The sequence below is a fragment of the Arthrobacter sp. fls2-241-R2A-172 genome (genome assembly GCF_030208885.1).
In the GTDB taxonomy this organism is placed as follows: domain Bacteria; phylum Actinomycetota; class Actinomycetes; order Actinomycetales; family Micrococcaceae; genus Arthrobacter.
The window spans coordinates 570,325-616,050 of record NZ_JARVTB010000003.1 but is presented as its reverse complement, the minus strand read 5'-3'; the positions used below and the strand labels follow the sequence as shown (position 1 = coordinate 616,050).

Genomic DNA, 45,726 nt, shown 5'->3' with positions numbered 1-45,726 from the left:
ACCCTTCGATTAACAGTCGAATGCTCTGCCAATTGAGCTACGGAGGAATGAAGCGCCTATGACTTTAGCAAAGGTTTTACCCAATGCGAAATCGGCGCAAGATACCCACCCGGGGTATAAAAAATACCCCCGTACCGGCTGACCGGAACGGGGGTATTGCGCGCTCCTCCGACTGGACTTGAACCAGTAACCCTTCGATTAACAGTCGAATGCTCTGCCAATTGAGCTACGGAGGAATGAAGCGGTTACTAGCTTAACAGGGCCTCGCTGGAAAACGAAATCGAGCCCTCAGCCGTCCGCCCGGAGCGCCCTGCGCTCCATCTCCAGCTGCATCAGCTCCCGGTTCAGGCGCTGGAACTCCTCGGGGTTGGACGCGGCATCGAGCCGCTGGAGCTGGCCCATCTTGTCCGCTTTGATCCGGGTGATCTGGAGTTCAAAGAGCCGCGCCAGGATGTCCCGGCAATACCGCTGCATGGCCTCCGGAGTGCTGGCCGGCAACGGTGTGACTGCAAGTTCCGAGACCAACGACCGCAGCGGCTCGGGAACTTCCTGGCGGATCTGCTCCACCCACGCCACAGGATCCCCTGCGTGCGCCAGGCCCGTGGCCCTGATGGCCGCATGGACCGCACCATACGCAGGGGTGGAGAAGTGCGAGGCCTCGAAACGTTCCCACGCTCCGCCGCCCAATACCGCGGGATCCTGGAGGACGACCTCCAAAGCCTGGCGCTCCATGCCCGCAACGGGGTCCCGCGGGTCGGGACGCTGGAAAACAGGACCGGACGACGGCGGGGCTGCCGCCGTCGTCGGCTGTTCGTTGCCGCCTGGCGCGCCACTGACAGGTCCACCGCGCTTGATGGCGGCACCAACGTACCGGCTGACCTCCTCGATGGGCATCCCGAGCCAGCCCGCAAGTTCGCGGGTGTAGCCGGGCCTCGTGGCCGAGTCGCGGATCTGCGCGACCACCGGAGCAGCCTCCCGCAGTGCTGCCACGCGGCCCTCCACGGTGTCGAGGTTGTGCCGGCGCAGGGATGCCTTGATGGCGAATTCGAACAGTGGCTTGCGGCTGAGGATCAAATCCCTGACAGCGGCGTCGCCTTTGAGCTGGCGGAGGTCGCAGGGGTCGGCGCCGCTGGGTTCAACGGCAACGTAAGTTTGTGCCTGGAACCGCTGGTCCTCTTCGAAGGCCCGCAGGGCCGCTTTTTGGCCGGCCGCGTCGCCGTCGAAGGTGAACACCACTTCCCCACCGGTCCCGTCGTCGGAAATCAGGCGACGTGCGATCTTGATGTGCTCGGTACCGAAAGCAGTACCGCAGGTGGCCACCGCCGTCGCTACTCCCGACAGGTGGCAGGCCATGACGTCCGTGTAGCCTTCCACCACCACCAGTTGCCGTTCCTTGGCTACATTCTTCTTGGCGATGTCGATGCCGTACAGGACCTGGGACTTCTTGTAGAGCGCGGTTTCGGGGGTGTTCAGGTACTTGGGACCCTGGTCGTCTTCGTAGAGCTTGCGCGCACCAAAGCCGATGGTGTCCCCCGCGATATCGCGGATTGGCCAGATCAGCCGCCCGCGGAAGCGGTCATAGATACCGCGGTTGCCCTCGGAAAACATGCCGGTGAGTTTCAGCTCCGCGTCGGTGAAGCCCCGTCCACGCAAATGTTTCAGCAGCGCGTCCCAACCCTGAGGGGCGTACCCGACGCCAAAGTGCTCAGCAGCGGCGCGGTCAAAGCCGCGACCGTCCAGGAAGTTGCGGCCCTCGGCCGCCCCGGGCGTCAACAGTTGGGCACGGAAGAACTCGTCAGCGATCTTGTGGGCGTCCAGCAACCGTTGCCGCTTGCCGACTTCCTCGCGGCTGGGCCCTGTTCCGCCGTCTTCGTAGCGCAGCTCGTACCCGATCCTGGCAGCCAGTTTCTCAACGGCTTCATGGAACGAGCTGTGGTCCATCTTCTGGATGAAGGAGATGGCGTCACCGTCCTCGCCGCAGCCAAAGCAGTGGTACCGGCCCACTTGCGGTCGGACGGTAAAGGAGGGCGAACGTTCGTCGTGGAAGGGGCACAGTCCCTTGAAACTGCCCAGCCCGGCGCCCTTCAAGGTGACGTAACCGTCAACGACTTCCTTGATATCCGTGCGCTGGCGTACTTCGTCGATATCTTCACGTTTGATCAGGCCAGCCACGTCACCATCCTAGTCGCTCGGCCGTGGGCTCCCGGCTTCACCAGAGTGACGGCAGGCTGCCCACCAGGCGCTCGTACATGGCCAAGGCAGAGGCATCGGTCAGTGAGGCCACCTGGTCGATCACCACGCGAAGCCGGGCGCCGTCGTCGACGGCGTCACGCCAGTCGGACGCGAACATCGGCTCCAGGTGACGGTCGCCCGTCGCGTTCAGGACGCCCACCAGCGCGTGGAGGACCTCGCGTTGACGCTCGTACACCGGCTGGCGGTGGTCCGTGGAAATCACGAAAGTGGTGGCCAGGCCCTTGAGGACAGCGATCTCCGCCACCGTTTCATCCGGGACCATGAGTTCGGCGTCGTACCGGGTCAGGTTGGCGGGCCCGAAATGTCCGCGGGTTGTCTCCATGGCGCTCTGGCAGAACCGGCCAATCAGCTGGCTGGTCATGTCCTTCAGCGCCGCCATCGACTTCCGGCTGCCGTCGGCTTCACGGACCCACACCTTGGTGGCTTCGAGCCGGGCCAGGGCAGCGTCGATCTCCGCGGGATCGTGGTGCGGCAGGTACCACTGCTTGGTGTAGCCCACCACCCGTGCACGGTGGTCGGGGTTCTCCATCCACTTCAACTGGAAGTGGCCGGCAACGATCGCGTCCTCCACGTCGTGGACCGAGTAGGAGATGTCATCCGCGAGGTCCATGACCTGCGCTTCGATGCAGGAACGGTTTCCGGGCGCGCCCTCACGGAGCCATTCGAACACAGGAAGGTCGTCCTCGTAGGCACCAAACTTACTGGTGCGGTGGCCGTGGATGACCGGGGCGTCCACGGCTGACCACGGGTATTTGGATGCCGCGTCCAGGCTTGCGCGGGTGAGGTTCAGGCCCGCTGGGCGGCCGTCCTCGGCCAGCACCTTGGGTTCTAACCGGGTCAGTAACCGCAGCGTCTGCGCATTGCCTTCGAACCCGCCGATGGTGTGCGCCACTTCGTTGAGCGCAGACTCGCCGTTGTGGCCAAAGGGCGGGTGGCCGAGGTCGTGGCTGAGGCAGGCGGTGTCCACGACGTCGGGGTCGCACCCCAGGGAGCGCCCCAGCTCGCGGCCCACCTGTGCCACTTCGAGGCTGTGGGTCAGTCTGGTGCGCACAAAGTCGTCGGTGTCAGGAGCCACGACCTGGGTCTTGGCGCCGAGCCTGCGCAGGGCCGAGGAATGCAGGACCCTGGCCCGGTCCCGTTCGAAGTCCGAGCGGTAATTGCTCTTGCGGGGTTCTTCGACCCAACGCGCGGAATCGGCGTCGACGTAGCCGGGAATTGCCTGCACGTAATCGTGTGCGGTTCCGTTATGGCCAATCATCGCTTCGGTTCCCATGGGTATCTGCCTCCTTCAAGCGCCTGTTGTGGTGCTTCTTGAGCCAGTCTTACACGTGTGAGGCTAGCCGCCCGACACGTCCAGCTCCGCGGCCGAGATATCGGCGCTCTGTTCCGCGTTCAGCTGACGGCTTTCCAGCCAATCCTTGGGGAGGGCAGGCTTCTTGGGCGAGCCCGCCCGGCCTCGGGGGCCCTCGGAATCGACGCCAGGATAAGGCGAGTCCATGTCCAGTTCGTCGAGGTATCCGCGAAGGACTTCAAGGGTGGGGACGGTGGCGAGTTTGGTGCGCAGTTCGCTGCCCACCACATATCCCTTGAAGTACCAGGCCATGTGCTTGCGGATCTCGCGCAGGGCTTTGTATTCGTCGTTGCCGAACGTCTCAACCATCAGTTCCGCGTGCCGGTAGACACCCTCGGCAACTTCACGCAGTCCAGGGCGGTGCCGCTCTTCGCTGCCTTCAAAGGCTGCCTGCAGATCGCCGAAGAGCCAGGGCCGGCCCTGGCAACCACGGCCCACCACCACGCCGTCCACACCGGTTTCACGGACCATGCGGACGGCGTCTTCCGCTGACCAGATGTCGCCGTTGCCCAGGACCGGGATGTCGGGAAGTGCTTCGCGGAGCCGGGCGATGGCTGACCAGTCGGCCTGTCCGGAGTAGAACTGGGCGGCGGTGCGCCCGTGCAGGGCAACGGCAGCCACGCCGGAATCGCGGGCGATGCGGCCGGCGTCTAGGTACGTCAGGTGGTCATCATCGATGCCCTTGCGCATCTTGATGGTGAGCGGAATATCTCCCTTTGACGCTTCCCGGACCGCCGTCTGGACGATGGACGTGAAGAGATCAATTTTCCAGGGCAGGGCGGAACCGCCGCCTCGCCGGGTGACCTTGGGAACCGGGCAGCCAAAATTGAGGTCGATGTGGTCGGCGCGGTCTTCCTCTACCAGCATCCGGACTGCCGCGCCCACTGTCACAGGATCCACCCCGTACAGCTGCACGGAGCGGACCTTCTCGTCATCATCGTGGGAAATGATGCGCAACGATTCCGGTGTCCGTTCCACCAGGGCACGGGAGGTCACCATCTCTGCCACATACAGGCCGCCGCCGTATTCACGGCAGAGCCTGCGGAAGGCTGAGTTGGTGATCCCGGCCATCGGGGCAAGGATCACCGGGGTGTCCACGGTGATCCCGCCGAGCTTCAAAGGCGGGAGCTCGAGCTTCGGTGCGGGGGGCGTTGCTACTACAGTCACCCATCCATTGTTGCAAACGCGGGCAAATCGGGGAGGCGGGCCCTTAGAGAAGCCACCCGTTCTCATGGGCCAACCGCACGGCTTCGGCCCGCGTCCGCCCACCGGTCTTGGCCATGGCCGCCGAGAGATAGTTCCGGACCGTGCCTTCGGAAAGCATCGCGGCCTTGGAGATATCGGCCACCGTACCGCCGTCGGACGCCGCCTTCAGCACCTCCGCCTCGCGTTCGGTCAACGGACTGTCTCCCGACATCAACGACTCGGCTGCAAGCGAAGGGTCCACCACCCGCAGCCCTTGGTGCACCCGCCGAACCGCCTCGGCCAGCTGACGCGCCGGGGTGTCCTTGACCACGAACCCGGATGCTCCGGCCTGCATGGCCCTCCTGAGATATCCCGGCCTGCCGAACGTCGTGACCATCAGGACGTGGCACGACGGTGCCGCACGGCGAACGGCGGCCGCTGCGGAAATACCGTCCAGGCCCGGCATTTCGACATCCAGCATGGCCACGTCAGCCGCATGCTCCACCACGGCCGCAACCACACCGGTCCCATCCCCCAGCTCAGCCACTACTTCGATGTCCGCTTCAAGGCCCAACAAGGCAGCGAGGGCACCCCGGACCAAGGCTTGGTCGTCCGCGATCACCAATCGAATGCTCATACGTCAACGGCCAATCTGAACCCTCCCAGGTCGCTCGCACCAATACTTACCGTTCCGCCGGCCGTGGCGGCACGCTCCCGGATCCCTGCCAACCCGCTGCCGGGGACGCCCGGCCCCGGCCCCACGCCGTCGTCCTCCACCAGGACGGTCGACGCCGTCAACCGGACCCGGCACTGGACGGCGCCTGAATGCCGCACAACGTTCGTGACGCCTTCCCGCAGCACCCAGCCGAACAGTTCCCGATACTTGGCCGGCACCTGCTCCACTGTCCGGGGAAGGTCGGCTTGGATGCCGGCCGATTCCAAGGCGGTCCTCGCCGCCGCAAGTTCGGCAAGGACGTTGACCCCGCGGTATCCGGCCACCGTGGCCCGGACGTCGGCGAGCGCACCACGGGCAAGCTCCTGGACTTCGCCGATTTCCCCTGCTGCCCTGTCCTTTGCCGGGCCGCCGGGGATGGCTTCCATCAGGCGGCCCGCCAACTCCGCCTTGACGGCTATGACGGTCAGGGAATGCCCAAGGATGTCGTGCATGTCCCGGGCAACCCGGCTGCGTTCGGCGGCCACCGCGGCGTCTGCGAGTTCTGTCTGGGCGGCCCGCAGCGCAGCTGTCTGGCGGATCAGGCGCGCGAACGAGGACATCATGAAGCCGAGGGACAGGATCAGCGCCGGCTGGAAGAATGCCTGCTCCGGGCTGCCCTCTGCCAGTTCGGAGGCCAGGGAAATACCGGACAGTGCCATGATCAAGGCGAAGTCGACGCGGGGCGGCAGCGTGGTCATTCCAATGGCGCACGCAAGGAAGGGCCAGGTCCACAGTGCTTCCTTGCCCACCAGCAGGATGACGAGTCCATTCAGGGCCAGGAGGATCGTGACGCAGGCCAAACCCGTGCGGGCGTTCCGTCCCCGGCTCATCATGGGCAAGAGTGCGTAAGCCGCAAAGAAGGCCACCAACGACGCCGAGGCGAGAACCTTCCAGCTCACGGGCTCGTCGACGGACCATACGAGGTTCCAGGTGGGCCAGGCCCACAACACGATGGAGAACGCTGCGCCGATGAACCATTTTCGGGGACCTGGACCCCGGAGTGTTTCCCACAAGGACGGGCTGCTCATGGATCCCACCTTAGTCACGGCCCAGCGGCTCAGACACGGTTGGTGTCGCGACGGAAGGCCATGGCTGCCCCGCCCACGAATATCGCCAGCCAGACCAGGACGTTCACGATCCACAGGGCATCGAACTCCCCGGTGATAGGGCTTCGTGCCAGCTGTCCGATCCCGTAGGCGGGGGTGAATTTGGCGATGGCACCAAAGGTATCGCCCATGATCTCAATCGGCATGAAGAGCCCTCCGAGCATGGCCAGGATGGCCAGGGCCGGGCCCAGGATCTGCATGACGTTCTGGCTTGGCATGAGGTAACCCACGAAGAGACCGAGTGCGGCGAATACCAAGGAACCCACCCAGGCCACCAGGCCGGCGGTCAGCCATGTCTGGGCGTCCATGGTCACCCCGGCGAGGGCACCGATCACGAACTGGGCAATCACTGCAACCAAGGAGAGGGTCAGCGCGGCCGCGGCCTTGACGGCTATGTATGCACCGGGCAACAGGGGTGTGAGGCGCAACTGCCTGCTCCAGCCCTGGGCACGTTCCACGGCCACCTGGCTGCCCGCACCCGTGGCTGCGGTCATGGCCGCATAGACGGTGAGGCTGATCAGGATGTACTGCCCGTAGCTGTGTCCATTGGGCAGTTGCTGGTTCTTGTTGGACAAGCCGAAGATGAAAAAGAAGATCGCCGGCATGAGCACCGTGAACATGATGGTCCGCCGGTTGCGGAGCATGCGTTTAATCTCAATCCAGAGGAATGTGGCGTTGACGCCGCCCGCGGAGGGCTTGCGGTCCTGAATTGCTGTTCCCTGGCTCATATCCGGTCCCCTTCCATGGCCGTGGGGGCCGTGGCCGGCCCGGCCTCGTCTGCGGTGAGGGCAACGAAGGCTTCCTCAAGGTTGTTCGCGACGACCTCAAGGTCATGGGCGCCGGTATTGGTGAGCAGGAAACGGACCACGGAATCCGAGTCGGCAGAGCGGACGGTGACCCGACCGCCGTCGAACTCAACCTGATCGGCCGCAGGCAGGCCTGCCAGCAGGACTCGGTCATCGGCGGGAAGTGACGCCCGGACGGTTCTTCCGGAAGCCAGGTTCTTGATCTGGGCGGCGGTGCCGTCGGCAACCACTTTTCCTTGGCGCACCAGCACGATCCGGTCAGCGTAGGCGTCTGCTTCTTCGAGGTAGTGGGTAGCAAAAATGACTGTTCGCCCCCTCGAAGCGTCGGCGCGGATGGCTGACCAGAAGTCGCGGCGTCCGGCGACGTCCATTCCGGTGGTTGGCTCATCCAGGATCAGAAGCCCGGGGTCCGAGACCAGCGCCATGGCGAAACGTAGCCGTTGCTGTTGGCCGCCGGAGCACTTTTCAACCCGGCGATCGGCGATGTCCAGAATTCCTGCGCGGGTCAGGACCTCGTCCACGGGCCGGGCAGAATCGAACATGGCCGCCGTTAGCTGCACTGTTTCCCTGACGCTGATGTCCCGCAGCAGGCCTCCGGTCTGCATGACGGCCGCTACTTGCCCACGGGCTATGGCTCCCCGGGGCGCGTGCCCGAAGATGGACACCTCACCGGCGTCCGGAGCGCTGAGGCCCAGGATCATGTCGATGGTGGTGGTCTTGCCGGCACCGTTCGGGCCCAGGAAAGCCACCACTTCGCCTTGCTCCACGGTCAGGTCCAGGCCGCGCACCGCCTGGACCTTGCCAAAACTCTTATGCAGTCCGGCGGCGCGAACGGCCGGCACTCCCGGTGTTGTCATTGCTCTCCCTGGAATAGGTCTTGTACACCCATTCAAGCCGGGGAACCTTCCGCGCACCCGTAGCGGGTGTCATCGGTTCGGCATGACAAATGTCATCCGGTCAATCGCTGCTTCGGCGCTCCGCTTCGCGCTGCGCCCGACGACTCCCTGGCCGGGCGGTCCTGGCCACGGCAGCCGGTTCGGGGGTGGCGCCTTGCCGGACACCGGCGTCGTTCGTTTCGTCCTGCCCGGAACCGACGACGACGGCGGCCGCGGCCAGCGCGCCGGTATCCTCAAGGCCGTCGGCACTTACGGCCGGTCCCCCGGCAGCGGCAAGGCGCTTCATGCCGGTGGCTTTGACCACCAGGACACCGATGAGGGTAGTGACCGGAATCGCGAGGACCAGCCCGATGGAGCCCACCAGGGTGCGGATGACTTCCTCGGACAATTCCGCGCTGGTGAGAGCCTCTGCCAGTGGGCGGTCGTACAGCATCACAATGATCAGAATGGGAAGTGCCGCACCGGCGTAGGCAAACGCGATGGTGTAGACCGTCGAGGCGATGTGGTCCCGCCCAATCCTCATGGCAGAAGTAAACAACTTCCGGGCGCTGGTGTTGGGTGCAAGCTCGTACAGCTCCCACACCGCCGACGATTGGGTGATGGTGACGTCGTTGAGGACGCCCAGGCCGGAAATGATGAGGCCGCAGAGGATGACTCCGGAAATGGAAATCTGGGGTGACATGTTGACCAGCGTGGAAGCATCGTGGCTGCCCACACCGGCCAGGTTGGCCGCGTCAGTGGCCCACGCCGCCAGGAGCGCCGTGATCGCCAGTCCGAAAATGGTTCCCAGCAAGGCCGTGGACGTCCTCGCCGAGAACCCATGGGCAAAGTACAAGACCCCGATCATGATCACCGTGGACCCCACCAACGCCAACAAGAGCGGCGGCTTGCCCTCCACCAGACCGGGCAGGATGAAGCTGACCAGGACAAAGTAGGCTCCCACCAGGCCCAGGAGCGCACGGAAACCGCGCCAGCGGGCCACCGCAATCACCACCACGGCATACAGCACAGCCAGGGCCGCTATGGGGATGTTGCGCACGAAGTCGACGAAAACGTACGACGGCGCGCCACTGCCCGCCGTGTTGCCTTGCACGCCCGAAAGATTCAGGTACCGGATGGAGTCACCAACGTCCACGCCATGGGACATCGCAACATCAGGGTTGATGACGACTTTGACCGCCTCACCGCCCTTGTCCGGCACAGTGAAAGCGAAGGTGCACTGGGAGCCGCCGGCCTGGTTCTGGCCTGTGCTGGGCTGACCCGTGGTGGGCTGGCCCGTGTCTGGCTGCCCCGTCTGGGTACAGCTTTCCACCACAACGCTTTGTATCTTGCCGGTGTCGAACGTGACCCCCGGGGCAGCCTGGTAGGGACTTGAAAAGTTGATCCCCTCCCGGCTGCCCGAGGGCCACATGAGCACCATCGCTACCAGGGTCAATACGCCCAAGGGAACCAGGACTGCCGCCAGCAGCAGGTTGGCCCTTTTACGGGAAGCGACCGCCTGCGGGGTTGGTTCCGAACCCTCGGGATGACCGTGGGAGTGACTGTGGCCCATCAGCTGTAAAACCTCATGGGCTTAAGCCTACGTGGATCCGGTGGACTCCCGGCTCAGCTTGGCGGGATGTTCTGGTTGACGCGGAAGAGGTTGTCGGGGTCGTATTTGGCTTTGACCGATACCAACTTCTCCCAGTTGGGTCCGTAGTTGTCCGCGACCCGGTTCTGGTCCTCCGAGTCCATGAAGTTGATGTATCCACCAGCCTCCGAGTGCGGTGCCAATGCGGCCGCGTACGCGCGGGCCCAGGCGATGTTGGCTTCGTTATCTGCAGGATCGGGCCACTGGGTCGCAATGACCGGAGAGAACTTCATGTCCCGGTGGGCAAAGGCAGTGTCCTCTACGGCTACCCGGGACACAGCGCCGTCGATGGGATAGATGTGAACGGCGGTGTTCATGCTGGTCACGGTGGCCCCGAATTGGGTGTGGGCGGCGATCGCGCCGTCGTTGAGTTCGCGCAGGAAGTTGGCCTTCCAATACCCCTGCATGCCCTTTGGGTTGAGCCCGTCGAAGGCGACGTTCAGGGCCGGCTACGGCATGGGTCCCACCATGAATCCCGCCACCGGGGCGGCCTCCAGGAACGGCTGCCAGCGTGCGTCCCCTTCAGCGGGGTCTCCGGTCCACATTCCCACCACCACGCACACTGCCTTTCCGTGCCACTCTTCGGGCACACTGCCTTTCCGTGCCACTCTTCGGGGAGGAAAGGCACAGGAGGCCCTTGATGGAAGCCCAGGAATGCCCCGAGCTCTTCGGGTGCGGAAGCTATGTAGTCACGGTAGAACCTGGCCACTGCGGGAATGTTCTCCGCGCCGTAAATGATGATGCCCGCATGGACCATATCCACCGGATGGAGTGCGAACTCAAGGGATGTCACCACCCCGAAGTTGCCTCCGCCACCCCGGATCGCCCAGAACAGGTCTTCATTCTGTTCCTCGCTGGCGATCAGGAACTTGCCGTCTGCCGTCACGACATCTGCCGAGACAAGGTTGTCGCAGGAGAGCCCGTACTTCCTGGCGAGGTACCCGATCCCGCCGCCCAAGGTCAGGCCCGCCACACCCGTGGATCCAACGATTCCACCGGTGGTCGCAAGCCCGAAAGCGTGCGTGGCGTGGTTGAAGTCGGCCCAGGTCGTACCGCCTTCGGCCCGGGCCCGGGAATTTTGGGGATCCACCCGAACCCCGGTGCGATTAACGAAGTCCAACACCAGGGCGTCGTCCCACGTCCCGAAACCAGGAGCGCTGTGCCCGCCGCCCCTGATGGCCAGCGGCATGGAGTTCTCGCAGGCAAAGTTCACACCGGCGATGACGTCGGAGACCTGCGCTACACGGATGACCCCGGCAGGACGTTTGTCCACCATCGCGTTGAAAACGGCGCGTGCCGCGTCGTAGTCAGGATCTTCAGGAGTGACGAGTTGCCCACGTAACTGTTCCCGCAGCCCGTCGAGGGCGATCTTGTTCATAGTGCATACCATCGATTCAGACCTGAGACCGGACTTTCCACACGCCTCTCCCCCCGGATGTGACGGCGTGGGGGCATACGTCGATAGACCTACTCCTGAGCCTCGGCCGCGTCAAGAACCTCTGATAAGGACCAGAAAACAACGAATCCTGCCTGACCCTGGAAACAGGGCCAGACAGGATTCGCAGTGCTCCAAAGTCGTACGTGGATTCCGGTCAGTCGCTCACGATCCACGTATCTGCACCACGAACGTGGGCTTTCCCGGACTCGAACAGTGGTCCCAGGACCGAGCGCAACGCCGTCATCGATTCGTCGACTTCCAGCAGCACAGGGTGCTGGTAGGCGATCAGAGCCAAGAGGTCACGCACTGCCGCTGCCGCGTCCCCATCGGAAAGACTGGGATCGTGTCCCAGGAAGACATCCGATGGTTCATCCGAGTTGCCCTGGGCGTAGCTGATGGCAAACGCCTGGATTTTGCCCTTGCGGCTCGCCGGAACGCCCTGGCCAAAAGCACTGGCTTTCGGCGCCCGCAGGACGATCGCACCATGGGCGCCCGTGAGGTCATGCAAGAACAAGCGCTGGACCGTCGCGATGCTAAGCTCCCCCGGGCTGTCCCAGTGGTGGACGTGAGAGTAGTACTTACCCACCACGTCGCTGAGCTCCACCGAACCTGTTGCCAGGTCCTCCACGCGCTCCGACGCCGCTTCCTCGGAACCATCCCCGAAACGGGGCAGCTTCAGCGGCTCGGGTTCCACCACAACCAGTTGCGAACGCTGGATGGGGGCAAGTCCCGCTGCAGCGGCAAATGCCGCGCCGGCAGTATCCGGTTCCACTTTGCTGCGTAGCTTGGAAACGCCCGACGGCGAGTCCCCGGCTTCTCGGCGCAGCATCGCCAGGAGGGTGGAACCAACGCCGCTGCGCCGATGGTCCTTGGCAACCTCGATGTACGCCCAAAGGCGTTCCGGGTGCAGCGAAGCTTCATGGACGACGCCGGCGGCAACGGGAATGCGCCCACCGTCCACGACGTCTTCGGCCACGATGCAACGCCGCCATGGCTGATTGCTGGACGGGGCCAAGGCCGCACGGAACTGCTCAGCGGGCAGGGTTTCCGGACCACCCCAGATCTCCAGGAGGGCGAGGTCGTCGCCCTCCTTCCATTCGCGGTACTCCAAAGCCACGATCAGGCGCCGATCAGGCGTGCGGCCAGGTAGCCCTCAACCTTGTCCAGGGACACACGTTCCTGGCTCATGGTGTCGCGCTCGCGGATGGTGACGGCCTGGTCTTCGAGGGTGTCGAAGTCCACGGTGATGCAGAACGGGGTACCGATTTCGTCCTGGCGACGGTAACGGCGGCCGATGGCGCCGGCGTCGTCGAAGTCGATGTTCCAGTTCTGGCGCAGCTGCGTGCCCAGGGCCTTGGCCTTCGGGGAAAGGTCCTCGTTGCGGCTCAGCGGCAGGACGGCGGCCTTGACCGGAGCGAGGCGGGGGTCGAGCTTCAGCACGGTGCGCACGTCCACGCCGCCCTTGGCGTTGGGGGCCTCGTCCTCGGTGTAGGCATCGATCAGGAAGGCCATGAAGGAACGGGTCAAACCAGCGGCCGGCTCAATGACGTACGGGGTGTACCGCTCATTGGTGGCCTGGTTGAAGTAGCTCAGGTCCGTGCCGGAAGCCTTGGCGTGGGTGGAGAGGTCAAAGTCGGTGCGGTTGGCGATGCCCTCAAGCTCGCCCCATTCCGAGCCTTGGAAACCGAAGCGGTATTCGATGTCCGTGGTGCCCTTGGAGTAGTGGCTGAGCTTCTCCAGCGGGTGCTCGAAGAAACGCAGGTTCTCCTCACGGATGCCCAGGTTGGTGTACCAGGACATGCGCTCCTTCATCCAGTACTGGTGCCATTCTTCATCCGTGCCTGGCTCGACGAAGAATTCCATTTCCATCTGCTCGAACTCGCGGGTACGGAAAATGAAGTTGCCCGGGGTGATCTCGTTGCGGAAGGACTTGCCGATCTGGCCGATGCCGAACGGCGGCTTCTTCCGGGAAGTGGTCAGCACGTTGTTGAAGTTCACGAAAATACCCTGCGCGGTCTCCGGACGCAGGTAGTGCATGCCTTCCTCGCTGGCCACCGGACCCAGGAAGGTCTTCAGCAGGCCGGAGAATTCCTGGGGTTCGGTCCACTGGCCGCGGGTTCCGCAGTTGGCGCAGACGATGTCCGCAAGGCCGTTCTCGGCGGGGCGGCCCTTCTTTTCCTCGAACTCTTCAAGGAGGTGGTCGGCGCGGTAGCGCTTGTGGCAGGACAGGCATTCCACCAGCGGGTCGGAGAACACCTCGACATGGCCGGAGGCTTCCCATACCTGGCGGGGCAGGATGACCGAGGAGTCCAGGCCCACTACGTCTTCACGGCCGCGGACCATGCTCTGCCACCACTGGCGCTTGATGTTTTCCTTCAGCTCCGCACCCAAGGGGCCGTAATCCCACGCGGAACGGGAGCCACCATAGATTTCACCGGCCTGGAAGACAAAGCCCCTCCGCTTGGAGAGGGAAATGACCTGGTCAAGGACGGATTTTGCTGCCATGGGTAACTCCATTTGTTCTACAGGGCCGCTGGGTGCGGTCCGCGGTGGTTAGCCCCGGATTCCGGACGTGGTTGTCCGGCGGGGAGGTTGGGGAAATTGCTGTCTCCTACCCTACCGGCCTTTGGCCGCACCCCTTCGTGCGAAAGCTCCCCTGGGCCAGGGCAGGGTGGCCACGATGATCGCGGCAAGCGTCAGCACGGTTCCCAACACCGTGGGCAAGGCGACCACCGCGCCGGGACTGGGGATCACGACGTCGAGCACCAGAGAGCCCACCAGCTGGCCCGCAATCATGCCCAGCCCGGTGATCAGTACCCCGAGGCTGCGGACCAGCAGCGCTGCCAGGCCAATGAAAAGGCAGCCCATGGGACCACCGAGGTAGTACCACCACTCCGACGGAAGCGGATTTCCAGGACCGGCGACTGCCAGTTTGATGAGCCAGGCGATCCAAAGAATCGCGGAGCCCGCGATGAAGTTGACCAACGTGGCGGCGACGGGCGTCCCGTAGTGGACGGTTGCGGTTCCGTTCATGGCCTGCTGGAAGCTCATCAGGAAACCGGCGGCCAGCGGAAGCAGCACGGGCAACAGCAGCGAGGCAACATCCGCGTCAGCCCCGAACCGCGGCGAAACAGCCCACGCGACGGCGGCAACGGTCAGGACACTGCCCAGGACACGGACGCCGGTAATGGCGCGTTTCCCGCCGGGCCCGATGCCCATGCGGTCCACGAGCAGTCCGCTGAGGGTCTGCCCCGTCACTGCGGCGACAGTAAACAGTGCCACGCCGAGCAGTGCCACCGTGAAGGATTGGGCAAAAACGAACAGCGCACCGATAGCGCCTGCCATCACGTAAAAACGGGGAAAGCTGCGGTTCCGGACCGCTGGGACGATGCGCTGAAGACCGGCCCTGCCTTTGGGGGTCGCCAACGAAATCGCGCTGATGAGAATCAGGCCTGTGGTGAAGCTCACCACAGCAGCTGCTATGCCGTCGTTCAGTGTGGCGCCAAGGGCACCATTGATCCTTCCTTGAAGCGGAATGACCAGGCCCGTTGCTACTGCAATCGGGAGCCCAAGGGCAAGCGGAAAGGCGGAACGGGAAGAAGGCTGCGGCACTGTCACCACACTACTTCAGGCATCATTGCTGTATGAGCAACCCGGAAATCGAAGAGATCCCCATCCGCGACGACATGATCCGCCTTGGCCAGCTGCTGAAGCTCGCCAGCCTGGTGGAGGACGGCGTCGAGGCCGCGGAGCTCATCAAGAACGGCCTGGTCAAGGTCAACGGTGAGATCGACGAACGCCGCGGCCGCCAACTCCATCCCGGCGACACCGTGACGGTCAACGGTCAGACAGTGAAGATCACCGCCGCCTAGCCCCGGGGGTTTCTGTACAGAAACTCAAGCCGTGAGCACTTTGTGGGTGAGGAACTCCCCCACATGCCCGATCTCCTGCTGGTTGATGCCGTGCCACATCCCGGTGTAGAGGACCTTGGTGAGGTCCACGTGCTTGCGCACCCAGCCCATGGTGTATTCGATCTTGTCCGGGGTGATGACGGGATCCTGCTGGTCACGACCCCAGAACATCGGCAGGGTACCGTCCAGTTCGTCGTCACGGAATGCCGGGTCAGCGCCGGCGTCGATCACGAAACCGGAAAGCCCGACGACGGCCGCGAAGTCCGCGGGCCGGTACCGGAGCATCGTGGTGGCCATGGCCATGCCCATTGAGAACCCCAGGAGCGTCACTGAGGAATGGTTGGCCTTGACGGAGTCGAGCCACTCCAATGCGTAATCGGCAGCAAGCTTGACGGCGTCGATGGAGTAATCGATGGACGCCGTGAGCGGGAACCAGGTATAGCCGGGCCCCGTCGGCATGGGAGCGCGGAGGGCAGCCACCACGAAACCGTCCGGCAGCATCCCGGCAAGGCTGAAGAGGTCTTCCTCGTTGGAGCCGTAGCCATGCAGCAGGACCAGCAAAGGCTTTCCGGCACGTTCGGCTTCGTCGTGGGACCACAGGACAACGGGTGCGGGGAATGCGGGAGCTTCTGTCATGGGTCTATTCTTGCAGTTGCCCACAGGTAACAACTTACGGTCGCGTAGGGTCGCAGACACGAGGCAGGATATGAGCGTGAGTGACAATAATCCTTTGCTGAAGCCGGGAGTCCCGGTACAAAAACACCCCTGGAGCCGGTATGTGGCCCTGGGTGATTCCTTCACCGAGGGCATCGGCGATCCCGAGCCCCGCAACCCCGGAGGCTACCGCGGCTGGGCCGACCGTGTGGCCGAAGAGCTGGGCCGTGGGCACGACGACTTCGCCTACGCCAACCTCGCCATCAGGGGCCGTCTGCTGCAGCAGATCGTCGACGAACAAGTGGGCCCTTGCCTTGAGCTCCAGCCCGATCTCGTCTCGATCTCCGCTGGCGGCAACGACCTCATCCGGCCGGGCGGCGACCCCGACCTGCTGGCCGAAAAGCTTGACGCCGCCGTGGCTCAGCTCGGTTCAGGCGGTGCCACGGTGGTCCTCTTCAACGGCCCCGACACTGCCTCGTCTGTCTTGGGGCGCATCCGCGGAAAGGTGGCCATCTACAACGAGAACCTCCGGACAGTGGCCGCACGGCACGACGCCATCATCGCGGACATGTGGTCCCTTCGTCAGCTGTCGGATTCCCAGATGTGGGATGTGGACCGGCTGCACTTCTCCCCCTTGGGCCACCACACCATCGCCATGATGGTCCTGGACGCCCTCAACGTCGAGCACACCCTTGAGCCATTGATGCCCAAAGCCCTCCCGCCGCGGACCTGGCGCGAAGCCCGCTCTTCGGACCTCGTCTGGGCGCGTGAGTACTTTGTCCCGTGGGTCCTGCGCAGGCTTCGGCACCAGTCTTCCGGCGACGGCATAACGCCAAAGCGCCCGACGCCGGGTCCCGTCTTCGGCGCCGACGGCACCTTGCTGCCGCGCAACTAACGTGCGGCTCGCGTCCGGGGAGGACCCCAATGTCGGATGACGGTTCTCCCCTGACGGGAAAGGTCCGGCAGTTGCGAATGAGGCGCCAGCAGCTGCGTGCTCCCCACGCCGGTTCGCTGGCCGAAGCCCTCCGCAACCTGCTGGCAGTCCAGTCACAGGAATTTGCTTACGCGCGGTGGACACTCGCCCAAAGGTGCCAACCCCACGCCGGGGTTAACGCAGCCGATGTCGAGCAGGCGGTGGCGGACGGCACCGTCCTGCGCACCCACATCCTCCGTCCCACCTGGCATTTTGTTCACCGGGACGATCTCGGCTGGCTGATGGGGTTGTCCGCCGACAGGCTCCATCAGGGAAACAAAGGCATGTACCGGCAAACCGGCCTGGACCAGGAAGCCGCAGCCCGAAGCGGACACGTCCTGGCGCGTGCCGTGGAGGGCGGGGCGCACAAGACCCGGGAAGAGCTCGCCGCGATCCTCGGCGCGGCCGGTTTGCCCAGCAAGGGTTTGGCGTTCATTTACCAACTCATGCACGCGGAAATCAGCCGGATACTGGTCAGCGGCACCCCCGTCCGGTCCGCGGGTGGTGCGCTGAAACAGACATACGCCCTGTTCGACGAACGGGTCACGGGCACCGCGGATGGGCCGCTGACGGGCACGGACCGTGAACAGGCCCTCGGCCGGCTGGCCCTGCGGTACTTCGCCAGCCGTGGACCTGCCACAGTCAAGGACTGCGCGGCCTGGTCGGGCCTCACCATGAAGGACGTGAACCTGGGGCTGACCGTTGCCCGTGAGCTCTCCCCCGGAACGCTCGGGGCGGCCTCTTTCGATGGGTTGGAATTTCACCTCGCCTCCGAAGACGTCGGAGGGTTTTCCGGGCCGCCCCAAGAGACGGCACTCCCCCGCGTTGACCTCATCCAGTGCTATGACGAGTACGTGATGGGGTACTCCCAGTCCCGGCACTTTCTCGGCGGAAAGGCACCGTACTTCCCCGAGGACAACAGCCCGCTGCACGTTGTCCTGGTGGACGGGCGCCTGGCAGGGTGGTGGCGGCACGCGTTCACCAACGGCGTCTGCGAACTCGACATCAGGATGGACCGGCCCACCACGCCTGATGAAGACATCGCACTGGACGCCGAAGTGGAGCGATACGGACGCTTCCTTGGCCTCCCGACCAAAAGGGCATGAGACGTCAAGGCTAAGCTGGGAGCCACTGCTTTAGGACTGGGAAAAGAAGGCCTGGTGGAGTTGCGCGGACAGTTGACCGATTTCGGTCAGGAAGCCGTCGTGGCCAATCGGGGCTTCGATGACGTGGACCGGTACGTTCCCGGGAAGCGCGGCCGCCAATTCCCGCGATTGTGCGGGGAAGTAAAGCCTGTCACTGTCCACCGCCGCAACGAAGAACTGCGCAGTGGTCCCGGACAGTGCGTCTTGGAGTGAGCCACGCCCCCTGGTCACGTCGTGGGACATCAGGGCTTCGGTGATGGCAACGTAGCTGTTCGCGTCAAAGCGGCGGACAAGCTTGTTCCCTTGGTGGTCCAGGTAGCTCTCCACCTGGTATCGGCCCCGCTCCGCGAGGACGGCGGCAACAAGCGGCGTTTCCTGGGGCTGCGGCTGACGTCCAAACCGGTAATCCAGTTCCAGGGCCGAGCGGTAGGTGATGTGCGCAATCCGGCGTGCCAACGCCAGGCCCTCTTCGGGGGCTGGGCCGCCGTAGTAGTCGCCGTTGTTGAAGTTCGGGTCCTGCCGGATGGCAAGGGTCTGGGCCTGCGCGAACGCAATCTGCTCGGCCGTGCTGTAGGCGCCGACCGAGATCACAGCGCACCGTTCAACCCGTTCGGGAAATGTCACGGCCCATTCCAGGGCCCTGGCACCTCCCATGGATCCGCCCAGTACGGAATGCCAGGCCTTGATTCCCAAGGTGTCTGCGAGTCGCGCTTCAGCCTCCGTGCTGTCGCGCAGCGTGATCAGGGGGAACCGGGATCCCCAGGGCTGGCCGTCCGGCGCTTCGGAGGACGGGCCCGTGCTTCCATAACAGCCGCCCACGATGTTGATGGAGACCACGAAGTACTTGGTGGTATCGATGGTGGCGCCAGGTCCGACGAGTTGTTCCCACCATCCTTCCTCGTCGGTTGCTCCGCGAGCCACATGCGTGCTGCCCGTGAGCGCATGCTCGATGAGCACGGCATTGGAGGCATCCGCATTGAGCCGGCCCCACGTTTCATAGGCCAGGACAACGTCCGGAAGGAAACCACCGGCCTCGAGTTCGAGCGAACCGATGCTGGCGTACTTAACCGTGCCGTCCGCTTCTTCGGCTGTGGGTATGGCTGTTGCAGTGATGGTCATTCCTTTGACACCTATCCTCGCGCTTGCCCGTCGCCTTGCGCGCGAACGGGCCAGGTCTTCACCCGGGGCACCCCACCGCGGAGGAGGGTTGCCGGCCAGCAAGCCGGGGCTACATGCTGGCACTCGTGACCTATAGAAAGAGTGTAGGAAAAACCGGGCCACTCTGGCGAAGAATGTGACAACACTGTGACGGTTTCGGGTCACATCGTTCGCAAATGGGCGCTGTGGAGCGCCGCCCTTCGAATATTCGACGGCGCGGGGCGGCGCTGCACAGAAGGTGTTCGTTACTGGATCAGGCGGGCCACTAAGCTCCCTTGGCCGCCCTGAAGCCTGCTTCGAGGTCGGCGATGATGTCGTCCACGTGCTCGATGCCAACAGACAGGCGCACCAGGCCTGGTTTCACGCCGGCGATCTCCTGCTGCTCTGCGGTCAACTGGCTGTGCGTGGTGGAGGCCGGGTGGATGACCAGCGAACGCACATCGCCGATGTTTGCCACGTGTGAGTGAAGCTCCAGCCCGTCCACGAAGCGCTTGCCGGCTTCGACGCCGCCCTTGATGTTGAAGGCGACGATGGCGCCGGTGCCGTTGGGGCCATACTTCTTGCCGCGCTGGTACCACGGGCTGGACGGCAGACCCGCGTAGGCGACCGATTCGACGTCGTCGTGCGCTTCAAGCCATTCCGCCACTTTGGTGGCGTTGGCGACGTGGCGTTCCACGCGAAGGCTCAAGGTTTCCAGCCCCTGGGCGATCAGGAAGGCATTGAAAGGCGCGACGGCGGAGCCCAGGTCCCGGAGCAACTGGACGCGGGCCTTGAGGATGTAGGAGAGGTTTGCGCCGAGCGCCCCGTCCTTGCCGAGGTCGCGGGCATAGACCAGGCCGTTGTAGCTGGGATCGGGGGTGTTGAAGCCCGGGAACCGCTCGGGGTCCTTGCCGAAGTCGAAGTTCCCCGAATCCACGATCACGCCGGCAATTGCCGAGCCGTGTCCGCCGAGGTACTTGGTGGCGGAGTGCACCACGATGTCGGCGCCCCATTCGATGGGACGGATCAGGTAGGGAGTGGACAGGGTGTTGTCGACAATGAGCGGCACCCCGGCCTGGTGCGCGACCCCTGCGATACCTTCGATGTCCAGGACGTCCTGGCGCGGATTGGACACCACTTCGCCGAAGAAGAGTTTGGTGTTCGGCTGCACGGCGTCACGCCACTGGTCCAGGTTGTCCGGGTCTGCGACGAAGGTAACCGAAATACCGAACTTCTTCAGGGTATGCGCGAGCAGGTTGTAGGTCCCGCCGTAGAGGCTGGGGCTGGCCACAACGTGGTCACCTGCCTCGGCGATGTTCAGGATGGCGAAGGTCTCCGCCGCTTGTCCGGAGCTGAGCAGGAGCGCGCCGAGGCCCCCTTCAAGGCTGGCGATCCGCTGTTCAACGGCATCCTGGGTTGGGTTTCCGATGCGGGTGTAGATCGGCGCGAGCTCAGCCAGTGCGAAGCGGTTGGCTGCGCTTTCGGCGCTGGGGAACACGAAGGACGTGGTCTGGTAGATCGGCAGCGAACGAGCACCGGTGGCGGCGTCGGGCTCTTGACCTGCATGGATCTGGCGGGTTTCGAAAGACCATCCTTGGGACATGGAGTTCTCCTGTTCGTGGCACATGGTTTCAACGGAATTGATGGAGTGGTGTGAACTGGGGCCAGTCTAGGAACACCCTGCGGGCCTTGGACAGCTTTGTGACGCCGGTGGAATGATTCGGTCCCCCGGCGTACGTTTGTGACACTGTTGCACCCTTGTGCAATAACATCCCATGTTGGTAAGGCTTGGCTTAGCTGAGACGCCGATCACAAAGTGCCAAGATGATGCCATGCGCATGGATCACGTCTCTTACGCCTGTGAACGAGATGGCCTTTTGGCCACTACCGAACGAATTTCCGCGGCATTGGGAGTGGACGCAGTCCGGGGCGGAGTGCACCCGCGCTTCGGAACCCGGAACATGATCATTCCCCTCGCGGATAACAAGTACCTGGAAGTCGTGGAGGTCCTGGACCACCCGGCTTCCGACAAGGCCCCCTTTGGCCAGGCAGTGCGTGCCCGCTCGGCTGCCGGTGGTGGCTGGATGGGCTGGTGCGTCGCCGTTGACGACCTCGCCCCCTTCGAGGAGCGCCTCGGCCGCGCCGCCGTACCCGGTAACCGCAAGTTCCCTGACGGCCGCGAGCTGGTGTGGCAGCAGATCGGCATCCTTGGCCTGATTGCCGATCCCCAGGTCCCCTACCTCCTCAAGTGGGAGGGCGACCCCACCCTGCATCCTTCAAAGGTCTACGAAAGTGACGTGAAGATGTCCAGCCTCACCATTGCGGGCTCGGCGGAACGTGTGACCGAGTGGTTGGGCGAACCCGTTGAAAAGCCGCTGGAGGACGTAGCCGTCCAGTGGATCGCACCGCGGGGCACTCCGGGCATCATGGCTGTGACCTTCGAAACAGCCTCCGGGGCCGTTACCATCTGACCGTTCCACAAAAAGCTTCGGCCGCCATCAGCGGGTGCCAATGACGTCACCCACCGATGGCGGCCGGATATTTTTAACGGCCGCCTACCCCAGCCCCACTGCCTTCCCGAAGAGGCTGAACCCAACGAACGCCACGATGTCCAGCAACGCATGGGCGATGACCAAGGGCATCACCCGCTTGGTCTTCGTGTAGATCCAGGCGAAGACCAAGCCCATCACGACGTTGCCAATGAAGGGCCCAAAGCCCTGGTAAAGGTGGTAACTCCCCCGCAGGACTGCGCTGACCGCGATGGCCACCGGCGTGCTCCACCCGAACTTGCCGAAGCGGTCCATCAGGTAACCGACCACGATCACTTCCTCCACGATCCCGTGCCGGATCGCGGACAGGATCAGCACAGGCACCGTCCACCAGTACGCGTCCAGGCCACTTGGCACAATCGCCGTGGTGATGCCCAGTGCCCTTCCTGCCGCGTAAAGGCCCAACGAAGGAATGCCGATGGCTGCTGCCAGTCCCAGGCCGTGGAGCAGGTCCTTGCCGGGCCGGGCAAAATTGAACCCCAGCCGGGCGAACGCTGATCCGTTGTCGCCATTCCGGTTTGCCTGGACATGCGTGGACAGGAAGTAGAACACCAGAGCCACAGGCACCAAGGCAAACACGATGTCCAGCAACTGGTACGTGAGGTCGAAGTATTCGCGGGTGCTTTGGGACCTGTTCAAGGTCGAGGTCGCATCCGCCAACGGCGCCCGGGTCATCTTGTCCAGCAGCTGCACCACCGAATAGACGGCCGACTGCCCCAGGGAAAGACCAAGCACAATCAGCACTTCGGCGCGCAGCCGGCGTTGGGAGGCAAGGAACATGTACCTATCTTGCCTGCAGTTCCTGCCACTTTGCCGGGAACCGCCGCCCTATGCTTGGTGGGATGGGTGCCCCTGGGAGAATTTTCATGATTCGGCACGGCCAGTCCGCCGCGAATGCCGACACGTCCATCTACAACCGTGTGCCGGACTATCGGATCCCCCTGACGGACCAAGGTCTGCAGGAGGCACGGATCGCCGGTGAGGACCTTCGCCGGAGGCTCGACGGCGAGCAGGTCTGCGTCTACGTTTCACCGTACCTGCGGGCGTATCAGACTCTTGAAGCCATGAACCTTGGCCCGCTGGTGGAGCGGGTGGTCGAGGAGCCCCGGCTGCGGGAACAGGACTGGGCCAACTTCCAGATAGCCGGAGACATCGAGGACCAAAAGGAGCTCCGCAACCTCTACGGCCATTTCTTCTATCGCTTCCGCGAGGGCGAGTCAGGCTCGGACGTGTACGACCGCGTGTCCTCGTTCATGGAAACGCTGTACCGCCACTGGCAAAAGCCCACCTATGCACCGAACACGCTGCTCGTGACGCACGGCCTGACAATGCGCCTGTTTTGCATGCGCTGGTTCCACTGGACGGTGGAGTACTTCGAGTCGCTGAACAACCCGGAGAACGCCGAGTTACGCACGCTGATCAAGAACGACGGCGACCAGTACAGTTTGGACCTGCCGTTCACCCAGTGGGTGCCCAGGGACGTGGACGACTCTGTGCTGCACGCGCCAAGGATGCGGTTCTAGCAGCAGACCCTAGCCGGCAGGGGCAACGATGACCTCGGTGCCCTTGGCCTCAAACGCGGCTTTGTCCTCGGCGCTGATGCCCGAGTCGGTGATGAGGTGCCGGAAGTCGTAGCCGGACATGGCCGCGAAAGAGCGCCGGCCCACTTTGGAGGAGTCGGCCACGACGTAGGACTCCGTGGCCCGGCGTGCCATCACTGTGTTGACCATGGCTTCGCCTTCATCGGTGATGGTAGGGCCGAGGTCCGGATCCACGCCATTGACGCCGATGAAGGCGATGTCCAGCGCCACCTTCTGCATGATGACATCCGTGTAGGGGCCCACGAGTTCGTAGGAGCGGGGATTCAGGATCCCGCCGGTCACCATGATTTTGATATTGGGCCGGACTGCCAGTTGGGAGGCGATGTTGATGGCGTTGGTCACGACGGTCAACGTAGGCCTGTTTGACGGCGCGTTCAGGTCCTCGCGGGTGGAGAGAAGCTGGGCCAGGGCCGTGTTGGTGGTTCCACCGCTGAGGCCGATCACGGCTCCGGGGCGGATCAACGACGACGCGGCCAACGCGATTTCCTGCTTGGCTTCGGCATGATCGTCCCGGTTGTACCGCCCGGGGAGGTCGTAGGCAACGGACCCGGTGGTGGCGCCTCCCCTGGTTCGGCTGAGCAGCCGCTGCTTGGCGAGGCTGTCGAGATCCCGCCGGGCCGTTGCAGGCGACACGCCCAAACGCGTCACGATGTCCTCGACTTCCACATGGCCGGACTCGGCCAGGAGATCGAGGATGGCGGTCAGCCGATCGGTGCGGGTCATGACGAGCCTTTCGCGGGTTCCTTGCTATTTCGCTTTGGCGAACAGCGTCAGCATACGTGCGGACTCCAGCACCAGGGCATCCCGGCCGGCCTTGATGTACTTCCGGGAATCCACCACTGCAGGGTTGGCATCGAGGTACTCACGGACGGCGCGGGTAAAGAACCCGTTCAAATGTGTGGATACGTTGATTTTAGTCATACCCGCGGCGATAGCAGCTACGAGCACCTCGTCTGTGACGCCGGAGGAGCCATGGAGGACCAATGGCTTGCCTACCGCTGACTTCAACCGGGAGATCAGGTGCAGGTCCAAGGCGGCGCTGCGTTCGGTCATGGCATGGGACGAGCCGACAGCCACGGCCAGGGCATCCACACCAGTAGCTTCAACGAATGCATGGGCTTCTGCAGGGTCGGTCCGGACGCCTGGCGCGTGGGCTCCGTCCTTGCCCCCGACTTTCCCGAGCTCGGCCTCAACGTAGACGCCCTTTGCGTGGGCGTATGTGGCAACGCGCTGGGTAACTTCGACATTCCACTCATACGGAAGGTGCGCGCCGTCGTACATCACCGAACCGAAGCCAAGATCGACCGCGGCGAGCGCGAGGTCCTCGGACTCGGCATGGTCCAGGTGGAGGGCGACGGGAACGGCAGCAGAACGGGCGATTGCAAGGGCCGCTGTCGCGATGGGTTCCAGGCCGCCGTGATACTTCGCGCAGTTTTCGGAAATCTGCAGGATGAGCGGGACCCCCGCCGCCTCCGCGCCGGCGACCAGGCCCTCGGCTGTCTCGATGTGGATGATGTTGAATGCGCCTTGGCCCGTGCCGCTGGCTGCGGCTGAGTCCATCAGCTCCCGTGTGTTGACCAGGGTCACTGGGTCTCCTTCCATGTCACGATCAGTTGGTCTTGAAGTTCCTGGTAGCGCGGCGAGATTTCGCCCGCTGCGGGCATGAGAACCGCCGCGGCGGACCAGGCTGTGGCCCGGCGAAGGATTTCGCGTGGTTCAGCGACGCCTTCGGCGAGTGCGACGGCGGCCGCCGCCACACCGGCGTCGCCCGCCCCTGTGGGGTTGCCGCTGAGCGCCTCAGGCAAGCGGGCGCTCCAGTAGCCGCCCGGGGCCGCATGGTCGAAGGCGAGCATGCCGTCCGCGCCGGCGCTGACCAGCACCGTGCGGGCACCCATGGCAATCAGCGACAAGGCAGCCGCTTCAAGGCTGGACTCGCCGGTCGCCTCGGCAAGTTCGTGGTGATTCGGTTTCAGGATGTCGGCACCGGCTTTGGCGGCAGCGATGATCCCGGGACCGGAGGTGTCGATGATGGCCGGTATACCGGCGTCGTGGGCCAACCGCACCAACTCCGGGTAGAAATCAGCAGGCGCGCCCGGCGGCAGGCTGCCCGAGCCGACCAGCACCGAGGCGGGAAGGTTTCGGTTGCCACTCACGGCTTCCACCACCGCAATCCGGAGCGAGCGCCAATCGTCGGGCAGCAGCGCTTGGCCCTCCTCATTGAAGATCGAGGTTTCCCCGGCGACGGTGTCCACCAGTGCGATGCTTCGCCGCGTCTCGGCGGCAACTCCCACAAGGGTGTGCGGAACCCCGCTGGTCCAGAGTTCAGCGGCGAGGGTTTGCCCCGCCGCGCCACCGGTCGGGGCGATCGCGAGGACCGGATATCCGAGCTGGTGGGTCACGCGGGCCACGTTGATGCCTTTGCCTCCTGCCCTGCTCAAGGGGGTCGGGACGCGATGGCTGGCCCCCTCGGTGATGCCCTGCACGGTGTAGGTCATGTCGATGGCCGGGTTGGGCGTGACGGTTATGATGCGGTTCACGGTGGCGCGGTTCACTGTTTGCCTCCCAAGAGAGCCCTGGCGTTCAGGGCCGCACCCAACAGGCCGGCGTCCTGTCCCAATTGGGCTCGGATCAGTTGTGGACGTCGCTGGAAATCGAGGATGTGGTCCACACGGGCGCGGAGGGGCTCCAGCAGCTCCTCGCCCGCTTCGGCGAGCCCACCGCCGATCACGACGGCCTCGGTTCCGATGATGTTGACGCATTGGCAGATGGTGAAGGCAAGGGCGTCCACGGCGTCGGCCCAGATACGGGCCGCCAGCTGGTCGCCGTCGTTTGCGCGGAGCAGCACACCGCGTGCTCCGTTCACCCTGGTTCCCGAGGCGCGGTGGTAGCGCTTGGCGATGGCTCCGGCCGAGCCGACGGCTTCGAGGATCGTAGAACCCGCGGTCCCGGGGGAAGCATCAGGGTCCGGGACCTGGGCGTGGCCCAGCTCCCCTGCGAACCCGCCCGCTGTCACCGGCTTGCCGCCAGAGAAGACAGCGGCGGCGATGCCGGTTCCCACCACCATCACCACAACGTCGTTGAACTCCCTGGACCCACCCAGGCTGTGTTCCACGGCAGCGGCGGATCGAACATCGTGATCGAAAGCGACGGGGATGCCCAGCCGCTTCTCGGCTTCGGCAGTGAAGGGGAAGTCGCGCCAGCCAAGGTTGGCGGAGTAGACACCAACACCGGCCGCCGAGTCGACAATGCCTGGAACAATGATTCCGGCTGCCCGGGCGGGTGATCCCGGGAACTCGGCAGCCAACTCGGCAGCAAGCTCAGCGAGCCGGTCCAGCACCGCCTCGCCCGGCCGGGAGGAGTCCAGTGGCGTAGGGACCCGGCGCATGCCAAGGACTTCACCCCGCGCATCCACCAAACCAGCTTTGATGTCGGTCCCGCCAACGTCGAAGGACAGGACAGGTGATTCCGCGGCTCCGAGAACCATGCCGGTTGCCTAGGCTGATGCGTCGAGAATGACGGAGCGTGTCAGGTTGCGGGGCAGATCAGGATTGAGTCCGCGGACGCGTGCGCGTTCCAGGGTGACCTTATGTACCCGGGCCAATTCGGCCAGGGGGTGCTTGTCTGTGTGGACGTACAGGGCACCGGTTACTGCCATGTCATTGTCGAGGCCCTCGGGCTGGGCACCGAACAACCAGGTGACACGACCGGGGGCAGCGATGGAGATGGGGCCGTGGCGATACTCCATGGCGGGGTACGACTCGGTCCAGCCTTGGACTGCCTCGCGCATTTTCAAGCCGGCCTCGTGGGCCAGGCCGACTGTCCAGCCAGTGCCAAGGAAGGTGAACTGCTCCGCGTCCAACAGTTCCTGGGAGACAGGAGCGCTGACGGCGTCACGGGCGTCCTCGATGGCCCGCTGCACGTCGATCCCGAGGCTGCTGAGCAGGTAGACCAAAGCCGTGGTGGCGAACCGGGTCTGGACCACGGATCGCTCATCGGCGTATTGCAGGCCAATCACAGTGTCCGCCAGGTCAATGATCGGAGACGTTGTGTCACCAATGATCGCAACGGTGGGGACGATCCCCTTCAAATCGGCCAGGATCTCAAGTACCTCAGTGGTGGTGCCGGAGCGCGTAATGGCCACAACGGCGTCGTACTGGCGATCGGCGCTGTTGTGGTTCAGGAAAGCCTCGGAGGCAGCGAACGCATCGGTCACGCCCTTGCCGGCAGATTCGCGGGCAGCCGCGTAGCTCTGGGCCATGAACCAGGATGTTCCACAGCCGATGACGGCGATGCGCTGGCCGTCGGCGGGGAGCTGTTGCTCCGATCCCGCCTGTTCAACGGCCCGCTGCCAAACGTCGGGCTGGGAAACCAGCTCTTCCTCCATGAAGGCGCCCAGTGTGTTCTCGCTCATCGTGTTCCCGTTCCCACTCAAGTTAATGACGTTTTCTGATCTATAGAAACACTAAACGATCATTTTCGATCTCACAAGGATCATCCGTGGGAGAAGACTGCTCATGAACCGCGCATTGGTGCGACCCGTGCCGGTCATGGGGAATCATGTGTCTTCGTGTGCATTTTAGTTAACTGCTTGTTAACTCTTGTCAACTTCTGTCCGATGCAGCAGTCTTGGTTGAGTCCGCAAGAACATGACTGTTAATAGCTTGGAAAAATCAAGAAGGAGCATCATGCCCCGCTTGTCATCCCCCGGACGGCTCGCCTCGCTCAGCTTGGCGTGCGTCGTCGCCTCATCATCGCTGGGCCTCATGGCCCTCCCACCCGCAGCGGCCTCCGCCGCCACCCAACCCTCCGAAACCATCAGCGCGTCCGACACCGCCACCATCACCTCCGGACAACTCCGGGTGGACGTGGCCACCACCTTTCCGCAAGTCCTTGGCTACACCGACACAGCCACCAAGGCCCGCCTGGACGGAACCACCGCACGGCTTGCCACCATCACCATCAACGGCACGGAGTACAGCGTCAGCGGCACATCGACTGTCTCGGGCAAAGATGCAAGGGACTACGTCCTCACCGTGCCCGGGTTCGGCAATACCGTGATCAAAGCCCGGCTGTCCGTGAAGAAGAACGTGGTCTCGTTCAACGTCACGGAGATCAAGGACACGGCGGAGCACCAAGTAAAAACACTGCAACTCCCCCGGCTGAACCTGGTGGCCGTCAGCTCCACGCAGCCAGGCGCCCAGGTGTCCACGGCAAACCTCTCCGTGGACCGGAGCGTCACCGGCGATGAGTTCACACCCATCACCGCCTCGACCCCTCTTGATACTGCAGCCAAGAGCTCCGCATATGCGCTGGCCAACACCGCATCCTTGGGCGCCGCCGTTGAATCCAACGCCCTCTACGACACATCGTCCGGGCCGGGCGCCAAAGACCGCGGACGCTTTTGGCGCCAGGCAGTGAGCGACGGCGCCGGCGGGGTTTCCATGGGCTTGGCGAGTGGCCAATGGCTCTACCGGGCCGAAGGCTCCGACAGTACCGAGGAACTGCCGTGGACCCGGGTGGCGATCACAGCCGACGCCAACGCGGACGGTGGCGTGGACTGGCAGGACGCGGCCATCGCCATGAGATCCATCCAAGTCAGTCCCAACAAAGGCGAACAGACCCCGGACAACGTGATCACCCACATCCCCTTCAACTTCGCCTCCCAGGCAACCCACCCGTTCCTCCGCACCCTTGACGACGTCAAACGCATCTCCCTGGCAACAGACGGCCTGGGGCAGGTGGCGATGCTCAAGGGCTACACCAGCGAGGGCCACGACTCGGCCAACACGGACTACGGCAACAACTTCAACACCCGGGCCGGTGGGCTTGAGGACCTCAACAAGCTGGTCAAGGAAGGCAAGGACTGGAACGCCAGCTTCGGTGTCCACATCAATGCCACGGAAATCTACCCCGAAGCTAAATCCTTCAGCGAAGACCTCCTGAGGGCGGACAAGGGCCTCGGCTGGAACTGGCTGGACCAGTCCTACTACATCAACCAGCGCCAGGACATCAACTCCGGCAAGCTCGCCCAACGCATCAAAGAACTGCGCGACGCCACCGACAAAAACCTGGACTTCGTCTACGTGGACGTCTACTACGAGTTCGGTTGGCTCGCCGAACGGCTGCAGCAGGAACTCGTCAAGAATGGCTTCCGGGTGGGCTCCGAATGGGCGGACCACCTGTCCAGGAACAACACGTGGTCGCACTGGGCCAACGACGAGAAATACGGCGGCTCCACCAACAAGGGCATCAATTCCCAAATCCTGCGCTTCATCAACAACACCCAATCAGACGTGTGGAACCCGGACCCCAAGCTCGGTGTGAGCCACATTGTGGAGTTCGAAGGGTGGACCGGGCAGAACGACTTCAATGCGTTCAGCGAGAACGTGTGGACGGCCAACCTGCCGGCCAAATTCCTGCAGCATCACCAGATCACCAAGTGGACGCCCGACCGCATCGATCTTGCCGATGGCGTGGCCGTGACTGGAAACACCGCTGCCGAGCGCACCATCACCGTTGGCGGCGCATCGGTCCTCCAGGGTGGAACGTACCTTCTGCCGTGGGCTTCCAAGGAGGACGGCAAGGCAGACAAGCTTTACCACTACAACCCCGCAGGCGGAGCCAGCACGTGGACCCTGACCAAGGAGTTCGCCAAGTCCCGCACGCTTGAGCTGTTCAAACTGACCGACAACGGCCGCGTCAAGGTTGCCGATGTCCCGGTGGTCAACGGCCAGGTCAGCGTCACGGCCGATGCCAAGCAGCCCTACGTCCTCACCGCCAAGGACAACGCACTTCCCAAGAAGGCGGACTTTGGTGAAGGCACATCCTTCAACGACCCCGGTTTCAACGGCGCAGACCTCTCCCCGTGGAATCCCACCGGCACCGTCACGCAGGTCCGCGACGACAAGGGCCGCCGCTTCGCCGCATTGGGGGCAACGCCGTCGTCGATCAGCCAGGAAGTGAAGCTGGACGCCGGAACCCAGTCCGTGAGCGCCTGGGTGGAAATTGAACCCGGCAAAACCCGCCCCACGACGCTCTCAGTCACTGTTGGAGGGACAACGGAAAAGACCACCATCGATTCCTCCAACGCCGAGAACTTCGTGGCCGGCGACGAGAAACACGGGACCTCGTTCCAGCGCATCCGCGTGCTGGTGGACGTTCCCCACAACAACACCAAAGCCACCGTCAGCATCATGGCGGCCGACGGCGATGCAACAGTCCGCGTCGACGACTTCCGGGCGGTGAAGACCACCCGGGTGACCACAACAGGCGTGCTCAGCGAGGACTTCGAAAACGTAGACCAAGGCTGGGGACCGTTCGTGAAGGGCGACGCCGGCGGCTCCACGGACCCGCGAACCCACATCACCGAGCGCCACGAACCCTTCACCCAAAAGGGCTGGAACACCAACGTGATCGACGAAGTACTGGGCGGAAACTGGTCACTGATCGCCCATGACGAAAACCTTGGCCCGGACGGTGGACCGGGCCTGGTGTACCGCACCACCGAGGCAACCATGCCGTTCCAGGCCGGCCACAAGTACAAGGTGTCGTTCGATTACCAGAACTCCAAGGCCGGGCAGTACGCCTGGGTTTCGGGCTACGACTCGCAAGCCGGCCCGGCAGTGACGGGCAGCCAGGCGATCGGCGCCGCCACGTCCACCACCCGGTTCGAGCAGACCCTGGACACCGGCTTCTGCGGGGACTACTTCGTCGGTTTGCAGCGAACGGGCAGCTCCAACGGTTCGGACTTCAGCCTGGACAACCTCCTGGTGGAAGACCTCGGAGCCTCCGAATCGGTCCCGGCCTGCGCGCAACTCTCAGCGGCCCTTCAAGGCGACGTGATCCAGCAGGGCAAGGCCCAGGACTTCGTCACCACCTTCACCTCGGATGAACCGGCCCCCATCAACGGGCTGGATATCTCCCTTGCGCTGCCCGACGGGTGGACGGCAACCCCGGCCACTCCCGCCACGGCTGCAACCCTGCCCGCCGGAGGTACGTTGACCACCACGTGGAAGATCACCGCACCGGCTTCGGCGGACGGCGACTACCCCATCACCGCGAGCGCCAAGTATTCAACCACCACAGAGCCAGCAGGGACCCGTGCCCTCAGCACCACCACCACGGTGCGGACTTTACCTAAACCTCCCCAGGCCACGGTGTACGCCAGCGACCATCCTTGGGTCAGCGCCACCAACGGTTGGGGACCCGTGGAGAAGGACCAGTCCAACGGCGGGACCGGGGCCGGCGACGGGACGCCGCTCACCCTGAACGGCACCGTTTATGCCAAGGGCCTCGGTGCCCACGCCAACGGTAACGTCCGGTACTACCTTGGCGGCTACTGCACTGCCTTCACCGCGATCGTGGGCATCGATGATGCGCAAGCGACGCGGGGCAGCGTGAAGTTCTCCGTGGTGGCTGACGGCACCACCAAGGTCACTACCCCGGTGCTGGGAGCCACAAGTGCTCCCCTGCCGCTCACCGTGGACGTCACCGGCGCCCAGTACGTGGAACTGGTGGCCAACGACGCCGGTGATTCCAACGGCAACGACCACGCGGACTGGGCAGATGCAAAGTTCACGTGTTCCTCCACCGCACAGGAGCCCCCGGCACCCGTGTTGTCGGGCACCGTGTTCGCCTCCGACCTGCCATGGACCGGCAGCACCAACGGTTGGGGACCTGCGGAACGGAACCGGGCGAATGGTGAGCAGAACGCTGGCGACGGGCCAGCGCTGCGGCTCGACGGCGTCGTGTACTCCAAGGGAATCGGCGTCCATGCCGATTCGAAGATCAGCATCGCCACGGAAGCCAAGTGCAACGCTTTCACCGCCGTGGTGGGAGTCGACGACACCAAGCTGAACAAGGGCCTGCACGGCTCAGTGGTGTTCATCGTGAAGGGCGACGGGCGGGAGCTTCTGCGCACCCCCGTCCTCAGCGCCGACTCGACAGCACTGCCCCTGAACGTGGACATCACAGGTGTTCGCACTATCGAGTTGATCGCCGACAAGAACGGCGACGACGCAGGCGATGACTGGGGCGACTGGGCCGACGCCAAGTTCAGCTGCGCATAGGCCCAACGCGGGGTCACTTATAGCCCATCCGGACCTTCGGAAGGGGCCGTAAGTGACCCCGCGCTTCTTTTAAGAATCAGACGGCGCGTATGCCCGCCCGCCACACCGAGTGTGTCAGCGGGATGCCGGGACGATACGCCAAGTGCGTGGCCGACGGCGCCTTGAGCATGTGCAGGTCAGCGCGATGGCCGACGGCGAGCGAACCCACCGCCCGTTCGCCGTCGGCGTCGTTCCCTGACTCCGTGCCCAGCGCCAAGGCGCCGCCATACGTTGCCGCGCGGACGGCTTCATGGACGCTCAGGTGCATCTGGAGCACGGCCGTGGTGACGCAGAACGCCATGGAACTGGTGTAGGAGGTGCCGGGATTGCAGTTGGCCGCCAGCGCGATCTGCACGCCGGCATCGATCAGCCCGCGGCCGGGTGCCAGTGGTTGGCGGGTGGACAGGTCGCAGGCGGGGAGGCAGGTTGCCACCGTCCCCTTCGTCCCCTGTCCCGTCGCCGGATCCCAGCCGGCCCATGTTTCCGCGAGCGCTTTCACGTCCTTGTCCGAAAGGTAGTTGACGTGGTCGACGCTCGCAGCCGCGAACTCGACAGCCAGGGCAACGCCGGGGCCCTCGCCCAGCTGGTTGCCGTGCACCCGGAGGCCCAGGCCGGCATCGCGGGCGCTAGTCAGGACGCGGCGGGACTGGTCCTCCGTGAAGGCACCCCGCTCGCAGAAAACGTCGGCCCACCGGACGTACGGCAGGACGGCGTCGAGCATGGGACCACAGACCAGGTCCGTGTACTCCTCCGGGTCGGACCCTTTCGGGACCAGGTGCGCGCCGAGATAGGTGACTTCATCGACTTCCGCAGCCGCGATTCGGGCGCTGCGGGCCTCGTTTTCCACGTCCAGCCCGTAACCGGTCTTGCTTTCCAGGTAGGTGGTGCCTTGGGAGACTGCCTCGGCCACGCGGTCCCGCACAAGGCGGGTCAGTTCGTCGTCGCTGGCTGATCGTGTGGCGCCGGTGGTGACGGCAATTCCGCCCGCGCTGTAGCTTTCGCCGGCCATGCGGGCCTCGAACTCGGCAGTGCGGTCACCTGCGAAGACCAGGTGCGAGTGCGAATCCACCCAGCCGGGCAGGACGGCGCGGCCCTCGGCGTCGATCAGCTCGTCAGCCGACGGGGCATCCGTGCTGGACCCCAGCCATGCGATGCGCTCACCTTCGATGACGATTGCCGCATCCTTGAGGACCCGGCGCTCCAGGTCCTGGGTCATCAGCTCGCCGATGTTGGTGATGAGTGTGCTGCCGCTGTTCCTGTTTCCGCTCATGACCCTATTGTTCAGCGCCGGATGGACCAGCGTACTGCCGCAAGTTGCTCCGCTGTCCGGGATTCCGGACTGTCGGCTTCAACGTCCCCCAGGATGAGTGCTGCCGCCAGCTGCGCTATGGCGGACGATGTCTGGAAACCGTAGCCGCCCTGTCCGGCGAGCCAGAAGAAGCCAGGCGCTTCGGCGTCGAATCCCACCACCGGGATTCCGTCCGCGGCTTCGGTCCTCAGCCCCGTCCAGGCGCGGTCCACGGACCGGATTCCCAACGACGTCACGGCGTTGAGCCTGGTGATCAAAGCCTCCACGTCACCAGGGTACGGCTTGGCATCTTCGGCACCGCTCGGCACCGTTTCCGACGGCGAAATCAGGACCTGCCGGCCCTCGGCCCGGAAATAGAAGGAATCGTCCGCGGCGCAAACCATGGGCGTTTCCGGCGTCAGCGGATGGTCGACGTTGACGATCGCCGCCGTCCGGCGGTACGGCTGAAGCCCCAGCTTCTCCACACCGCTGATGACGGCCAGCTCGTCCGCCCACGCACCGGCCGCATTAACCACGACGCCGGACTGGAACCCCTCGGTTCCTGCCCCCACCTGCCAGCCACTGCCCAGCCGCTGTGCCGAATGCACCCTGGCCCCGGTGATGATGTCCACTCCGGCAGCTTCGGCCGTACGGCGGTGTTCCTCAAGAAGGAGCGGGGCGTTGCAGCCGAACGACCCGTTATCCAGGCCCGCGGCCGTGAAGGAATCAGGGTTAAGGGCCGGGCACAGCTGCATGGCCTGATCGTGGGAAATAGGGTGCATGTTGCCGCTGGCTTCAGCCCGTACGGTCTCCTCATCCCCCACCAGCATGAAGCCCCGGGGCGTGAGGATCGGTTCCGCTGACTGCGCGTCCCTCTCCCCCAGCATCTCCAGTGTTCGGACGGTCAGGTCCTGCACCACGGCCGGACCATAGCTGGGGATGAGTTGCCTTGCGGAACGCGAAGACGTGTGAAAAGCCAAGGACTGTTCGGCCTCAACCAATGCAACCGTGCATTTGCCTGCCAGTGCCGCGGCCAGGGAAAGCCCCCCGATGCCGCCGCCAACGATTACCACGTCATAATTCGAAGCCATGGCTCCATCCTGTCAGAACAGATCCTCTCTCACATCCCACCCACAAAACCCAAACCCTCACGCACTTTCCTGAAGGACGTGAGAGAGCGTCGGGCCCAAACAGGCTGGACGTGAGAGAGCGTTGGGCCCAAACGGGCGGGACGTGAGAGAGCGTCGGGCTTAGGCGACCGCGGCGCGACTCTTGACGAACGCCTGGACGCACGCTTCGACGTCGTCCGCGCTGTGGGCAGCCGAAAGCTGAACGCGGATCCGGGCGGCGCCCCTGGGCACGACGGGGAAGCTGAAAGCGGTGACGAAAACGCCGTGCTGGAGCATCTGGTCCGCCACCCGTGCCGCCATGACGGCGTCGCCGAACATGACCGGGATGATGGCGTGTTCGCCGTCGAGCAGTTCGAAGCCTTCCTCGCTCATGCGGCGGCGGAACAGGGCAGCGTTCTCGAAGAGGCGGGTGCGCAGTTCGCCGGATTCCTGGACCAGTTCGATCGCCTTGATGGTCGCGGCAACAATGGCCGGGGCAAGGGAGTTGGAGAACAGGTACGGGCGTGCCTTCTGGCGGAGCATGGCAACGATCTCGCCGCGGCCGGAAACGTAGCCGCCGGAGGCGCCGCCGAGGGCTTTGCCGAAGGTACCCGTGTAAATGTCCACCCTTTCTGAAACGCCGGCGTGCTCGGGGGTGCCGGCACCGGTGGGTCCCATGAAGCCAACGGCGTGCGAGTCGTCCACCATGACCAGGGCGTCGTGCTTTTCGGCGAGGTCGCAAATGGCTTCGAGGGGTGCCAGGTAGCCGTCCATGGAGAAGACGCCGTCGGTGACGATGATCTTGCGTCGTGAACCGGAGGCCTCAACGAGCTTCGCTTCCAGGTCAGCCATGTCCTGGTTGGCGTAGCGGAAGCGCTTGGCCTTGCTCAGGCGGATGCCGTCAATGATGGAGGCATGGTTCAGGGAGTCGGAGATGATGGCGTCTTCCGGACCGAACAGCGACTCAAAAACACCCCCGTTGGCGTCGAAGCAGCTGGAGAACAGGATGGTGTCCTCGGTGCCCAGGAACGCCGAAACGCGGGCCTCCAGTTCCAGGTGGAGGTCCTGGGTACCGCAAATGAAACGTACGGAAGCCATGCCGAAGCCGCGCTCGTCCATGGCGGACTTGGCCGCGGCGATGATGTCCGGGTGGTCGGCCAGGCCCAGGTAGTTGTTCGCGCAGAAGTTCAGGACCTTGTTGGCGGGCTGGCCGAGTTGGCCGGCAGCGATGTGGCTGGCCTGCGGGGAGTCGATGTGGCGTTCGGTCTTGAAGAGTCCGGCGCTGCGGATCTCGTCGAGTTCGCCCTGCAGTTGGTCTTTGATGGCTGAGTACATGGGTGTTCCTAAGGGTGAGGGGAATTCGGTCCGGTTAGAGTTCGGTCCAGTCGAGGACCACTTTTCCGCCGGTACCGTTGCGGGCGATGTCGAAGCCCTTTTCCCAGTCGGATGCGGAGAGCTTGTCGGTGACCACTGCGGAGATACTGCGGTGGAGCACCGGGTTGGAGGAGAGCATGGCACTCATGGCGTACCAGGTCTCGAACATTTCACGGCCATAGATGCCCTTCAGGGTGAGCATGTGGGTGACAACCTTGCCCCAGTCGATGTCGATGGACTGGCTGGGCAGGCCCAGCATGGCGATGCGTCCGCCGTGGTTCATGTTGTCGATCATCTCAGGCAGTGCCGTGGGGTGTCCGGACATTTCCAGTCCAATGTCGAACCCTTCACGCATGCCCAGTTCCTGCTGCGCGTCGCGGACACGCATCTTGGACACGTCAACCGCGAGGTCCACGCCCATCTGCCGGGCGAGTTCCAGGCGGGGCGCGGAAACGTCGGTGATGGCAATCTTGCGGGCGCCGGCGTGGCGGGCGACGGCGATGGCCATCAGTCCGATGGGTCCGGCACCGGTAATGAGCACATCTTCGCCGACCAGCGGGAAGCTCAATGCGGTGTGCACGGCGTTGCCGAAGGGGTCGAAGATGGCGCCGAGTTCCGGGGTAACGGATTCGTCGTGGTGGACCCACACGTTGGTTTCCGGGATCACAACGTACTCTGCAAACGCGCCATCGCGCTGCACGCCGACGGAGACGGTGTGGATACACATCTGGCGGCGTCCGGCACGGCAGTTGCGGCAAATTCCGCAGACCACGTGGCCTTCACCGGAGACCCGGTCCCCTACCTTGACGTCGCGGACGTCCTCGCCGATTTCCACCACTTCACCGTAGAACTCGTGGCCCGCGATGAGGGGTGCCTCGATGATCCCCTGCGCCCAGGCGTCCCAGCTTTGGATGTGGAGGTCGGTGCCGCAGATGCCGGTGGTCATGACCCGGATCTTGACGTCGCCGGGGCCGGCTTCGGGCTCGGGACGGTCGACGAGTTCAAACCCTGCGTGGGGTCCGGATTTGTAGAGAGCCTTCATGGGATTCCTCACTGGCTTAGGGCTGCTTCGCTGCTGCTGAGTCCATTGAAGCTCCGCCAACGATTTAGCACAACTAGATTCTTCTCAATCAACGATTTAGGATTTGCTAATGGAAATTCATCAGCTGCAGATGCTTCGCGAACTTGGGGACCTCGGCAGCGTGAAGGCCGTGGCGGAGACCCTCATGGTCACCCCGTCCGCCGTGTCCCAACAGCTCGCGCTCCTGCAGAGGTCGGTGGATGTGCCCCTAACCCGCAAGGAGGGCAGGGCTTTGGTACTGACCGACGCCGGCCGCGTCCTCGCGGAAGCGGGTGCTGCCGTCGTCAACGCCATGGCAGATGCGCGGGCCGCGATCGGCGCCTACCACGACGCTCCGGACGCGCCTGTCAGCGTGAGCGCCTTCCACAGTGCCGGGCAAGCATTGTTCGCGCCCTTGGCCGCACTGCTGGCAGCAGAAAAAGCGTCCGACGGCGGGATGTCACCACGACTGCGGCTGTCCGACGAAGACGTGGCCCAGGAGGATTTCCCGGGGTTGGCCGCGCGGTATGACCTTGTCCTGGCGCACCGGATGGACAACAGCCCGCCCTGGCCCGAAGACAAGGTCGCGGTGATTCCATTGGCCGACGAGCCGTTGGACATCGCGCTCCCCGCGCATCACCCTTTGGCGGGCCGGACCGAGTTGGAGCCCTCCGACGTCGTCGATGAAACCTGGGTGACCAGCCGCGATGGCTACTCCCCCGCGGATGTCTTGGCCGCCGTCGTGGCCGTGAGCGGGCGCCCCGCGGAGGTGCTGCACCGCATCAATGACTATTCCACCGTTGCGGCGCTGGTCTCGGCCGGTGGTGCAATTGGGTTGCTGCCCAGGTTTACGGCCCGACGCGTGCTGGACGCAGGCGTGGTGCTGCGCCCGCTGGCCGGAGTGAATTCCGTCCGCAAAATCGACATCCTCGCCCGGCCTGAGGCTCTCAAAAGAAAATCGGTCATGACGGTTTGCGAGTCACTTCAAACCGTCATGACCGAGCTCATCGAACTGTCCAGTCCCCGCTAGCTCAGTCGCGGACCAGGGCGGGCTGGCCGGCGTCGAAATATTCCACCAGCTCGGCCGGGAGTTCCGGCACTTCCTGTGCGGAGCCATCGCCACGCAGGGACTCGGCTGCCAGGATGCCCGCCACCACGGCTTGCCGCGCGGCGATCGGGCTGGTCTGTGTTTGGCCGCCATCGGAGGCAAACCGCAGGAATTCATCGATGAGGCGCGGATCGGCACCGCCGTGGCCGCCTTCGCCGTCCTGAATGGTGATGACTTCATCCGGCGCGGCATAGCCGTACGACCGGCTGGTCCACACGTTGATGGTCTCCCCCGGCCCATCGCCCAGGTTCTCGATCCGGCCCTTAGTGCCGATCACCGTGTAGTTCCGCCAGTAGTCGGGCGTGAAGTGGCACTGCTGGTAGGAGGCCAGGACGCCGTTGTCCAGCACCATGTTCATCATGGAAATGTCCTCGACGTCGATCACCTCCGCCAGGTCCTTCTGCTCCGTGGGCGGCCAGTTGTCCATGGAGAACCAGTCGCCCATGCGCTTTCCGGCGTTGTCGCTTCGATTCGGCACGTCGCCGTAGACTGCAAGATCGCCGACGGCGGCAACCCGCTTGGTGTACCCGCCGGCCAGCCAGTGGATCACGTCAATGTCGTGGGCACCCTTTTGGAGCAACAGCGACGTGACGTTGGCCCGCTGCGCGTGCCAGTCCTTGAAGTAGTAGTCACCGCCGTGGCCCACGAAGTGCCGGCACCACACCGCCTTAACGTCACCGATCCTGCCGTCCTCGATGAGCTGGCGCATCTGGACCACCACCGGCATGTGGCGCATGTTGTGGCCGACGTAGAGCCGGGTACCGGTTTGGTAAGCAGTCTTCAGGATCAGGTCCGCGGCCTCCACGGTAATGTCCAGCGGCTTCTCGCAGAAGGTGGGGATGCCCGCCTTGAGCGTACGGACGGCGACGGCGGCGTGCTGGTTATCGGGGGTCAGGACCAGTACGGCGTCCAGGCCGCTGGCCAGCAGCTCCTCAAGATCATCCGTGATCTGCGCGGTGGGGATGCGTTCAGCAGCGTCTGCGCGGCCGCGTTCGCTGAGGTCGCAAACGATGGTGACTTCAGAGCCTTCGCCCGGCTTGTGGGCATGCTTCCAAAGCCCCGACCGCAGGCCAAAACCTACGATGCCGACCTTCAAATCCTTTTCCATGGTGTGAAATTTCCTTCTGCTGATTCATTAGTAAAGTCTGGTTGCGGCGCTGCGATGCGGCGCCGATTCGCGCACGAACAAGTGCCAGGGGAAGTCCAGGACACCCGGCTCCTTTGCGGCACCTCCGGCAGAGTCTCCGGTCTGGCCGGTGGCACGTCGCAGGAGCAGCCGGGCCAGCTTGTCGAAAAAGTCCACTGGGCCAACAGTGCTCAGCGACGGCGACATCCGTTCACCTTCTACCGTGTTGCCGACGCCGATGATGTCTACATCGGTGCCCACGGCCAGCCCCAGGCGTTGGGCGGCGTTGATGGCGCTGACTGCGGCGAAATCCGTGGTGGCGTAGATAGCAGTAGGCCGGTCCGGCATGCTGAGTACCCGCGTTGCCGCAGCGTAGGCCCCGGCGCTGGTGCCATCGAACAAGCCCACGTAGTCTTCCCGTTCCGCAATTCCGGCGGCTGCGAGCGCTTCGGAGTAGGCCCTGTAGCGTGCCCCACCGGAGGTTCCCTGGGCCGTGGCCGGAGTCAGGCAAGCGATCTTCCGATGGCCGTGGAGCAGGTGCTCCACGGCCATGCGGCAGCCAGGCCCGGCAATGGAACGGATAACGTCGAACCCTTCCGCGTCCAACCCTTCGTCGAAGACCACCAGGGTGGTTCCGTGCTCGGCGAGCTTACGAAGTTCATCCCGCTGGCCCTTGCTGACAGCGTCCACGAACACGGCGTCGGCGTTATGCGTGCCCAGGACCTTCACCCAGTCCGCATCTCCGAGGATCATCGGTGTGATGCCCAGCGGGGCGGCCGCCTTCTGGACGGCCTCAATGACGGACAGGGACCAGGGATCGGACAGCATGGTCAGCGACAGGATCACTGTGTTGGTACGGCCGGTCCGGATGGCACGGGCCGCCTGATTGGGGCGGTAGCCGAGCCGCTCCGCAGCGGCCTTGACCTTTTCCGCCGTCGGGTCCGAAACACCTGGTCCGCCATCACCGCGGCGACCCGAGAGGACATAGGAAACCGTGGCCGTGGAGACGCCCGCCAATTCGGCCACCATACGGATGGTGGGTCGGACTCCGGTGCTGCTTGTTTTTGCCATGGTTCCCCCTGCTGGTACGTGCTTGTTTTCTTCGTTGTTGGTCTGAGGCTAGCTCCTGAAGACCGGGGCGTTGGGGTCCAACGCGGCCTGGTACTCGTCGCGCATCTTGTCGCCGCCCTCGCTCTTCCAGCGCTTCACGGCGTCCTTGAGTTCGTCGATCTTGGCGCGGCCGGTGATGATATCCACTACCTTGTCGCGCAGTTGCTTGGTGATCTTTGCTCCCACCTTGGCGTTGGTGTCCGAGTAGGAACCGTTGGTGGGGTTGCGCCACGCGAATTCGAGGAGCTTTTCTTCCTGCTTGCTGACGTAGCGTGTGTCGTCGTCGAAGCCCGGGTTGAAAATGACGTTTTCCGGACTGGCCATGATGTTCAACGCGGATACCAGGCCGGGGGCGTTGGTGGTGCCGGTTTCGGTGCGTGCCGGGGTTCCGGAGGCGTCGATGGTGTAGTCCTGGCCGAGCTCGCCGAAGTTCTTTTGCATGTATTCCACGGTGCCGAACGGCGCCGACAGGTAGTTGATCAGCGCGAGGAGCTCGCGGATCTTGCCCTCGTCCGCCTTCTTGAATGGTGTGAAACCGACTGTTCCGTACCCCATGTCGTAGACGGGCTTGACCTTGCCGTCGGCACTGAAGGGGATCAAAATGTCGAACTGGGCGTCCTTGTTCAGCGAGCGGTAGCTGCGGATGTCGTGCGGACCAACCACCACCTGGGCTGCGACGCTGCCATTGGCTACGCGGGAACGGATGTCGGTGGCTTTGGAGTCCGGGTAGAAGACACCGGCGGCGAACATTTTGGCCGTGAACTCCACACCGGCCAGGTATTCGTCGGTTTCGTAGAGGTGCGTCAACGTGCGGTCCTTGTTCACTGCCCAGCTGTTCGGGGCACCGAACCACTCCGTGACCATGTGCAGGGCGTTGATGTAGGCGGGCTCCAACGCGTACTTCTGCTCACCGGGACGCGTCAGTTCCTTGGCCTTGTCCAGGAACTCATCAGCGCTGCCGGCCTCAAAGCCCCCTACCTGCTCCCACACTGCATGATTGCCCACATAGACCTGGCCGAACGGGGTGCTCGGGATGGGAGCTCCCCAGATCTTGCCATTGACGACGGCGGTCTTCCAGGAATCGGGCTTGAGGGCCGCGAGGTTGGGGTACTCAAGGACGGCGTCGCCCGAGAGGTAGGGCGTCAGGTCCTGGAACTTGGCTTCCAGCATGGGGCCGACGTTGGGAATGCCCTGGTTCGGCGGAACCCACATCATGTCCGGGAGGTCGTTGCTGGCAAGGACGGTGGCGAACTTCGCCGGGTAGCCGTCGCCAATGTCCTCTGCGATCTGCAGCTCCAGGTCGCCGCCGAGCTTGGCGTTGAGACGCTGCCAGAACGGGTTGTCCTTCAGCCCGGGGCTCATGGTGTCGAAGGTTTCGGTCAGCCCGGTCACTTTGCCTTTGAGGGGCGGAGTCTTCACGGACTGCACGGCGGTGGGCAGCTTGAAGTACCCGGCCTGGAGGCCCTTGGCATTGCCCGCAATATCGGGGGTGACTCCGGTAAATTCCTTGTACGTGGGCAGTTTGACCGAGGCTGAGGCGGCGGCGCCTCCGTTGCCTGCAGACCCGCCACCACCGCAGGCGGACAGGCCGACGGCGGTCACGGCCAGGCCTGCGAGGCCAAGGAAACCGCGGCGGCTGAATCCAGCCTGTGAGGTAGTGCTCGTCATGGCATAACCCTTTCTGGTTACTTGCTTCATGGTGTGTTGTGTCAGTTCTTTGGCGGGTCCGCGGATGCGGTCAGCCCTTCACTGCGCCGGTGATGACGCCCTTGGCGAAGTGCTTTTGGAGGAACGGGTAGACCATCAGGATGGGGACCAGGGCAACCACGACGACGGCCATCTGGATGGACTGCGGCGGAGGCGTTGTGGTGATTCCGAGCTGATCTGCGGCACCGCTGCCCTGGACTACGAAGTTGCGGAGCAACAACTGAATCGGCCACTTGGAGTGGTCGTTGATGTAGAGCAATGCATTGAAGAAGGAGTTCCAGAAACCAACCGCGTAGAACAGCCCGACGACGGCGATCACGGCTTTGGACAGCGGCATGACGATCCGCCACAGAATCTGCCAGTCGTTGGCGCCGTCGATCCTGGCGCTTTCAATCAGTTCCCCGGGGATGTTCATGAAGAAGGACCGCATGACCACAAAGTTGAAGGCACCGAAAATGCCGGGAAGGATCAGCGACCACAGCGAGTCCAGCAGCCCCAGCTGACGGATCATGAGGAAGGACGGAATCAGGCCCGGTGCAAAAAGCAGCGTGAACAGCACTGCCAGGATCACCGGCCGGCCGAAGAGGACAGTGCGGCTGGTGGCGTAGGCCATGGTGATGGTCACGAACAGCGCCAGGATGGTGCCTACTGCCGTGATCAGCATGCTCACGCCCAGCGACTGCAGGACCATGGGGCCTTTGAAGATGGTGGCATAGGCTTCGAACGTGGGTCGCTCCGGCCAGAGGACGAACCCGCCTGCCTTGACGAGCTGCTCCGTATCCGCAAGGGACGTCGAAACCACCAACAGGATGGGGGTCAGGATGGAGATACTGAAGACGATCAGGACGACTGCTTTGACCGTTTGGTAGAGCGCGGAAGGTTTTTCCTTCCACACCGGGCGTTTGGGGTTGTACGTCAGTTCCCGGGGTTTCCTGGTGAAAAGTGTTGTTGCCATGGGTTCTCCTTGTGCGGCTGCCGCGCGGGCCTGCGTGGCTCTCAGCGCGCTTGTTTTGCGAAGATTCCGTCTTCTCCGAAACGGTGGGCAAGTTTGTTGGCGCCGTAGATCAGCAGGGCGCTGACCACACCTTTGGCGAGCCCGGCTGCTGCGCCGGAGCTCCAACCGCCGCCCACTACGCCGGTGTAATAGGTGAAGGTGTCCAGCACTTCCGCAGCTCCGGCCCCTACTGCGTCACGCTGCAGGATGAACTGCTCAAAGCCGACGGACAGGATGTCGCCGATCCGAAGGATCAGCAGCAGAACGATCACCGGCCGGAGCCCGGGGAGGGTGATGTGCCACATCCGGCGCCAGCGCCCTGCACCATCTGCCGCGGCTGCTTCGTAGAGTGACGCGTCAATGCTGGCAAGGGCTGCCAGGAAGATGATCATGGCCCAGCCGGCGTCCTTCCAGATCATCTGGACCACCACCATGAGAGGGAAGGTCTCGGGGTTGGTCATGAACGGAATCGGGTCCATGCCCCAATCACGGAGCAGGTTGTTGACGAATCCCGCACCACCCAGCATTTGCTGGAAGAACGCAATTACCAGGACCCAGGACAGGAAGTGCGGCAGGTAGGCGATGCTCTGGAAGATCTTGCGGACCCGGGTACTGATCAGCGAGTCGACAATCAGGGCCAGCACCAGGGGCACCGGGAACAGGAAGACCAGTTGCCAGGCTGCCAGGTACAGGGTGTTCCAGAAAGCGTGGAGGAAGTCCGGGTTTCCGAACAGTTCCACGAAGTTCTGCCAGCCAACCCACAGGCTGTCACCGATGCCCAAGTAGGGCTGGTAGTCCTGGAACGCGATGACGTTGCCGAGGATGGGAATGTAGAAGAAGAGCAGCAGAAAGGCCACGCCCGGCACCATCATGAGCAGCATCTGCTTGTCTCGACGCAGGCGTGACCGGAAGCTTTGCTGCGGAGCCTTGCCCTTCCGCTTCTTTGGGCCGGTTCCGGGTGGCTTGCTGCCCGCCCTGGCCGGGACTCGGCGAGCTTCGGGCAATGCCGGAGCCTGTTCCGTCGTCGAGTTCATGCTGTCTCCTCAAGTGCTGAGCCCAAATCATCAATGTGATTCAGGCCACGCTCGTTAACCGTTTAACAAACGATAAGTGACGCTTTCCACTTTTGCAAGAACATGATTGAAACTGATCACAGAAATCACTTTCCATCACTTTGTTGGTGCAGGGTGGCGCTTCCGTGGCGGCGCTCCGCACCTGCACGCGCCATTCGCCCCCGTAAGTGCTGGTGCGCAGGGCGGCAAGGGGTGCGTGCCAGGGGTGTACGGGGTGCGCTGGGCGGTAACGGGTGCGGACCAAGGGTGCGGACAAGGGGTGCTAGGGGTGCGAGGGGTGTACGGGGTGCGCTGGGCGCGGGTGCAACAGGCGCAACAGGCGCGGGCCAAGCCTCCGGCACCGCTAAAGTACTAGCAGGCGGAGTTCAGACAGAGAGTTCACATGGCAGATTGCTGCAGCCCAGGCGCCCGGACGCATACCCATCAGGGCAGATCCCTCGAGCAGGGCCGGCCCCTCCCCCTGCACACCATAGGTGTTCGAGCCATGGCGGGCGACGCCGTCGAAAAAGCTGCGGGCACCGCCGTCGAAAGTGCGGCACGCTCAACCGGAGCATCCGAAACATCCGACGTCGACATTCCGGCCGGCACCTTCGCCATGGGTGATCCGTTCGGCGAAGGCTACGACGGAGACGGCGAAACTCCCGTGCACGAGGTACAGGTGTCGGCGTTCCGAATCAGCGCCACCACGGTAACCAATGAGCAATTTGCCGGCTTTGTCGACGCCACCGGGCACCGCACCGAGTCCGAGCTCTACGGGACCTCGGCGGTGTTCCACCTGGCCGTGAAAGCCCGGCCGGAGGACATTCTGAACCGGGTCAGCCCGGTCCCCTGGTGGCTCAATGTCCGCGGAGCTGACTGGGCGCACCCTGCGGGGCCGCTCTCGCACTGGACAGACATCCCCGACCACCCCGTGACCCACGTGTCCTACAACGATGCCCTGGCTTACTGTGCGTGGGCGTCCCGCAGGCTCCCCACGGAAGCCGAATGGGAATACGCCGCGCGCGGTGGCCTGGCCGGGCAACGCTACCCGTGGGGCAACGAACTCCACAACGGAACTCTGGGCCAGGACGCCCACAACTGCAATATCTGGCAAGGCAATTTCCCGGTCCGCAACGACCTCGACGACGGCTACCTCACCACCGCGCCGGTCCGTTCATACAGCCCCAACGGCTACGGGCTCTACCAAACCAGCGGAAACGTCTGGGAATGGTGCAGCGACTGGTTCCTGCCCAAGTACTACAGGACGTGCCAGGCTCAGGGCACGGTGGTGAACCCGCCAGGCCCGACGATCGGCAGCGGGCGGGTCATGCGCGGAGGCTC

At 64.0% G+C, this 45,726-nt stretch carries 39 protein-coding genes, 1 tRNA gene and 1 riboswitch (1 of these 41 only partly in view); of the genes, 8 read left to right on the top strand and 32 right to left on the bottom strand.

Features of this window, described 5'->3' with window-relative positions; genetic code table 11:
* Positions 1 to 163: 163 nt before the first annotated feature.
* From QRM57_RS08255 to QRM57_RS08190, 14 genes are all read right to left on the bottom strand, one after another.
* Positions 164 to 236, bottom strand: a tRNA-Asn gene (locus QRM57_RS08255).
* A gap of 52 nt (positions 237 to 288) precedes the next feature.
* Positions 289 to 2,172, bottom strand: a complete 1,884-nt coding sequence (gene dnaG / locus QRM57_RS08250; protein ID WP_235519651.1) for a DNA primase — start codon at positions 2,170 to 2,172, stop codon at positions 289 to 291.
* Between the two features lie 37 nt (positions 2,173 to 2,209).
* Positions 2,210 to 3,526 carry a deoxyguanosinetriphosphate triphosphohydrolase gene (locus tag QRM57_RS08245; RefSeq protein WP_257368484.1) on the bottom strand — a complete coding sequence of 439 codons (1,317 nt, stop codon included), beginning with the start codon at positions 3,524 to 3,526 and terminating at the stop codon, positions 2,210 to 2,212.
* Positions 3,527 to 3,589: 63 nt separating this feature from the next.
* On the bottom strand, positions 3,590 to 4,771 hold the full coding sequence (dusB, locus tag QRM57_RS08240) for a tRNA dihydrouridine synthase DusB (RefSeq protein WP_235519645.1): 1,182 nt from the start codon (positions 4,769 to 4,771) through the stop codon (positions 3,590 to 3,592).
* A gap of 43 nt (positions 4,772 to 4,814) precedes the next feature.
* A complete protein-coding gene (locus QRM57_RS08235) occupies positions 4,815 to 5,426 on the bottom strand; it encodes a response regulator transcription factor (RefSeq protein ID WP_235519644.1) in 612 nt (203 codons plus the stop codon).
* Positions 5,423 to 6,532, bottom strand: coding sequence for a sensor histidine kinase (locus tag QRM57_RS08230; RefSeq protein WP_284986230.1), 1,110 nt, complete (start codon positions 6,530 to 6,532; stop codon positions 5,423 to 5,425). Before QRM57_RS08230 ends, QRM57_RS08235 begins: the two co-directional genes overlap by 4 nt.
* Positions 6,533 to 6,561: 29 nt before the next feature.
* Positions 6,562 to 7,338 (bottom strand): ABC transporter permease, encoded by a 777-nt coding sequence (locus QRM57_RS08225; protein WP_235519641.1) that lies wholly within the window; start codon positions 7,336 to 7,338, stop codon positions 6,562 to 6,564.
* Entirely contained in the window at positions 7,335 to 8,273 is a 939-nt protein-coding gene (locus QRM57_RS08220) for an ABC transporter ATP-binding protein (protein ID WP_257368488.1), read from the bottom strand. The genes QRM57_RS08225 and QRM57_RS08220 overlap by 4 nt, the downstream gene beginning before the upstream one ends.
* Positions 8,274 to 8,373: 100 nt before the next feature.
* Entirely contained in the window at positions 8,374 to 9,864 is a 1,491-nt protein-coding gene (locus QRM57_RS08215) for a YibE/F family protein (RefSeq protein ID WP_284986229.1), read from the bottom strand.
* Positions 9,865 to 9,917: 53 nt separating this feature from the next.
* On the bottom strand, positions 9,918 to 10,349 hold the full coding sequence (locus QRM57_RS08210; RefSeq protein ID WP_284986227.1) for an FAD-binding oxidoreductase: 432 nt from the start codon (positions 10,347 to 10,349) through the stop codon (positions 9,918 to 9,920).
* A gap of 32 nt (positions 10,350 to 10,381) precedes the next feature.
* Positions 10,382 to 11,320, bottom strand: coding sequence for an FAD-binding oxidoreductase (locus QRM57_RS08205; protein ID WP_284986226.1), 939 nt, complete (start codon positions 11,318 to 11,320; stop codon positions 10,382 to 10,384).
* Positions 11,321 to 11,534: 214 nt separating this feature from the next.
* Positions 11,535 to 12,497 (bottom strand): GNAT family N-acetyltransferase, encoded by a 963-nt coding sequence (locus QRM57_RS08200; RefSeq protein WP_284986225.1) that lies wholly within the window; start codon positions 12,495 to 12,497, stop codon positions 11,535 to 11,537.
* Between the two features lie 2 nt (positions 12,498 to 12,499).
* Positions 12,500 to 13,885, bottom strand: a complete 1,386-nt coding sequence (locus QRM57_RS08195; protein ID WP_284986224.1) for a glycine--tRNA ligase — start codon at positions 13,883 to 13,885, stop codon at positions 12,500 to 12,502.
* A 111-nt stretch (positions 13,886 to 13,996) separates the two neighbouring features.
* Positions 13,997 to 15,001: a DMT family transporter gene (locus QRM57_RS08190; protein ID WP_284986223.1), complete on the bottom strand. Its 1,005-nt coding sequence runs from the start codon at positions 14,999 to 15,001 to the stop codon at positions 13,997 to 13,999.
* A 23-nt stretch (positions 15,002 to 15,024) separates the two neighbouring features.
* On the opposite strand from QRM57_RS08190, the gene QRM57_RS08185 reads away from it, so the two are divergent.
* A complete protein-coding gene (locus QRM57_RS08185; protein ID WP_284986222.1) occupies positions 15,025 to 15,252 on the top strand; it encodes an RNA-binding S4 domain-containing protein in 228 nt (75 codons plus the stop codon).
* Between the two features lie 24 nt (positions 15,253 to 15,276).
* Here the strand turns inward: QRM57_RS08185 and QRM57_RS08180 are convergent, their stop codons facing one another.
* Positions 15,277 to 15,927, bottom strand: a complete 651-nt coding sequence (locus QRM57_RS08180; protein WP_284986220.1) for an alpha/beta hydrolase — start codon at positions 15,925 to 15,927, stop codon at positions 15,277 to 15,279.
* Positions 15,928 to 15,997: 70 nt separating this feature from the next.
* On the opposite strand from QRM57_RS08180, the gene QRM57_RS08175 reads away from it, so the two are divergent.
* Together QRM57_RS08175 and QRM57_RS08170 are read left to right on the top strand one after the other, a co-directional pair.
* On the top strand, positions 15,998 to 16,840 hold the full coding sequence (locus QRM57_RS08175; protein ID WP_284986219.1) for an SGNH/GDSL hydrolase family protein: 843 nt from the start codon (positions 15,998 to 16,000) through the stop codon (positions 16,838 to 16,840).
* A 77-nt stretch (positions 16,841 to 16,917) separates the two neighbouring features.
* A complete protein-coding gene (locus QRM57_RS08170) occupies positions 16,918 to 18,024 on the top strand; it encodes a winged helix DNA-binding domain-containing protein (RefSeq protein WP_284986218.1) in 1,107 nt (368 codons plus the stop codon).
* A gap of 30 nt (positions 18,025 to 18,054) precedes the next feature.
* On the opposite strand, the gene metX is transcribed toward QRM57_RS08170, so the two are convergent.
* Together metX and QRM57_RS08160 are read right to left on the bottom strand one after the other, a co-directional pair.
* Complete coding sequence (gene metX / locus QRM57_RS08165) at positions 18,055 to 19,182, bottom strand: homoserine O-acetyltransferase MetX (protein ID WP_284986217.1); 1,128 nt, start codon at positions 19,180 to 19,182, stop codon at positions 18,055 to 18,057.
* 14 nt (positions 19,183 to 19,196) lie between these two features.
* A riboswitch (SAM riboswitch) is annotated at positions 19,197 to 19,313 on the bottom strand.
* Positions 19,314 to 19,486: 173 nt separating this feature from the next.
* A complete protein-coding gene (locus QRM57_RS08160; protein WP_257368503.1) occupies positions 19,487 to 20,827 on the bottom strand; it encodes a bifunctional o-acetylhomoserine/o-acetylserine sulfhydrylase in 1,341 nt (446 codons plus the stop codon).
* Positions 20,828 to 21,032: 205 nt separating this feature from the next.
* Here QRM57_RS08160 and QRM57_RS08155 point away from each other — a divergent pair, with 205 nt between their 5' ends.
* Positions 21,033 to 21,671 carry a VOC family protein gene (locus tag QRM57_RS08155; protein WP_211711634.1) on the top strand — a complete coding sequence of 213 codons (639 nt, stop codon included), beginning with the start codon at positions 21,033 to 21,035 and terminating at the stop codon, positions 21,669 to 21,671.
* An 84-nt stretch (positions 21,672 to 21,755) separates the two neighbouring features.
* Here QRM57_RS08155 and QRM57_RS08150 read toward each other — a convergent pair whose 3' ends face one another.
* Positions 21,756 to 22,529: a CPBP family intramembrane glutamic endopeptidase gene (locus tag QRM57_RS08150; protein WP_284986216.1), complete on the bottom strand. Its 774-nt coding sequence runs from the start codon at positions 22,527 to 22,529 to the stop codon at positions 21,756 to 21,758.
* Between the two features lie 86 nt (positions 22,530 to 22,615).
* Here QRM57_RS08150 and QRM57_RS08145 point away from each other — a divergent pair, with 86 nt between their 5' ends.
* Positions 22,616 to 23,272, top strand: coding sequence for a histidine phosphatase family protein (locus tag QRM57_RS08145; RefSeq protein WP_284986215.1), 657 nt, complete (start codon positions 22,616 to 22,618; stop codon positions 23,270 to 23,272).
* A gap of 9 nt (positions 23,273 to 23,281) precedes the next feature.
* Here the strand turns inward: QRM57_RS08145 and QRM57_RS08140 are convergent, their stop codons facing one another.
* The 5 genes from QRM57_RS08140 to QRM57_RS08120 are packed head-to-tail and all read right to left on the bottom strand — an operon-like array spanning position 23,282 to position 27,761.
* Positions 23,282 to 24,073, bottom strand: coding sequence for a DeoR/GlpR family DNA-binding transcription regulator (locus QRM57_RS08140; protein WP_257368507.1), 792 nt, complete (start codon positions 24,071 to 24,073; stop codon positions 23,282 to 23,284).
* 24 nt (positions 24,074 to 24,097) lie between these two features.
* Positions 24,098 to 24,952, bottom strand: a complete 855-nt coding sequence (locus QRM57_RS08135; protein WP_257368508.1) for a class II fructose-bisphosphate aldolase — start codon at positions 24,950 to 24,952, stop codon at positions 24,098 to 24,100.
* Entirely contained in the window at positions 24,934 to 25,902 is a 969-nt protein-coding gene (locus QRM57_RS08130) for a 1-phosphofructokinase family hexose kinase (protein WP_284986213.1), read from the bottom strand. Before QRM57_RS08130 ends, QRM57_RS08135 begins: the two co-directional genes overlap by 19 nt.
* Positions 25,899 to 26,834, bottom strand: coding sequence for an ROK family protein (locus QRM57_RS08125; protein ID WP_284986212.1), 936 nt, complete (start codon positions 26,832 to 26,834; stop codon positions 25,899 to 25,901). The genes QRM57_RS08130 and QRM57_RS08125 overlap by 4 nt, the downstream gene beginning before the upstream one ends.
* A gap of 9 nt (positions 26,835 to 26,843) precedes the next feature.
* On the bottom strand, positions 26,844 to 27,761 hold the full coding sequence (locus tag QRM57_RS08120; protein WP_284986211.1) for an SIS domain-containing protein: 918 nt from the start codon (positions 27,759 to 27,761) through the stop codon (positions 26,844 to 26,846).
* A gap of 274 nt (positions 27,762 to 28,035) precedes the next feature.
* Between QRM57_RS08120 and QRM57_RS08115 the strand changes: the two genes are divergently transcribed.
* Positions 28,036 to 32,418, top strand: coding sequence for an endo-alpha-N-acetylgalactosaminidase family protein (locus tag QRM57_RS08115; protein ID WP_284986210.1), 4,383 nt, complete (start codon positions 28,036 to 28,038; stop codon positions 32,416 to 32,418).
* A 76-nt stretch (positions 32,419 to 32,494) separates the two neighbouring features.
* Here the strand turns inward: QRM57_RS08115 and hutI are convergent, their stop codons facing one another.
* The 4 genes from hutI to tdh form a co-directional block, all read right to left on the bottom strand.
* Positions 32,495 to 33,727, bottom strand: a complete 1,233-nt coding sequence (gene hutI, locus QRM57_RS08110; RefSeq protein WP_284986209.1) for an imidazolonepropionase — start codon at positions 33,725 to 33,727, stop codon at positions 32,495 to 32,497.
* Positions 33,728 to 33,738: 11 nt separating this feature from the next.
* Complete coding sequence (locus tag QRM57_RS08105) at positions 33,739 to 34,836, bottom strand: NAD(P)/FAD-dependent oxidoreductase (protein WP_284986208.1); 1,098 nt, start codon at positions 34,834 to 34,836, stop codon at positions 33,739 to 33,741.
* Positions 34,837 to 34,995: 159 nt separating this feature from the next.
* Positions 34,996 to 36,189 carry a glycine C-acetyltransferase gene (locus QRM57_RS08100; protein WP_284986207.1) on the bottom strand — a complete coding sequence of 398 codons (1,194 nt, stop codon included), beginning with the start codon at positions 36,187 to 36,189 and terminating at the stop codon, positions 34,996 to 34,998.
* Positions 36,190 to 36,223: 34 nt separating this feature from the next.
* The gene (tdh, locus tag QRM57_RS08095; protein ID WP_257368516.1) at positions 36,224 to 37,270 is read right to left on the bottom strand and encodes an L-threonine 3-dehydrogenase; all 1,047 of its coding nucleotides are present in this window, start codon (positions 37,268 to 37,270) and stop codon (positions 36,224 to 36,226) included.
* 109 nt (positions 37,271 to 37,379) lie between these two features.
* On the opposite strand from tdh, the gene QRM57_RS08090 reads away from it, so the two are divergent.
* Positions 37,380 to 38,318, top strand: coding sequence for a LysR family transcriptional regulator (locus QRM57_RS08090; RefSeq protein ID WP_284986206.1), 939 nt, complete (start codon positions 37,380 to 37,382; stop codon positions 38,316 to 38,318).
* 1 nt (position 38,319) lies between these two features.
* On the opposite strand, the gene QRM57_RS08085 is transcribed toward QRM57_RS08090, so the two are convergent.
* From QRM57_RS08085 to QRM57_RS08065, 5 genes are all read right to left on the bottom strand, one after another.
* A complete protein-coding gene (locus tag QRM57_RS08085) occupies positions 38,320 to 39,504 on the bottom strand; it encodes a Gfo/Idh/MocA family protein (RefSeq protein ID WP_284986204.1) in 1,185 nt (394 codons plus the stop codon).
* Between the two features lie 27 nt (positions 39,505 to 39,531).
* Positions 39,532 to 40,593, bottom strand: coding sequence for a LacI family DNA-binding transcriptional regulator (locus tag QRM57_RS08080; protein WP_257368519.1), 1,062 nt, complete (start codon positions 40,591 to 40,593; stop codon positions 39,532 to 39,534).
* 48 nt (positions 40,594 to 40,641) lie between these two features.
* Complete coding sequence (locus tag QRM57_RS08075) at positions 40,642 to 42,300, bottom strand: type 2 periplasmic-binding domain-containing protein (protein ID WP_235519574.1); 1,659 nt, start codon at positions 42,298 to 42,300, stop codon at positions 40,642 to 40,644.
* A 70-nt stretch (positions 42,301 to 42,370) separates the two neighbouring features.
* Complete coding sequence (locus QRM57_RS08070; RefSeq protein ID WP_235519572.1) at positions 42,371 to 43,294, bottom strand: carbohydrate ABC transporter permease; 924 nt, start codon at positions 43,292 to 43,294, stop codon at positions 42,371 to 42,373.
* A 41-nt stretch (positions 43,295 to 43,335) separates the two neighbouring features.
* Entirely contained in the window at positions 43,336 to 44,367 is a 1,032-nt protein-coding gene (locus QRM57_RS08065; RefSeq protein WP_235519571.1) for an ABC transporter permease, read from the bottom strand.
* Positions 44,368 to 44,788: 421 nt separating this feature from the next.
* Between QRM57_RS08065 and QRM57_RS08060 the strand changes: the two genes are divergently transcribed.
* Positions 44,789 to 45,726 carry the 5' portion of a formylglycine-generating enzyme family protein gene (locus QRM57_RS08060; protein ID WP_502868631.1) on the top strand. 109 nt of this gene lie beyond the right edge of the window, so only the first 938 of its 1,047 coding nucleotides appear in the window; the start codon lies at positions 44,789 to 44,791; its stop codon lies off the right edge, out of view.

Excerpts from the sequence above, each read along its gene's own strand:
- QRM57_RS08080 (WP_257368519.1), bottom strand. The coding sequence starts at position 40,593 with ATGGCAAAAACAAGCAGCACCGGAGTCCGACCCACCATCCGTATGGTG.
- QRM57_RS08245 (WP_257368484.1), bottom strand. The coding sequence starts at position 3,526 with ATGGGAACCGAAGCGATGATTGGCCATAACGGAACCGCACACGATTAC.
- QRM57_RS08075 (WP_235519574.1), bottom strand. The coding sequence starts at position 42,300 with ATGACGAGCACTACCTCACAGGCTGGATTCAGCCGCCGCGGTTTCCTT.
- QRM57_RS08120 (WP_284986211.1), bottom strand. The coding sequence starts at position 27,761 with ATGAGCGAGAACACACTGGGCGCCTTCATGGAGGAAGAGCTGGTTTCC.
- QRM57_RS08135 (WP_257368508.1), bottom strand. The coding sequence starts at position 24,952 with ATGGAAGGAGACCCAGTGACCCTGGTCAACACACGGGAGCTGATGGAC.
- QRM57_RS08170 (WP_284986218.1), top strand. The coding sequence starts at position 16,918 with ATGAGGCGCCAGCAGCTGCGTGCTCCCCACGCCGGTTCGCTGGCCGAA.
- QRM57_RS08205 (WP_284986226.1), bottom strand. The coding sequence starts at position 11,320 with ATGAACAAGATCGCCCTCGACGGGCTGCGGGAACAGTTACGTGGGCAA.
- QRM57_RS08225 (WP_235519641.1), bottom strand. The coding sequence starts at position 7,338 with ATGAGCCAGGGAACAGCAATTCAGGACCGCAAGCCCTCCGCGGGCGGC.
- QRM57_RS08085 (WP_284986204.1), bottom strand. The coding sequence starts at position 39,504 with ATGGAAAAGGATTTGAAGGTCGGCATCGTAGGTTTTGGCCTGCGGTCG.
- QRM57_RS08160 (WP_257368503.1), bottom strand. The coding sequence starts at position 20,827 with ATGTGCCACGAACAGGAGAACTCCATGTCCCAAGGATGGTCTTTCGAA.
- QRM57_RS08220 (WP_257368488.1), bottom strand. The coding sequence starts at position 8,273 with ATGACAACACCGGGAGTGCCGGCCGTTCGCGCCGCCGGACTGCATAAG.
- QRM57_RS08070 (WP_235519572.1), bottom strand. The coding sequence starts at position 43,294 with ATGGCAACAACACTTTTCACCAGGAAACCCCGGGAACTGACGTACAAC.
- QRM57_RS08175 (WP_284986219.1), top strand. The coding sequence starts at position 15,998 with ATGAGCGTGAGTGACAATAATCCTTTGCTGAAGCCGGGAGTCCCGGTA.
- QRM57_RS08090 (WP_284986206.1), top strand. The coding sequence starts at position 37,380 with ATGGAAATTCATCAGCTGCAGATGCTTCGCGAACTTGGGGACCTCGGC.
- QRM57_RS08185 (WP_284986222.1), top strand. The coding sequence starts at position 15,025 with ATGAGCAACCCGGAAATCGAAGAGATCCCCATCCGCGACGACATGATC.
- tdh (WP_257368516.1), bottom strand. The coding sequence starts at position 37,270 with ATGAAGGCTCTCTACAAATCCGGACCCCACGCAGGGTTTGAACTCGTC.
- QRM57_RS08235 (WP_235519644.1), bottom strand. The coding sequence starts at position 5,426 with ATGAGCATTCGATTGGTGATCGCGGACGACCAAGCCTTGGTCCGGGGT.
- QRM57_RS08100 (WP_284986207.1), bottom strand. The coding sequence starts at position 36,189 with ATGTACTCAGCCATCAAAGACCAACTGCAGGGCGAACTCGACGAGATC.
- QRM57_RS08210 (WP_284986227.1), bottom strand. The coding sequence starts at position 10,349 with ATGCAGGGGTATTGGAAGGCCAACTTCCTGCGCGAACTCAACGACGGC.
- metX (WP_284986217.1), bottom strand. The coding sequence starts at position 19,182 with ATGACCATCACTGCAACAGCCATACCCACAGCCGAAGAAGCGGACGGC.
- QRM57_RS08105 (WP_284986208.1), bottom strand. The coding sequence starts at position 34,836 with ATGGCTTCGAATTATGACGTGGTAATCGTTGGCGGCGGCATCGGGGGG.
- QRM57_RS08230 (WP_284986230.1), bottom strand. The coding sequence starts at position 6,532 with ATGAGCAGCCCGTCCTTGTGGGAAACACTCCGGGGTCCAGGTCCCCGA.
- QRM57_RS08195 (WP_284986224.1), bottom strand. The coding sequence starts at position 13,885 with ATGGCAGCAAAATCCGTCCTTGACCAGGTCATTTCCCTCTCCAAGCGG.
- QRM57_RS08065 (WP_235519571.1), bottom strand. The coding sequence starts at position 44,367 with ATGAACTCGACGACGGAACAGGCTCCGGCATTGCCCGAAGCTCGCCGA.
- QRM57_RS08125 (WP_284986212.1), bottom strand. The coding sequence starts at position 26,834 with ATGGTTCTCGGAGCCGCGGAATCACCTGTCCTGTCCTTCGACGTTGGC.
- QRM57_RS08180 (WP_284986220.1), bottom strand. The coding sequence starts at position 15,927 with ATGACAGAAGCTCCCGCATTCCCCGCACCCGTTGTCCTGTGGTCCCAC.
- QRM57_RS08145 (WP_284986215.1), top strand. The coding sequence starts at position 22,616 with ATGATTCGGCACGGCCAGTCCGCCGCGAATGCCGACACGTCCATCTAC.
- QRM57_RS08155 (WP_211711634.1), top strand. The coding sequence starts at position 21,033 with ATGCGCATGGATCACGTCTCTTACGCCTGTGAACGAGATGGCCTTTTG.
- QRM57_RS08150 (WP_284986216.1), bottom strand. The coding sequence starts at position 22,529 with ATGTTCCTTGCCTCCCAACGCCGGCTGCGCGCCGAAGTGCTGATTGTG.
- QRM57_RS08115 (WP_284986210.1), top strand. The coding sequence starts at position 28,036 with ATGCCCCGCTTGTCATCCCCCGGACGGCTCGCCTCGCTCAGCTTGGCG.
- QRM57_RS08140 (WP_257368507.1), bottom strand. The coding sequence starts at position 24,073 with ATGACCCGCACCGATCGGCTGACCGCCATCCTCGATCTCCTGGCCGAG.
- hutI (WP_284986209.1), bottom strand. The coding sequence starts at position 33,727 with ATGAGCGGAAACAGGAACAGCGGCAGCACACTCATCACCAACATCGGC.
- QRM57_RS08215 (WP_284986229.1), bottom strand. The coding sequence starts at position 9,864 with ATGGGCCACAGTCACTCCCACGGTCATCCCGAGGGTTCGGAACCAACC.